Below are 56,482 nucleotides of genomic sequence, written 5' to 3' on the forward strand. Positions count from 1 at the left end.
GGCTTTTATGATCGCCTCACTAAATTTCTTTGAAAACAAAATGGAGACAGTCCATTTCTCAGCTTCCGCATTTCTGAAGATAAAAATTCATTTCTGAAAGAAGAGGGAGTATAATCTTTTTAAAGAAGACTTTAGGGGGAAGACGATGAAATACTTTACGAAAGAATGGTATGACGAAATGCAGGTGTCAGGTTTTCTGGTCTTCCCTGAAACAGAAGAAGAATGGGAAACCCAGCAACAGATGATCCGCGAAGAAGGCATTGATCCGGGCGAAATGCATCGCCGTGATCTGGAGGAAAGGAAAGAAGACCTGCTGAAATTTCTGCCGGCGGATTTTCATCCTTATATCTTTGACGGCACGATCAATTCTGCGTTTCCGACACCGGAACTTCGGGAGATGACGGCGAAGTGGGAGGCGAATCATGAAGCCCGCGTGGATGCGCTGCTCGATGATTACAGCCGCCACTACGAATCGATCAAGGAATTTTTGCCGCCGGGTGCCGTGCAATTGACGGAAAAAAGCCTGCACGACTGCATCGTCAAAAGCGCCGACCGGCCAACTGACGACAGGCTCGTGCTTCTCATCGACTGCCGGAGCGGCTTCCATTATTTCAAGGATATCCAAGTGACATTCACCGGGGTTACAGAAGCCATTATTCCTGAAGATCTGACGAACGCCTGGTGGCTGTACAACGAAATTTACCTGAACGGCGATGGTTTCGAGCTGCATGTGCTGTTCGATACGCCGAAGACGGAAGTGACGATTGTCTGCCGTGATGTGCAAATCGAGGAATTGGAATAAAGGCAGATTTTCTTTTTTTTATGGATCCTGTTATAAAATTCCTCCAATCAATACTTAAGAACCTATAAATTATACAGATTGAAACGGTACAGCTTATATATAAATTTTAGTTTTAACACATATGAGGGCACTGCAAACTGCCGGGATTGTAAATTGTGCGGGTTGCAGTGCCTTTACTTGAAAATTTTTAAGTCGTACACCGGAATTCTAAATCAAATATGCAGTATGCTAAAGTATTTCAAGTGTTACTTCATAACTCAGCAGAAGATGGAATAAACAGTAGAAGAGGATGAGATGGTTGGAAGATAAGAAAATTTTTAATGATATTATTTCTGACTACGAAATAGCCAGACCTGGTTATCCGTTGGATCTGTTTAAAGATATTATGGAATATTCCCTGATCAAAAATGGTTCAGAAATTCTAGAAATAGGTTCTGGTCCAGGACAGGCAACTGATTTTTTTGTAAAGAATCACTATTCAGTGACGGGGCTGGAAATCGGGCCTAAACAAGTTGAGTTTTTATTGGAGAAATATGCTGAGTACCCCAATTTTCGCTCTTTATGTACTTCCTTCGAAGATTTTCAATGTGAGAAAGAGAAATTTGATTTAATTTTTTCGGCGACCGCATTTCATTGGATTAAACCCGAGATTGGTTATCCCAAAGCCTTTCATTTGTTGAAGAAAAATGGAGTAATGGCGGTTTTTTGGCATTTGTCTTCAATAATCGAACCAAAAGATGAGAAGCTGATTCAAATAAGAAATATTCAACGTACACACGCCCCGCAGCTGGATACTTATATTACTGAAGATGAAGCTGAAGCCCTTCATGAGCAAAGGATTTCAGAAATAGGGACCAATAATCTATTTGAAAAACCAGTAGTAAAAACTTATAGATGGAACGATGAATACACCACTGAAAGATATCTGAAGTTAATTAATTCGTACTCAAATTTCCATTCTCTGGATAAAAATAAAAGGCAAGCTATACTGGATGAGGTGGCATCATATATTAACGAAACAGGAGGTACAATAACTGTTCCTCAACAAGTAGGATTATATATGGCGAGAAAGTAATAGTAATTAAATAAGTTAGAACGATTAAATTTAACTTATTTAACTTAGTTTACATATCATCGCCTATCGGAAGGGAAGAAGCCATTAGAGCTTTTTCTCTTTTTTTGTTTGCATCAAATGTACTTTTACGAACGGTGTCTATATCTTTGTTTTATCTTCTTTTCGGCTAATGGGAATTTATTAGTATAATTAATAGAAGAGAAGCAGATGAAAGTAACGAACTTGCAAAATCAATGAATAGTGGTGAATATGATGAATAATAAAATTGTAATAGAAGATTACAATCCAGCCTGGCCTCAAGTATTTAATGAATTGAAGCTGACAATCGAAACGGCAATTCCTGATTTATTTTTATCCATTGAACATGTGGGCAGCACATCCGTCCCTGGACTAAGCGCTAAACCTATTATTGATCTCGACATAGTGATTGAGGATAGTGAGTTATTGCTTCTAGTGTCAAAAAATCTAGAGAAACTGGGATATTATCATGAAGGAAATTTAGGTATAGAAGATAGAGAGGCATTTGCGCGAAGTGATGAATTTGTTCCTTGGATTGAAAATAAAAGAGTTTGGATGGAACATCATTTATATGTTTGTATTAAAGAAAGCGGGGAACTGAAACGGCATCTAGCATTTAGAAATTATCTCCGGGAAAATCCGAAAGCGATTGAAGATTACGGGCTATTAAAAAGAAAGCTGGCAGCGTCTGAAAAAGATAGAATTGCCTATACAGCTGGTAAAGGAGATTTCATTAATTCTATTCTAAGAAGCATTTTAAAAGATTGATGGAAAGTGATTGAGCAGATTACATAGGAAGGAAAGAAGTGATGGATTTAGCTTCTTCCCTTCTTTTTTTGTTTAAGTGTACTTCTGCAAACGGTTTGTGTATCTTTTACAAAAATCAAATTTATTCATTTGTAATTATTCGAAGAAATAGAAAATATGATATATTGGTAAAATGCTGTAAAAATATTTAGCTCGAAGAAGATCCATATTATGCGAAGTATTATCTATAGAAATAGAAGTGTTCCCAGGGAAGGGGGAGGATTTGATGTTAAATGATATTCTCAAACGATTTGGGGTACAAGCCCTGGCAATTAAGGAAGTCGAAGACTCCTTTAGTTCTACAGTATATAAATGTGAATTGTTTAACGGTGAGAATGTCTATGTGAAAATCCCTTATACAAAATTGAAGTTTCAAAGAGAATTGGAAGCTTATGAAATCCTGAGAGGGAAGGTTTCAGTTCCGGAAATGCTGGATTACTGGTCGGGGGATGAGGAATGTCCAGGCGCATTTTTGCTTTCTGAATTAAAAGGAAAACCGTTAACACCGAAAGTGCCACCAGCAGTAGCGTTTCAAGTCGGAGAATTGCATGCTGCAATGCACGATATTCACCCATCTGCTAAGACAGGTCCCACAAGTATACAAAATGAATTTCCCAATTGGTTAAAATTCGTTGAAACCCTATTTAACAGTTTTGCTGAAGATGTAAAAGAGGTTATAGACCCGCATTTATATGATCAAAGCATAGAGAAATTTAACGAAATGAAAAGGCAGCTTCCTTCTCCCGATGGGCCAAGCTTTCTCCATATGGATTTTCGTCCGGCCAACATCATTGTGGATGGAAATAACGTTTCAGGCGTGATCGATTTTGAAAGTGTGCGATACGGTTCAACAGAAGTTGATTTCACTAAACTGTACCGTGATTTTTTATGCTTTGATACGAATTTGTACCAGTCCTATCAAGCTGGCTATAACAGTATCAGGTCTTTGATCGACTTGGAAGCAGTGCTGCCATTTTATCAATTTACAGATGCCTTCAATAGTATCGGGTGGTGCAAGCGGCGCGGTGCTGAAAAAAACGCTTCATTTCTCAACGAGAATTTAACTATCCTGAAAAAAATCTTACGGTAAATCGGCTTTTGAATCATTGGTATCGCTTTCTGCCATTTGACTGCACGCTGATCAAAGCACGTGAATTTTAAAATTGGCAATAATAATAAAAGCCATGCATAAGGATGGGGGTATTCCATGAAAAGGATTGCATTAATCGGTTCGGGAGGTTCGGGGAAGTCGACTCTTGCCCGGAAGTTGGGAACTAAATTGGATGTTGAGGTATATCACCTGGATGCACTTTTATGGAAACCGGACTGGCAGCCCACTTCTAAAGAAGAACAAAGAAAAATTCAGCAGGAAATAGTAAAAAAAGAAGAATGGATTATTGATGGAAACTACAACGGAACCATGGATATACGACTAACTGAAGCAGACACGGTAATATTCCTGGATTTTAATCGTCTGCTTTGCACATATCGGGCTTTAAAAAGGATGATTCAATACCGAAACCGAAAAAGACCGGATATGGCAGAAGGCGTTAAAGAAAGATTTGATTTGAACTTTATGAAATGGATCTGGAACTACCCTAAAGAAATAAGGCCTGTTGTCATGAAGAGACTTGGAAATTTGCCAATAGATAAAACAATCATTATTTTGAAGTCGCCGAAAGAAGCTCAGCGTTTTTTAGAAAGTATTTAAGCATATGTGTTATAGAAGGAAGTGGAAGAGAGTGAGAACTGATTTGAGTAATTGGAATTCACTGACTGTAACAGAAGTGAGCAACATCTTCAGCAGTATCCCGATTTCCTGGGGAATTGCTGGAGGCTGGGCTTTGGATATACACTTGGGCAGAAAAACTCGGAAGCATAGCGATATGGACATTGTGATATTTCGTGAAGATCAGCAAGTCATGTACCGGCACTTGAAAAATGAGTGGACATTATACAAAGCAAAAGATGGGGAATTATCTCCTTGGAAAGAAAAAGAATATCTCGATGCTATCAATGATGTATGGGTTAGCAGAGACATTCATTCTTCATGGGCATTTCAAATTATGTTAATGGATTGCGACCAGGACAATTGGATTTATCGACGTGAAAAGACAATTAAAGTACCGAAAGAAGAATTATTTTATAGCGATGAAAATAATGTGCCTTATTTGAAGCCTGCCATTCAACTTCTATATAAAGGCGGTTCTTCACAAACAAGAGAAAAAGATTTCAGGGACTTCCAGTCTGTTTTGCCTTCATTGTCATTAAAAGAGAAAGAGTGGTTGAAAGAAGCACTGAAAAGGCAGTTTCCTTTAGGACATAACTGGATGAAGAGCTTGAGGGTAGGAGAATGAATTTGCGTATTTTTGAGCTGTCATGGTCTATGCCGTTATTTCTTATTACGATGGTTATTTTTACGATTGGGCTGTATATGTTAGTGAAGAAAGAAACTGTAAGGCGGTTCATACCAGCCATAGTGATTATATACGGCCTTATTTTTTGCTGGCTGCAGATATATGTGCTGGGGAAAGGATATTCAGGAATTCCTTTCGTACTGATTTCGTGGTTATTGCTGATATTGTTATTGGCAGCAACAATATGGATAGTTATTTCAAAGTATCAGAAAACTTAATTGCCATAAGAGATGCTTTGATTCAATAACGTCTTAAAAGTAAAAGGCGTGGAGACAAATATCTCCACGCCTTTATTGTGGCTAAGTAAATCACCGCACCATAAACCAATACACGCAGACAATGCCCAGATCTCCGAGCGCATGTCCAATGATCGTCGCCGTAATCGAACCGGTCCGCTCACGCACATACCCCCAGAACAGTCCGGCAATCAAAACAGGAATAACAGCGACCAGCGTATACGCCACTTCAAACAACTGCATGACCGTCAGCACATGGTACAGCGTGTAAAACGCGGCGGTTACCGTGATGGCTTTGGCTGCGCTGCCTGTCCGGCGGATCTTCTCAAACATATATCCCCGCCAGTATACTTCCTCCAGTACCGGATTCAATAAAAGCAGAACGAGCACAAGCCCAATCTCAGCCGGACCGATAAACCCCCATGCAACGAGCAGCGCATGCAAGGCTTCTACATCCAATAAAAATTCGTGAAGCCAGATCATGCTCCCGAAGATGAAGATGAAAAAGACGACACCGCTGACGATTCCGAGAACGAGACCTTGCTTTGAGAGCTTCATACGCTCTATCGGAAATGCTTTGCCAAGGAGCGGCACACCGAGCAGCCAGCCGTAAAACAGCAGGAACGTCACGGGAACACTTTTGAACAGATAAAGGCCAATATACATCATGATGGTTGGACCGATGAGCAATAGGATCATTTTCAGTTTCATTGTCTTCACTCCATTACTTCGGCATAATAACGGGCGGCAATGGGCTGCAGAAAGCGGTCGACCGCAGCATTGAATTGCCTGAACGAGCGCGGTGGCACCTGGTGGTCACCGCCTTCGATGAAAACGACTCGCGTCTGCGGCGCAGCTTTCAAAAACGGAATGCGGTAATGGTGCATCGGTTTTTCAAGTGTGCCGTAAACGAGGAGGATCGGCATTTTCAGCCGGTAGAGTGAATAAGTGGAGACATAATCCAGGCCGTTTCGGCAGAATTCATATGCTCGCTGCGGATCTGTCTTGCGCGCAAGCTGATAGATTTTCGTTTCGTCTTCCTTATAGTATTTATTCAGCTTCGCCTGCAATTTTGAGGCAACGGGGACCATCCTGAATTTCGACAGATACATGACTGTCTTGACGAAAAACTTCGGCGAGAAATTATTCAGCTCCGAATAGCCGCCGGACATGATGATGGCAATCGTCCGCTCCGGATATTTCAGCGCAAATTCCTGGGCGACCAGGCCGCCGTGTGAGTAACCGCACAGAACGGCTTTTTCGACGCCGATCCGGTCCAGCAATTTTTTGAGATGGTCCGCCAGCAAGTCGATCGTCAGCGGAACTTCGCCATTAGTGCTGTTGCCATGTCCGGCCATATCGAAAAAAATGGTCTGGTAGCGGTCAGCCAGCGCTTCCTGGTGCATAAATACATTATGCGCCATGACGAACGGATGGATGAAGACGATGGGCAGGCCACCACCTTTCTTATGATAATAAAGCGTCAGTGTATCATCGATTTTGGCATAGGGCATTCGGAATTCACTCCTAAAGGGTAGGTGCATATTTAAGTGGAATACCCTGTGGGCGGGAGGGGTGAAACGTGAGAGTTATGGAATGCGTGAGATAAAAATGTAAAAGAGGAAAGAAAACAACTAATTGATATCTGTTCCTCTTCCCGATGCCTGGAATAAGAAAAAAGATGCGCTTGCATAAATGTGTGTATAAAAATACGCGGCAAAAAATCTCTATTATCCTATTATTACGCTGAATAATAGAACTATTGTATGATGGATAGATGTATAAAATATGTATATTATTAGTTTTAGTTAATAATTATGCAAAAATTACTCAATCGGAGGAGAGTGGAATATGAAAAAGTCAGTCAGTGTTTTATTGGCGGCGAGCCTGTTGACATCTGCGCCGTGGTCGTCGGTTGTGGCGGAATCGCCGAAAGTTACATACGTGAACGCGCTTGAAGAGCAGGACGGCAGCAAATTCAATGCCGAGAATTATGATTTCATGAAGTTTTCGGCAATCGGTCCGAAGCTTGAGGAAATTGCAAAATCATCGAACCGTGTGAAAGTGGAAGTGACCGGCACCTCGTCTGACGGCCATCCGCTTTATGTCGTGACTATTGCGGACCCGCAATCGCAGGGCAAATTCGGCAAAATCCAGGCATTGCGCAAGCAGATGTTCAAAAATCCGACGAAAGCACAGGACTGGGTAGCGGAGAATCCGGATTTCAAAGTGCCGATCATGATCAACGGCTCGATCCACGGCACGGAGTTTGTCGGCAGTGACGCCACCATGCAGCTGATCGAGCGATTCGCGACTCAGAACGATGAAACGACAAAAGAGATACTGGCAAATAATGTCCTGATTTTCAACGTCGTGGCGAATCCGGATGGCCGGGTTGACGCAACGCGCTTCAACGGCGAAGGCATCGATTTGAACCGTGACTTCGTGACGCAGTCGCAGCCAGAAACGCAGCAGACCGTAGACCTGATCACCGAATGGAATCCGATGGTGTTCCTGGATACCCACGGCTATGTGAAAAATTATGCGCCGAACAAACAGGGGCTGATCGAGCCGTGTACGCCACCGCATAATCCGAACTATGAATATGATTTATTCAATAAATGGGCTTATGGGCAGGCAGAAGCGATGGAAGCCGAAATCATGGCCAATAAAAACGGATACGAAGGTGCGCTTTATCAGAACATGACAGGCACCTATATGCCGCAGCGCGACGACGCGGCCGGCTGGGACGATTACCCGCCGATCTTCACCCCGATGTATGCGATGTACCACGGAGCATACGGCCACACGCTGGAAGCTCCGACCAACGATGAAGACGGCGTGAAATGGATGTACGATGCGGTCATGGGCGCATTGAAATATGCGACTGAAAATAAACAGGAAATGATTTCGGATCAAATGGAAGTGTTCGAACGCGGCATTAATTTCGACCACCCGACGCACGCCGAAGGGTTCTTCCCGAAGGCTTACGTACTGCCGGTTGATGGACAGGATCCGACAGTCACTGAAAAAGCGGTCAACCATCTGGTCAAAAATGACATCGACGTCGTCCGCGCTTCGAAAGCATTCACCGTTGAAGGCGTGACGTATGCGAAAGGTTCGTATATCGTCCACATGGACCAGGCGAAAGCCGGTCTTGCCAACACGTTCCTTTGGGACGGGGAAGACATCACGGATGACACACCTTCCATGTACGACATTTCCGCCTGGAGCCTGCCGGAACTTTGGGGCTTTGAAGCAGATCCGGTGACTTCATCGATAAATGTTGCAGCTGCGAAAGTGAACGAAGTGAAGAACCAGGGTGCCGTTTCCGGCAAAGGGCCGTTCGTTATCCCGAATTCTTCTGTGCAGGCAGTTGAACTCGTCAACACGCTGCTTGCTTCAGGGATCCAAGTGAAACGCAGTGCGGAAGGTGACTTTTACACGGAAGCTCCTGCCAATAAAATCTCGGCAGCCGTAAAAGCATCCGGCCTGCAGATCAAATCGGCTAAGATTCCGGCTAATGCTGAAGCCATTTCTTCCATTAAAGTCGCATTGCTCGAAGACGGCGGCATGAACAAGCAGCAGACCCACGCCGGCATGAACCTGGCGCTTGAACGCCTCGGATTCGATGTGACGGAAGTGACACCGGTTGAAGTGGCGGAAGCCGGTCTTAACGGATTTGACGCTTTCATCTACAACGGTACGGAAAGCCTGATTGCGACGCGTCTGAGTGCTGCCAACCAGGAATTCGGTTTCCAGAACCCGGCACAATTTGATGCGTTCAAAGCGAATGTAGCAAGTTTCGTCGCTGACGGCGGCAAATACATCGCTGCCGGCGCAGGCGCCTCGCGTGCAACGAAAACACTCGGCTTGACGGACGCGACAGTCAATGCCGGCGGAGCGAACAGCAACGGCATCGTAACGGTCGATTACGGTGACAGCAGCTTGACAGCGGGTTACGGCCAGGACGACATCGGTTTCGTTTACCGTCCGGCCTGGTTCACGAATGTCGGAGGGGCTGAAGTCCACGCATCTTACGATGACGGTGATTTCTTCATCGCCGGCCACTGGAAAAACAATCAGGCGGCAGCCGGCCAGCCAGTGCTGATCCGCGAAAACGATAAGGACGTAACTTTGATTGGACTGGAGCCGGCATTCCGTGACCACACGGATTATCTGTTCCGTCTGGTATCCAATGCATTGTTCACAAAATAAAGACGAAAAACAGGAGCTGCGGACAAATCCGCAGCTCCTGTTTTCAATGACTTTTCAAAATTTCTGCGTCCACGGCCTGCTCCCTTTCCCGCAAACCGCTCTTCACCCGCTTAAGCTGCGCCACGATGATAATGCTGATGATGACAAGCAGCGCCCACGAACTGATCTTGCCGATGTGGACGATTGTCCAGGCGGCCTGCTGGTCGGGGTATTGCCAGGCGCCAAGGAACGTCGTGATGTTTTCGGCGATCCAGATGAAAAAGCCGATCAGTACGAATGCCATTAAGAGCGGCATCCGGAACACACGGTCAAGCAGCCGGAACGACACGAACGTCTTGAAGAACACGACAACAAGCAGCGCTTTCAGCACCCAGCGCACATCATACGAAAAATGATGCGTGAAAAAGTTCAGGTAGATGAGCGTGCTGATGCCGGCGGCGTAGACTGCTTTTGGCCAGTGGATCATCTGCAGGTCGAGCCGCCGCCACGACTGGATGATATAGCTCGCGACACTCGCGTACATGAAACCGCTGTAGAGCGGCACGCCCAACACTTTGCTGAAGGCGTCTTCCGGATACGCCCACGAACCCATATGCACCTTGAAGATTTCGAGTGCCAGGCCGATCAGGTGGAAAACGCAGATGGTCTTCAGTTCATCTTTCGTCTCCAGACCCGACGCCAGCATGAAAATCTGCCCAAGGATGCAGACAAGCAAAAGGAAATCATAGCGCGGCAGGAACGGGATTTCGACGTATTTGGAGATCGCCAGTGCGCCGAAAATGATCAGCGGGAAGATGCAGGCAAGCGCTTGCTGCCACGTGAAATGGATGAGGTATTTCATGGTCCGGCACCTCCGTTTTTATTTCGGATAAAATCTCTTAACTCATCAGGACGAACCGTTTCAGCTGCAGGTTTCACATATAAATTAAAGGGATATCAGAAAATACAGAGAACTTAATAATTAGACGATTTGTTGCTCGAGCCGAATCGAATGGAGGGAAAAGGATGGACAAAAGGCTTCCTGGAATTTTTACATTCATATTTTTGATCATTCTCCTTGCAGGCTGTCAGGACGGACCGGAACAAGAGACGGCGCCGGAAGAAGCCAAAGCAGATGAAGTGTCGGAAGCGGAAACGCGGGCACAGCAATACATCGAGTTATGGAACAACCAGGAATTTTCGAAAATGTACGGTTCATTTCTGAACCAGGGCTCGAAGGATCTGTACGGATCGCTCAATTACGTGACGTGGCAGGAAGAAATATACGATCAGCTTGGTGTCAGTGACATCAACGTAACCTATGCGCCGACTGAAGAAGGGGCGGACTATCCGAAAGACGCGCCTGCGGATTTCGCCATTCATGTCGAGATGGAAACGCTGGCCGGGCCGATTGAATTTGAAGGGACGCTGACGCTGCTGCACGAAACGCATGAGGAAATGGAAGATTGGTTCGTCGAATGGAATCCGGGCTTCATCCTGCCGCGGCTTGAACTCGGCGATGAAGTCGAAGTGCGCATGACTGAGGCGAAACGCGGCGAGCTCGTCGACCGCAACGACAAGCCGATCGCCGTCAACAGTGAAGCGATGATGATCGGCGTCGTGCCGCAGAATTTCAATACGCCGGAGCAGAAACAAAAACTGGCGCGGGCTCTCGAAATCGATGTGGCAGAAATTGACGCGGCCGTGGGTAAAAGCTGGGTGCAGCCACATTATTTCGTGCCGATCAAACAAGTGCCGGCAAGTGATCAATTGACGCTTGACCGGGTGTTCGCGATTCCGGGCACCAAGCAGGAGAAATCGGATTTCCGTGAATATCCATACGGCGAAGCGCTGGCGCATCTGGTCGGCTATATTGGCCCGATAACAGCGGAGCAGCTGACGGAATTGGAGGATAAAGGCTACGGGCCGAATGATCTGATCGGCCGGCAGGGGCTGGAGCGGGCATTCGAAGAACAGCTCCGAGGCAAGCCGGGTGTGCGCGTCATCGCCCATAAACCCGGAGGCGCCGAACCCGTGACCCTTTTTGAAAACGATGCGGGTGAAGGCAACGTCATCAAATTGACGATTGACGCGGAACTGCAGAAATCGATATTCGAATCGATGGGCGGTGAACCCGGTGCGAGTGCAGCGGTGGATCCGGAAACCGGTGAAACGCTGGCGCTCGTCAGCTCGCCTTCCTATAATCCGAACGAATTTGTGAAAGGCATCACGGGTTCCCGTTACGATGAACTGGCGAATGCCGCGGGCAATCCACTGTTCAACCGTTTTGCGGCTTCCTATTCGCCCGGCTCCGCAATAAAACCGGTGACCGCGGCAATCGGACTCCAAAGCGGAGCGATTGATCCGGAAGAAGGCGTGACGATCGAAGGGAAACGCTGGCAGCTGAATGGCTCGTGGGGCGGCTTCCATATCACGCGTCTTCATGATGACGTCGAAAACCCGATAGATCTGCATAAGGCACTCGTTTACTCCGACAATATTTATTTTGCGCAAAAAGGGCTGGAAATCGGGCGTGAAGATCTGATTTCGGGTTATGCGGATTTCGGATTTACAGACGCTATCCCGTTTGTTTTGAATCTGCAGCCTTCGCAGGTGACCAATGAAGGGACGCTCGGTTCCGACGGCCAGACAGCGGATACCGCGTACGGCCAGGGGCAGATGCTCGTCAATATTCTGCATCTCGCCAAGATGTACGAGCCGTTCCTGAACGGCGGCACGATGTACGAGGCCTCGCTTTTAATGGATGAAAACGAGCCGGCCGTCTGGAAAGAAGGCGTTGTGAGCGATGAGCATGCGGAGCTGCTGAGGACGGCGATGCGCGGAGCCGTGACAGACGGCTATGCGAAATCCGCCAACATCGGCGAAGTGGCGGTAGCGGGCAAGACCGGCACCGCGGAACTTAAGATGCGTACAGGTGAAGCCGGCAAAGAGAACGGCTATTTCGTAGGCTACGACTCGGAAGATCCGGGTGTCATCATCGCCATGATGATCGAAGGGATTGAAGATGAGGGGAATGGCAGTGATTATGTGGCCGGGAAAGTTGCGGGTGTGTTGAAGAAGCATAAGGAATAGACTAAGAACCGCCTGCCGTTTTAGCGGAGGCGGTTCTTTATGCTTCAAGCAATATGATTGAAGAAAAACACAGCCTGTTGTGAAAAAGATGTATTTCCTGTACATAATCTAATTTTAAATGAGGAGTAAATTGATGAAAAAAAGTCTTATCCTATATGAAAGTGTTATGTTCATCCTGATCCTGATATCTCTGTTTTTTGCTTTTTCCACCAATGAAAATTTTATAAGAATAGATTGGGCGATCTGGGTGGTATTTGTTCTGGATTACTTGATCCGGGTCAGTCGTTCTGAAAATAAATGGACCTATATTAAGCAGCATCCTTTTGAACTGATTGGAATCATTCCGTTAGATTCGATTTTTAGAGCTGCCCGTATAGTAAGGGTTTTCCGCGTAATCCGGTTAATCGGCATCGGTACGCGCTATTCTGCCCCAGTGTATAAACTGCTCAAAACAAATGGTTTGGATAAAGTACTGATTGTTGCTTTGATTCTTTTATTTCTTGTCCCGATTCCCATCGTTTTTCTTGAACCTTCAATAGATACATTCGCAGATGCATTGTGGTGGGCAATCGTAACGACCACTACCGTCGGCTATGGTGATATTTCTCCGGAAACACCGGTCGGACGTATTCTGGCCATCATCCTTATGCTGATCGGTATCGGAATCATCGGTACGCTGACTTCCGCAATCACGAGTTTTTTCAATGAAAAAGAGCCTGAAAATCATGGGAAACAGCTTTTGAATATACTTCGGACAATTGAGGAAGTTGATGTTTTGAATAAAGAAGACATCGAGTTGATCAATCTATATCTAAAGAGAAAACAAGCAGGAAATGAAAAGAAGTTAAAAGAAAAAGCAGAAGCGCAAGTTCATGATTCACATGTATTGAGGTAAAGGTTCGAATAGCCACCCTCATATATAAGAGAAAGCCCATTACTGGCCGCAAAACGGGAGGGGCTGTGACCTTGCCAACAGCATTCTCCACCCTGCGACCGTTCATCTTTTAAACGGGGGAGAAGTGGATACAAGAGATTTGAATCCGTTATGCAGTAGGAAAATTCAACATTCATTTGGAGTATCCAACATGAAGTTGAGCGTATTCCGCAAAAGCCAGCTGACCTGACTTTAAAATCAGGTCAATATAAAAGGAAATAAATAACAAGCAGAAGCCCCATCATTACGAAGGAACGAATCCACAGGAAAGCCTCACTGACGCCATTTTTCTTCTCGAGGGTATAAATATAGTGGATGACAAATGAAATGCCTAATACGGACATGGCGTACCCCATCGGATCCATTACTATGGTAAGCAGTTTGAAGATGCCGGCTGTCGCAAACAGCAAACCAGCCATACCTAAAATCATGGGAATTGTAATGACGTTCTTCTTTTTCTCCTGCATGGTGACCTCCTGGAATTTGAAATCTGAGTGTGGAAATTCTTCGCAATAAAATGCGCTGATCTGTTTAAAAGGAGGAGCAAAATTATCCTGCTTTCACATAACCTCTTCATTTTACATGATATTCCGAATTTTTATGATGAAATTTAGAAAAATCTCAAATAAGGTGTAAGGGGTAGTTATTGTATGATTGATCAAATCAGCGATCCGAATTTTGCATGGAAACTGATCGTGATACTCGCCATTTTCATTTTCCTGTCAATAGTGTTCAATGCAGTTGCAAGGAAGTTGCTGAACGTGGAGAAGCAGAAATTTTTTTCCTTCAAACACATAAATGACAAGCACAAAAAGTTTGATTGGACCATCCGTACTCTTGGGGTGGTCAGTATAATTATAGGCTATGCCATAAATATAACCCGACCGCCTTCGGAATGGTTCTGGTTCTTGCATCCCTGGGTTATTCTGATTTTGTTCCTGATCATTTCCCAGTTAGGAAAAGCGATTATGGAACGGAAGTATGCAGAAAATCCCAATTTGTATAAAGTGACAGTCGGTGAAACCGTCTTTATCGGTATCTTCTTATTTTCACTCTATTGGACTGACTTCTGGGGATTTGGATAAGAAGGGACCTGTTTTCTTTAGAATAAATCAGCGCGGAATAAAGACTGACTTCAAATCATAAATCAACGGAGGTCCCACATGAAAATGCTGTTTCATTATAATTGGCAAGTCAGAGAAGAATGGTATAGGTGGTGCGAAGGGGTCAGCGAAGAAGAGCTGCTGAAAAAACGGACCGGCGGCGTCGGCAGCATCCTCGAGACGCTGTTTCATATTATAGACACCGAATGGAGCTGGCTGCGCGTACTGGAAGGTAAAGACGATTTTCAGGAAAAATTCGGGAAATACAGCAGCCTCGAAAAAGTGCGCGAACTGGATGCCAAATTCCACGAGGAAGTCGAGGCGTTCGTTAACAACTGGGAAGACAGCATGGAAGACAGGGAACTCGTATCAATTGGCAAAGACGGCACGAAGTATGTCGACGAATGGGGCGAAGTGATGCGGCACGTCATTGCGCATGAAATCCATCACATCGGCCAGTTGTCCATCTGGTCACGGGAACTTGGACGGGAGCCGGTTTCCGCCGATCTGCTCGGCCGCGGCCTCAGTAAAGCAGAATGAATAACACTAAACGCCTGGACAGAAAAGCTGTCCAGGCGTTTTCAATCATTGATTCGGCTGCATCACTGCAAAATAATTCCCTTCATCGTCAGCGAAATTGAAGCTTCGGCCGACGCCCATGTCGACCAGTTCACCGGTCGTCACGCCGCGTTCCTTGAAATCTGCGTACAGGCTTTCAACATCTTCCGTATAAAACATCAGCGACGGCGTACCAAGATCCAGTTCCGGTGACATTTTCGAAACCACTCCCTTGTCGTGCAGCACAATCGTCGTAGCCGAATCTCCCGACGGCGCAATTTCAATCCAGCGGATCCCCATTTCCTCTGAACCTCCGTCAAAAATCACTGAAAAACCGGCTTTCTCCGTCCAAAACTTCACTGCTTTGTCCTGATCATCCACATACACCATCACTTGCCCCAATTTACTTATCAAGCCCATCACTCCCTTGCGGATTTTGTTTTATTATACTGCTGGCACTGAAATAAAGAAAAGGCCGGGACAGAAAATATCCTGTCCCGGCACCGGTATGACTGATGCTAATGGCGAAGCGCCTGCTGCGCCCGGTAAATGTCTTCTTTTGCGACGAAAAAATCATACTGGGTCGTATCCACAATCGATTTGCGGACGAACTGGTCAATGGCGTGAACGGAAGTATCGTAAATGCTGGCAGTCAGTTTTAATTTTGCCTCGTAGCTGATGCCTGCGGCGCTCAAGCGGCTTGCCGCCTGGTAATAACTTTCGGTGCCAAAAGCAGTATACACGCAGTGCTTCTTCTTGAAAAACAGCCACCGGATCAATCCCATTCCGTCCAACTCCTCTCTCATTTCCGCTAATCTCTAACTGATAATACGGAAGGGGATGGAAAATGTTTCAAAACATCATTCTCGATGTTTTCGCCCCCTGATTGTACTATTATTGGAGAGCATACTATTTTTCATTTATTCCAAATCTGGCGTACGGCAAAGTGGAGGGCATGTCATTGAATCCAAGTAAAATATTGAATATCGCACACCGGGGTGCTTCGGGCTATGCACCGGAACATACCCTGGCTGCATACGAGCTGGGAGAAAAGATGAAAGGTGATTATATAGAAGTTGATCTGCAAATGACAAAAGATGGGATATTGATCGCTATGCATGATGAAAAAGTGGACAGGACCACTGATGGCACAGGCTTCGTCAAAGACATGACCCTGGCGGAGATCAAAGGGCTGGATGCCGGTTCCTGGTTCAATGCAGCGTATCCGGAAAAAGCGAAGCCTGAATATGCGGGACTGACAGTGCCGACGCTGGAAGAAGTCATTGAAAGATTCGGCACAGGGTCCTGCTACTATATTGAAACGAAGGCTCCCGAAATATATCCGGGAATGGAGCGGGAGTTACTGTATGTGCTGAAAAAACATAAATTGACCGGACAAAATGCGCCACCCGGCAAAGTGCTGGTGCAATCTTTCAGTGCACCCAGTCTGTTGAAAATGCATGAACTCGATCCAGCCATCCCATTGATCCAATTGATTATCTATTCGGAGCCTGCAACAATTTCCGAAACAGAGATTCAGGCGATCAAAGAATACGCAATGGGCGTCGGCGCCAGGTATACAAGAATTGATCGGAATTATATGGAGAAAGTCCGGAAAAATGATTTAATGATTCACCCGTATACTGTAAATGCCAAAGCTGACATGGAACGATTACTTGACTGGGGCGCAACTGGCATATTTACAAACTTCCCTGATCTTTTAAATGAAGTGCTGGAAAATCGCAAAAGTTAAACCCGGGAAGCATGGGCTCTCCGGGTTCTTCCGTATCTAAATTGTTTACAGTGCCGATTCTTCCTCCGGAGTACCCAGCCGGTCCGTCAGAGTCCTGTAAATATCATCAAAGTGCTGTTCTTCATAAAACATCTCGGTATAGGATGCTGATCGGATGATCGCTTCCTTATCGACTTTCACCACTTCGATCTGAACCGAGTTGCTTTTGCCGGTTTCGTCGATTTCACGCCGCTTTTCCTTCGCAAACGCATCCACATCGCGCGGCTCGTACTGCCGGAACGTCTCCACCACTTCATTAAAAACCGTCATCGTATCTTCCTGGCTGTTGAACAGCCAAAAATAATCCTTTTTCGCGCTCGACAAGTGCAGGTTCAATTGATAATGCATGAATTGTCCTCCTTTGGGAATAAAATCGGTAGCGTCGGTATCTTGTTCTATACCCGATTCTGGAGAAGGAAACCTTTTAGACAGTTTCGTTAAATAAAATGGGTTATCCGTGAGACATCCTCTGCAATCAAATGAGATAGAATTAGAAACTCTCAGAAAAATGGCTATAATGAAACTATGCATACATAAAATATCCACGAAAGGATGCTGACCCATGAAATCCGTATGGAAAATCATTTATTTCACGGTTGCAGTCGCTTTATTCGCAGGATGTGCAGACGAAACTGCCCTGGAAACGGTGCCCGATACGACAGATAACGCGGCGGAAGAAACTGCAACTGATTCTTCATCAACCGATTCAGAAGATGAAAAAGATACGGAGGAATCAGGTTCCGGGGAAGACGCCACATCTGAAGAAGCTTCCGGCTCCGGCCTCGACGCCTACTCCAGCGAAGAAATCGAATACGCACGCGTGTGGCTGCAGCTCGGGCCTAACCAGGATATCGATGGCCTGTACGTGAAGAAAATTCCTTTGGGCACGCCGCTCAATCCGGACGATGAAACGAGCGCCGAATATCCGGAAGACGTCATCCAGCTGGCGGGCTCGCGCCTGGTCGACGGCTCCGTAACTTACAGCGGCAACGGAGATGGCACGGTCAATGTATACAAGGTTCCGCTGCGCTGGGATGGTGAATATCCGGCAGGCGAAGACTTTTACAAGTCGCTCATCGTCGATACGGAATTGGTGACGATTGATGTCGGGGAAGATGAAGAAGTCATCCGGCTGATCGAATTGCTGGAAATTGAGGACTAACAGCCGCACAAAAGGGAAACAATACTATAGTTGAAGCATGAGAGAGAGGAGAAAGAGAGATGAAAGTAGTGGATCTGCATTCCGACCTGTTTACCGATATTGCGTGGCGGAAGAAACGAGGCGAAACCCGTGTATTCGACAGGCTGCATTATCCCCGGCTGAAAGCGGGGGGAATTGATACGATTATTTGCGTATTCTGGGTGGAGCCCCAGTTCAAGGAACAGCCGCTGGAGCGTATCCGGGAAATTTACCGTTACGTCATGGACGATTTTGCGCAGTCGAAACATGTCAACCTGTGCAAGTTCACAGGCCATTTCATAGAAGCCCGACAAGCGGACAAAATCAATATCGTGCTGGGGCTCGAAAGCATCAGTTTTCTGGAAACGGACAAAATGGAATTGGTGGAGCGGTTCGATGAAATGGATGAAAAAGGCATTGACCATATGATCCTGGTGTGGAATGAAACGAATGCTTTTGCCAGCGGCACGGGAGCGGCAACACCGGCGCGGACGCCTGGTTTGACGAAATGGGGAGAAGAGGCGGTGCGTGAAGCCGAGCGCCTGAACTGGCTGGTCGATGTTTCGCATCTGGATGAAAAATCATTTTGGGACCTCTATTACCACAGCGAAGAGCCCATTATCGCCTCACACAGCAATGCCCGCGCAATTTGCGACCATGAGCGGAATTTGACGGATGATCAATTGGAAGCGATTGCTTCAAAAGAAGGCATTGTCGGACTCAACGCGTATTGGCAATTTGTTGATCCACAGAATCCGACCGTCGACCGGTTCATCGACCACGCTGTCCATATCGCTGACCGCATTGGCGTCGACTCAGTGGGCTTCGGTTTTGATTTCCTGGATTATCTTGAGCCTTATGATTTTGGTGCCGGTCCAACCGGCACGACGCGCGGGCTTGAAGATGTCACCAAAATTCCTGCGCTATTGGAGCGCATGTCCAAACGCGGTTTTACCGACGATGAAATTGAAGCCATCAGTTACGGCAATGCCATGCGGATAATCAAGAGAAAATGATTGTTGCATAGACAAGGAGGAAGTTGATATGGAAAATTCGCTGATCAAACCGGATGACCTCGTTACACTTTGGGGCATCATTGTTATCGTCGCTGCCATGAGTATCGTACTGGAACAGAAATACAGCTGGGCAGGAAAGCTGTCCGGCGCCGTCATCGCGCTCATTTCAGCCATCATCTTATCTAATACGGGCATCATCCCGACGGCGTCGCCTGTTTACGACGCCATCTGGGCGTTCATCATTCCGCTGGCGATCCCGCTGCTGTTATTCCATGTGAATTTCAAGAAAATCTGGCAGGAAAGCGGACGCATGCTGCTCATCTTCCTGATCAGTTCCGTCGGGACGATTGCCGGAACGATTGTCAGTTTCTTCTTATTGAAAGACACCATTCCGTTTCTCGACCGGATCGGGGGGATGATGAGTGCCTCTTATGTGGGAGGTGGCGTCAACTTCGCGGCCATGACGGCCAAATTCGATGCGCCGGAAGATCTGGTGTCTGCGGCGGTCGTTGCCGATAACCTGATGATGGCGCTTGTCATTGTCACGCTCATGGCGATTCCGACGTTCCGGTTTTTCAGAAAACGGTATCCGCATCCGCATGTGCTGCAAGTGGAGAAGGATTCGGCAGCAAACGGCGGTAAAACGAATGCCGAAAGTTTTTGGAAACGCCAGGACATCTCTTTGAAGGACATCGCATTATCGCTGGGTACGGCATTTCTGCTGTTCGTCCTGGCAACGAAAATCTCTGGATTTTTCGCAGGCGTCATCCCGTCCGGCGACGATGTGAATTTTGGATGGAACCTGCTCAGCGGTTTGTTCGGAGATCTGTATCTGATCCTGACGACGCTGACGTTCTTGGCGCTGGCCTTTTTCCCGCGCTATTTCGACAGCATCAACGGCAGCCAGGAACTCGGTACGTTCCTGATTTACCTGTTCTTCGTGGTCATCGGGATCCCGGCGTCGATTCCGCTGATCATTCAAAATGCGCCGCTGCTGCTGGTATTCGTCGCCATCATCGTCATCATTAACCTGCTGATTTCACTGACAGCCGGCAAACTCCTGAAATATGATCTCGAAGAAATCCTGCTGGTCGTCAATGCGAATGTCGGCGGACCGACAACAGCTGCCGCCATGGCCATCGCCAAAGGCTGGAAAGAACTTATCGGTCCGGTGCTTGTCGTCGGCACGATCGGCTACGTCATCGGCAACTATATCGGCACGACGCTCGGTTTATGGTTTGCGACGTTCATGTAGGGTTTATTCGAATAAAATCATAAAAGCCTTTCCAACATTTTCGTTGGAAAGGCTTTTGTTTTTCTGCATCCGCCAGAGAACGCTTTTATTTCCGGTCGACCAGCGTCTGCAGCATCGTTTTCAGCTCGGCCACTTCGTTCCGGAGCTCATCGATTTCCGATAATTCATCTTTGATGTCTGCCGTTTCCGCATCGATTTCCTCTGTTATCTTCTGGGCGTTATTGACGATTTCCCCGACGATCAGGTTGATCATGAGGAAAGTCGAAATGACGATGAAGGAAACGAAATACAGCCAGGACCACGGGATTTCTTCAAAAATCGGCCGGAACACGCCGCTTGCCCAGGATTCCAGTGTGAACACCTGGAACAGGGTGATGAACGACAGTCCGAGATTACCGAAATACTCCGGTTCAACCGAAGCGTAGAAGAACGTTCCAATCACCGCATACACATAGAAAATGATCGACATCAGCAGGATGACACTGGTGATGGTCGGGATGGCCATGAACAAAGCGGCCACCACACGCCGCAGTGACGGAATCGTGGTGATGGTCCGCAATACCCGCAGCACACGGAAAATCCGAAGGACGCTTATGTATGGGGAGTTGTAGAGAATCAGGCTGCCGACGACGATGATGAAGTCGAAATTATTCCAGCCGTTCCGGAAAAAACTGGTGCGGTACAGATACAGTTTGATCAGGATTTCCACGGTGAACAACCCGAGAATGACGAAATCGAGCGCCAACAGCCAGGAACTGTACTCGGCAGCGAATTCCGGATACGTCTCAAGGCCGACGAGGATGGCGTTGATAATAATCAGGACCGTGATGAAATTGGTGACTCTTCTGCCTTCCATGATTTGAATCATACGTTCTTTCATAACTTGAGCAACGACTCCTAGCATTTTTATTGCAGGTTATAAACTCCTGTTGCCAGGAAAGAGGGACCTGTCAATTCCTCAAACAACCTGTATTATAGCACGGGCTATAGAGCCGGGTTAACGCATAACCCCTTCCGAAACAATCAAAAGTGACAGAAATAAAACAATCAAAAAAACACCTCCGGCTCAGGCACAACCCGAAAGTGTGCCGACCCGAAGGTGTCAGGTGATTCAAAGATGTTCAGTCAGTCCTGTTACTTTTACGGATTCGTCGACCAAAGACCAGCCGATTTCAACAGCACGCGCGGATGCAATTTCAGCTGGGCGACCATCACTTCAGCCAAATCTTCCGGCTGCATGACTTTGTCCGGGTTGCCGTCCGTCAGGTTCTCAGAAAACGCCAGTTCAGTGGCGACCGTGCTCGGTGTCAACGCGCTGACGCGGATATTGTGCTTTCTGACTTCCAGCATCAACGATTCTGTCAGACCGAGAACGCCGAATTTTGAAGCGCTGTAGGCACTTGTTACCGGCGCACCTTTTTGCCCGGCAGTCGATGAGATGTTGATGATGTCGCCGGATTCGCGCTCAATCATCTGCGGCAATACTGCGCGCGTCACATAATAGACGCCCATCAGGTTCGTGTCGATGATGCCTTTCCATTGTTCAGGCGACAGTTCCAGGAACTTGCCGAATTTGCCGATGCCGGCGTTGTTGATCAGGATATCAATCGGCCCAAGCTCTGCCGTAATATGTTCAACTGCTGAATTGACCGCGTCCATGTCCGCAACGTCAGCTGCAGCGAAGACCGTTTTCACGCCGTACTGCTCAAGTTCGGCAGCCACTTTCTCCAAATTCTCTGCCGTGCGTCCAACCAGCCCGACATTGATCCCTTCCGCTGCAAAAGCGATGGCCGTTGCGCGTCCGATGCCTTTGCCGGCGCCTGTGATGATTGCGTTTTTACCTGATAAGTTCTGCATATGAATCGCTCCTTCTATCTAAACAGTTTCTTTCCATTCATCAGTGTAGCAAAAGAGGGAGGGGAAAATCCAAGTGGAGGGCTTGGGGGAAATAAAAAAAGAATAGTTTGATTAAACTATTCTTTGCCAGCCCTTATGTGAAATTCAAAGAATCCCCAATTCTTTCTGGTGCTTGTGCTTGATGTTGATATATTCCTGTCCATACTTAGGATTGAGGTTTTCGAACTTGCTCATACGGAAACCCCATTCCTTGAGTGAGAAAGTGAAGATGCCGTTTTTAACAGCGGGATCATTCTCAGCGAAAGCGAGGGCATCTTCTTCAGTTTCTGAATCCAGTACAACCGCGCCGCCTGAAAAATCCATGAACGGACCGGCGAGTATGATGTCTCCCTTATCAAACGCCTGCTGCACATATACAGCATGTTCAGGCATAAATGGCTGGTTATGCAGAGCGACATCCGTTTTCCAGTTCGGACCCTGTGCCAATAAAATCAAGAACCTCAAGTCATTTCCTCCTAAAAATGGTATGAAGAGCGAAAGGATGCCCAGCGTTAAAGAAAAGATCGAATTGCTGTCAGTAAAAAATGTTCAGCTGAATTCCGATCATCCTGAAAATGCCACCCAAACTCACCATGGAAAACAGCATAAGAAGACCCAGCACACTGCAGATCAACCCGGCATATGCCCGTCGGGTACCGGCTTCACCGGATACCGCAATCTCTTTTTTCGCTCGCCAGAAAAACAGTATTCCAGTAAATCCGAATATCAAAGTGAAAAAGGGGAAGAAGATGGAGAAAATACCAAACAGCAAAGATGCTGAAGCGTAATGGTTTGTCCCGGCTTTCCCGCTTGTCTGCATTTGTTCAACCATAGTCATCCCTCCAGAATTTCGATTTGTCAGTGCAAGTAAAACCTATTCCATCCATTATACCAATGATATCCATTTTTTGTTGCATAAATTTTAATTATTTCGTCAATTCTTTTGAGACGTCTACTTGAACGCTCACCCAACCGTCATTATAAAAGCAGTCCCGCAGCAAACCACAATCGCAACCGAAAGCCCCAAATAATTTTTACTCGCATTTGGCCGTTTTTTCATTTCCTTAAAGAAGGTGATAAGTCCGTATAGAACCCCAACCAGATAAAGGATGGGCAATAGCAATGATTCCAATGATTTCTCCCCCTGTTTACAAAATCGCTTCCGCAATCAATTTATCCAGTTTGCGGATATCCACTTTCCGCGCCAGATTCAATTTAAAACGGCCAAGTGTCGTCCACAGCTCGAGCTCCGTATTCAAATCGAACGTGCCGGCGTTTTCCGACGAGTACATGATGATCGACTTAAACGGAATCGTGTAGACTTCGACTTTCTTGCCGGTCAAGCCCTGCTTATCGGAGATGATGATTCGTTTGTTCGTCACCACGGCCGTATCGCGTACCGTTTTATAAGCAATCTGCGCCACTTCTCCCGGAACCAGCAGCTCATTCACCGAACTCGGCACATCGATTTCCTGCGTGAATGTCCACGCGAGCATCGCATTTAATCCAGACATAAAAAATCCCCCTTTTTTCGTATATGCCTTCAGTATGGCATAACTTGGAAGGAGGGGGAAGAGGAATTGCCATCGACTTAAACTTGCATTTTTTTCTCAAAAAACAAAAGATTAGGAATCAAAAATTAATGATAATTTTATTACAATAAATAGTAATATTGGTAATAATATAATGTGTCTAGTATAATTTCACATTGAAAGCTTAGCATCTGCAGAATCAATGATGGATAAAAAGTGATTTTTTCACAGTTTATTCATAGGAGATCACAACATGAGGAGGACGAAAGAATGATTAAGAAATGGTTTGCAGCAGGAACGGTCGGTTTAGCATTAACGTTGGGGGCTTGCGGTTCGGATACGGCCGAGGTCAACGAAGAAAAGAAACCGGCAACAGCTTCTGAAAGCACGGAGGAAACTGCGGAAGAAGGCAGCGCAATGGCAGAGGAGCCTGCAGAGGAAGAGGCAGCTGAAAAGTCGGAAGCAGGAAAACGTTCAAATCCGGTAGCGGTTGGTGAAACGAAGTCTGTGGAAGTTTCTATTTATGACAACGAATCCAACGAATTCAAAGGTCAAGCGGAAATCACTGTCAATTCTGTCACACGCGGCGATGAAGCATGGGAGGAAATCTTAAGCACCAACGAATTCAACGAAGAACCGGGAGAAGGCCAGGAATATTTGATGGCGGATGTATCGGTAACTTTACTTGAAGCGGAAACAGAGGATTATGCCTGGTTTATGGATGGCATGTACTTTGACTTCATCGGCAGCGACGGCTCGCCGTACGAATGGACCTCTGCCGTGGTGGAACCGGAATTGAGCGGTGATATTTTTGCTGGTGGTTCCCTGCAAGGAAAAGTTACGAATATGGTAAATGAAGGCGATACTGTTCTTATGGTATTCGAAGACAGTAACTTTGATAATATCTTTTTTGCTACTGAATAATTAAGGCGCATCCAGAATTTATAACGGCAAAGACCCATTAAAAGACAGAAGGAGATTACTATGAGAAAATTTGCAATGATATTGGCGGCAAGTGGATTGGCACTGGCAGCCTGCTCGAGCGATAACGCATCTGAAACAGAACCGAAGGAAGAAACAGTTAATACAGAAGAGGCAGCAAAAGAATCTGAAACTGCTGAAGCAACAAAGTCCGCTGAAGAAGGAGAAGGCGTCAATGTCGATAAAGGCCTTTTCAATGTCGAAGTGACGATTCCGGCATCATTCTTTGAAGGTGAAGATCCGGAGCAGGCAGCGGCAGACGCGGAGGCAGAAGGTGTTGGGGAAGCGACCGTCAATGAGGACGGCTCTGTGACATACAAAATGTCAAAAGCACGTCATAAAGAATTAATGGAAGAGCTTGCAACAAGTATGGAAGAAGCGAAAAACGAAATCACCGAATCCGGTGACTTCCCGTCAATCCAGTCAATCGAATCGTCCAAGAACTACGATAACTTCACTGTAAACGTCGACCGTGAAGCCTACGAAAACAGCTTTGACGGTTTTGCGACCATGACACTTGGCATGATCGGCTCTTACTATCAAATCTATGACGGTGCAGATGCAGACAGCTTCGAAGTCGTTATTGAAATGGCAGACGCCGCAACAGGCGAAGTATTCGATACAATCACTTATCCCGAAGCTCTCGAAGAAATGGGAGAAGAGTAAAATATAAGAGGACAAAAAGCCCGCAGCGATGGTAGTGCCTCCACAAAGTTAGATTTCGAAACTAACTTTTGGGGTTCATCACCGCTGTGGGCTTTTTCTAATTTGAAGAAATGACAGGAAGAATTTAGGATTAGATATTATTAGTACAAAAAGAGGATGCACTGGTGTTTTCCTTTCGATTCAAAAGCTTGTACAATTGGAAGAATAGTAAATTATGCTTCTTTCATAATTACTGTATACCAATATTAAGAAGACGCGTTCTTAGATGGAGGATTATATGATGCAAAATAAATATGCAAGAAGAGCCAATGCGCTGGAGCCATCCCAAATGCGCTTAATCTTATCTTCTTCGGAACGGCCTGAATTGATTTCGTTTGCTGGCGGGCTTCCTGCCTCTGAATTGTTTCCTATTGAAGAATTAAAAGCGGCGAGCCAGGCGGTACTGACGGATCACGGAGCTTCGTCTCTTCAATACAGCTCAACGGTGGGATCCATTCCACTTCGAAAAGCGGTAATGGAAAGAATGGAAGCCATTGGAATCCAAACAGAATTAGAGCAAGTGATGATTACATCCGGTTCCCAGCAGGCAATTGACCTGACAGGAAGAGTATTTCTTGACGAAGGAGATACCGTCATCTGCGAAAGCCCGACTTATCTTGCGGCAATCAATGCCTTTAACGTCTACCATGCAAACATCGTAGACGTGGAAATGGATGAAGACGGCATGAAGATGGATGCATTGGAAAAATGCCTTCAGCAAAATCCGCAGGCTAAATTTATTTATACGATTCCCGATTTTCAGAATCCGACTGGCAGAACACTCAAACTTGAAAGAAGAAAACGGATGATTAAACTCGCCAATCAATTCGATGTGTTGATCCTGGAAGACAATCCGTACGGAGCAATCCGTTTTTCAGGAACACCAATTCCTCCCATCAAACAATTTGATACAGAAGGGCGAGTCATTTACCTTAGCAGTTTTTCAAAAATATTTGCACCTGGACTGCGATTGGGCTGGATTTGTGCAGATAAAGTAATACTCGAAAAGTACGCAGGTTTTAAGGAATCGGCTGATATGCATTCCGACGGCCTTGCACAGCGTATTACAGCGAAGTATATGGAACTGTACGATCTGGATGGCCATATTGAAACCATTCAATCCGTTTATCGGGAAAGATGTGCAGCCATGTTGGACTGCATCGACAAATATTTCCCAGGAAATATCTCCTGCAGCAAGCCCGATGGCGGATTGTTCATTTGGGTAGAGCTTCCTGATTCAATAAATGCCGGCGACGTCGCGTTGAAGTGTCTGGAAAATAACGTGGCTTTTGTACCCGGGGCACCTTTTTACGTGAGAGGAGCACAAAAAAATACGATGCGGCTGAACTTCTCCAATTCAAATCCGGAACAGATCGAAGAAGGCATGAAGCGCATTGGTGAAGTGCTGCACCGTGAATTCCAGTTGGTGAATGAATCGATTGAAGAATTAGTGAAATAATACGTTCCAACATTAGCGTGGAAACAGGCAAACCCCCGCAGCTTTTTCCGAAAAGCTGCGGGGGTTCTTTTATTTGGATTGGATCAGTTCTCGAGAATAGCGAACTTAGTGCTGAACAACGGCACGGTCATTTGCTCAAGCGGTTGCAGCAGGACTTATGCGGGGACATGTTTTGGTTAGTAGTGACTATGGCTTAAATGACTACTGGACAAATCCAGTTGAATACGACCCATCTCCATGTCGATTAATGATCAAACTGGTCGTCTTTGAGTTTGGAATCATTTTCAAGTTCACTTAAAAAGTTTAGGATTGCTGTTTTCATTTGGCCTACACCTGGCTGTTCTATCGGAAGATGGCCAGCTCCTTCTAAAATCACGCACCTTTTCCTGCCTTGCAGCCGTTTATAAAAAGGTTTGCTTAAATACAATGGGGTCATGGGATCTATTTCAGGATGGATAAGCAATACTGGACAAACATCAAAATCTTCAGGTTTGATGATTGGACTCATGTTTAAAAAGGTTCTCAGAAATCGAATGGGAATTTTAGTCCCTGCCGCTCGAGGATCGTTTATGATCAGGCTTGTCAGCTCAACGTTATTTGTAATTAACTTCATCCTGGATACTTGAGAAACGGAAAGCCGAACCGAATCCAATACAAAAGGGAAACTATCCATCATGGCTTTGCCCAAGCGGCTAATCAGTTTATTTGGAGCAATTTGATCACGAACTTTGGGATCACTTGTGTCCACAAAGGTCGTTACAATTAAACCTTCCACTTGTTTACTCATACTGGCTGTATGATAGGCCAGCATACCGCCAATGCTGGCTCCCAATAAAACAATCGGTTTACCATCTCGCTCGAATTCCTGTTTGATAAACTCCGTCATTATGTTAATCCAATCAGAGTAATCCATGGATTTTAAGGACCTCGAGTAACTAAGGCCGTAAGGAGGGAGGTCTGGCGACACGACATCGTATCCCTGTATTTGAAGCATCCTTCCATAGGGTGCCAGTAATCTGCCATTTCCACCTCCACCATGAATTAATACAATTTTAATTGTCGAATCTGGAGCAGTCATGCGATCCAAATGGATGCGAAAATCATTCCAAACCCACCATTCTTCAAGGGGCAGGTTTGTTTCATTTAATTGCATTTCTTCAGGAAAGAATTTCTGATATTTCTTCCAATACATTTCAGTTTCATTGTATGTTATATCTTCAGAGTAAGAATTCATTCATTTTCCTCCAAACCATATTGTATTGGTATTGTTTCTTATAATACATGGTGCTGGAAACGTTTATCTGTGTTACTGTTCAGTTTACCTATCAATAGAAGGAAAGCAATAAAAGCCTTTTAAGGTCTCAAGATTCCTTCCAATTTGCACTTCTTTATGTGGGGGGAGTTGGAAACAGAGTTTGCAACTCAGGATTTATCGACAGCCTGTAAAACCTCTTTCCATAGTGAAAGAGGTTTTTCGTTATTAATTACAAAATCGCTTCCGCAATCACTCGATCCAGCTTCCGGATATCCACTTTCTTCGCCGAGTTCAATTTGAACCTGCCGCTTAGTCTGCGCATCATCACTCGGCAAATATTTAGTTCGACAGGATTTGTCTGAATCCTCTTTCTGAAAACAAGCTGCTTTCGTGCGTGAAAAAGAGAGGGAGACTCCATTTGAAAATGAAAAAAAGCTCCCTCAAAAGATAGGAGCTTACAAATCTTCAGCTAAACAAGCATGTCCTTATGGGATTTTGACCCGACCGCGTCCTTCACCAGCTTTTGCAGCAAATCGGCAACAACCGCAATGGTAATGGAGGCTAAAACACCGAGGGCCCCGAGCATAATGATGAGTGTGATTTCACCGTCCATAAACATAAACGCAGCCACTTCGCCCAGGACTATAAAAGCGATGATCGTGTTAGCGCAGTAGTAAATGACCTTCAGCGCCTTGGCCGAAAAAGTTGACCTCACTTCGTTCCTCTCAATATAGTTCAATAATTTGAAAGCCTGAAACAAAGCGATAAAAAATGGAATGAAGAAGATATAAGCCGCTATCAAAAACGGATATTGCAGTGGAGCCGTCCCTGGATTCAGCGCCGTATTGTCAGCGGCAATCCCCGGTAAAAAAAATGCACAAAACACAAGAATCCCAGCTGCAATAAGCAATAGAACCACTTTCATCAAGAGGGTAGGAGTTCTTTTGGCTTTCATGGAACACACTCCGTTCATTCTAGTTAACCTTAATTTATCGGAATATTCCATAAACATCAACATTTGAACGGCAGAAACCGAAAGAAATATTTTAATTACTCACCAAAAACTGCAGATTTATTTGAGGAAGCAACAGGTTTAAAGAATGGAGGAGTTTCTTCAGAATTTATAGCTAAACATTCATTTCCTGAAGTTATTCCAAGTGCTGCTCAAATCCCAATTCATAAGTATATTACTTCTTTAACGGGAATTGAAAATGACAATTTACACTCTCCACCCGAAGAAATTGAATCATTTATTCACTCAAATCATAATAAGCTTAAAGAATTCAGCAATGGATCAACAAACTTTCGTCAGTTGATAATGATATATGATAAGAAAAAATATAAAAGCACCTCATAGGGCCGAATTCTAAAATGGACTCTTCCTATGAAGTGCTAATCTATTTCATTATTTTGGTAAAGACAAGTAGAGAACAGTGCCTTATCATACTTTTATTTGCAGTGCCTGGCACTACTTGCCTCAATCCCGATGAGGGCCGTAGTTAAACAATCAAATCATTCTCCGACTTGAGTCGCATCGCATCCCGCACCAGCTTCTGCAGCAGACTCGCAAACAGTGCAACGGCCGCGGAGCCGATGGTGATGAGCACGCCCAGCGTGATGATATGCGTGATGTCTTCACCCCGGATCAGCGCAACCGTCGCGAGCTCTCCTAGCACGATGAACACAATAATCGCGAGCGCGCAATTCCGGATCGTCTTCAGCGCCTTCAACGAAACATCGGAGAACGCTTTGCCCTGGTCAATAAGCGTCAGCAGCCTGAACGTCTGATACAGCGCGATGAAAAAAGGCGTGAAGAAGATGTAGGCCGCAATCAGAAACGGATACTGGAGGTAAGCCGTCTCCGGATGCAGCTTGGCATCCATCGCAGCCATCCCCGGCAGGCCGAATATGCACAAGGTAAGCGCCACACCGGTCACAAACAACAGCACGGCTTTCAAAAAGAGTGTCGAAGCACGTTTAAGTGTCATGGGAGTCACTCCGTTCAGGGTTTTATTACGTTGAATATAGCATGATATTTATTGATTATCAATAAATAAATGTTGAAAAAGAGTTGTTTTGTTTTACTAAGTTCTTCTATTGATATACTTAAAATAGAAGAAATGAGGAGGAAGAGAATTTGACACTGAGATCTACATTAACTATTAATCAATCAGAAATGGACTCTAGAGAAAAAAAGATGGACAGGCAATCAATTAAAGAGCTATTGATAGAACCAATTACAAAGGATGGGAAGCCATACAAAAAATATCCAACAGGATGGAAATTGGATAAAGATAAGGCAAGTAAAAGACACTCTAACATCCTAAGTGGGGGTATATATTTCTTCTGGTGGCAGCCGGAAGACAAGGATAATGACCCACTAATGAATAAATTAGGTGAAAGAGGGTTCAATTTTAAAGGAAGAAAGATAAAGGGCCCACTTCTAGATGAAAAATCGGCTCATGAAAAAATTGAAGTAAAACTTACGGAAAAATGGATTGAATCTTATAATGGTCTGATTCCACTATATGTTGGGAAAAGCTCAGAAAGTATGTTTACCCGTATTTCACAACATTTGCAAATTACTCATCCTGAATTCAAAGTTAAAAATACATCCAACCAATTGCGTCGAGGAATTAAAGAATTGTTCGATGGAGAAAAAAATATAGTTGAATTAATGGTCAACAATATCCACTTCAGTTATATCCCATTGCATGGACCTGAGAATTCGGTAGATCGCTTCTACATGGAAAATTATTTCATAGGAAAGTTACGCCCAGTTTTAAATTTGGATGTAGAACGATAAAATACTCATAAATTACAATGGCTCAGCCTTCATTTCTATCGAAGACTGAGCCATTGTAATTTAACTAAAACACCGACTCACTTAGACAACGTTTCAGTCGCAAAATCAAACTCATACGTTTCAACTTCATAAGTCTGCACCTCATTATCTATTACCGTATCATCCCGAGGTATGACGTTAATGGTGACATTCTCGTCGTCCGTCCATACCACATCGAAATAATCGATACTGGGCATACGAATTTCCTCTAAAACCACAAAATCCTCCAGCAGACTTCCATATTCACCGTAGTATATCCGCAGGGAATGAAACATGGGTCTCCCGCTGGCGTGCAATCCGACATTGTCTTCTTTAGACATTTCCTGGATCTCGATAATATTCTTCTGGTTCGGGGAAACGCTGGTTTTGATGGAAAAGCTGCTCTTGATTTCAGCTTCATCAGACTGACAGCCGAATAAAAGCAGTACAGTAAAAAGCAAAAGGAATGCAATAAGCCTTCTGGTCATTTAAAGCTCTCTCCCTGCATCTTGCAAAAATTTATTAAGTAAAAGGTAATTCTACTAATGAAACGCTGCGGCAAGAGGGAAGTTCCCATTCCCGTGACAGATACATGCTAAACGCAAATGAATTAAAAAACCCGCGCAACACGCGCGGGTCTCGCTCACTCAATTGACTCCAAAGAAGACGTAACCGTAAATTCTTCTCCATCTTCCTCACTGATAAATTCACGTTTCACTTCACCGTAGCCTTCAATGAAATGCCATCTGTTGGTGGAGTTTTCCGCTCTGCTCTCAAGCACGATGGCGTCTTCGAACGTTTCATAAGGCGTTTTGACCGTCGCGCCCGTTTGGACTACGGTCCGGTCATCCAGCGTATTGCCTTCTTCGAGCGGAAACTCCAGATAAGTGGAGATCGTCTCCAATGCTTCCAGCTCTTCGAGAGTTGGGTTGTACTCATCGAAAAACTCAGGTTCTTCTTTGACCAGATCCACCCGGTCATCCGACAGGCGATAGACCTTCAGCATGACCGTGCCGCCGTTATCTTCGTAAAGCGCCACATAATCCTCCATTAAATGTTCCGTCCGTATCGCAAGGGTGGCAAACTCATTGCCATCACCTTCGTATTGCGCCGTCGTGCCGTCATCCATGAAAAATGCCAGAGGATCGATTTCGTCACCGCCCGGTTCTTCCACCTGTTCCGCCTGCTCCACATCTTCCGGATCTTCATCCGTCACATTGGTATCGGAACCCGGAGGAATCTGCACTGCCGGTTCTTCCGGCTCGTCTCCGCCACAGCCCGCCAGCAGCAGCACCAACGCCAGACTTCCTGCGCCAAGTAAATGTTTCATATCTACACCCCTTCCTATATTCCTGTTACTTCTATTTACCATTTATTTATGGATAAAATCAGAAATTTATCCATAACAATAAAACAATTGGTAAGGGGGAGAGATCTGTTTTAACAGGCACTATTACATGTTGGAAGGGATATTGGGAAAATAAGAAATGAAGCACAATTGGTTTTTAACTGGAAAAAAGGTATAATTTAAATAGCAAAATGTTCTGAAGTTTTAAGAGGGAGTGTCTATATGTCTCGATGCACGAACTGCAAGTACAAATGGAAAGCGAAAGATGTTTGGAAACTGGGATTTTCGAAAAACGGGAAAGAATGTCCGAATTGCAAAGCCAGACAATATGTATCCTTTAAAGATGGAGGATTTTTGATGGGACTCGGCTATTTGAGCGGAGTTGTGGGTTTATTGCTTATCATCTTATTCCCTTTTTATATCAACTTGAGTGATAAAGACGAAATGTCCCTATGATAGAAAATCATTACATCAGAAAGGAGAAAACTATGCCTAACTGCCAGAACTGCAATTATCAATGGAGCTGGTTCGATACATTTAAGATTGGCTTCATGAACAATAAAAAATGCCCGAACTGCCAAGAGCGGCAATATATCAAACCACAGGCAAACAAAAGAATTTATGTTTTTTATATTGTGCCCTTGATCATCCTTCTATTTTCCCGCCCTCTTTTCGACTGGAGTACGCCGGTTTTTCTTTCCATCGGTTTTTTCTTTATTTTCGCTTTAACACTGATTATTCCTTATACGATCAAGCTTTCCAATGAACAGGAGCCGCTCTTTTGATGAAGAGATAGACATGCAATGACACCGTCTGGAGGCGGTGTTCTTTCATTTAAATAAAATTAGAGGAGAGACTACTATGCAGTTACAGCAGCAAATTGAACAATACATAAGCGGAATCGATGCGGAATTCGGCATCTCAATAAAACACTTGAAAACGCAGGAGGAAGTCAACATACAAGGGGACCGCCTGTTTCAAATGGCCAGCGTCGTGAAGGTACCGATACTCGCGACATTATATGACCTGGCGGAGAAGGGCGAAATCGATTTGAACCAGCGGATTGAAATGCTGGACGAAGATCACGTGCCGGGATCCGGCGTATTCAAGGCGATGGACAGCGGCATCCAGCCGACCATCAAAGACCTGGCGACCATGATGATCATCGTCAGCGACAATCAGGCGACGGATAAATTATTGGAATTGGTAGGCGGGGCAGAGGCAGTCGAGGAAAAAATGAAGAGCATCGGATTGAATAATATACATATCAAGCATTCCATCTGGGATTTGCTGAGCTGGAGCGCCGGCAAAACCGAACTGCCGCACACAGAAGAAATGGCGGACGAAATCATCCGTGATCTGGAAGAAGGCAAATACGACTGGGAGAGCATCGTGTTCCAGGAGAGCCCGGAAAGCAATACCAGCACGGCGAAGGACATGACGCTGCTAATGGAAAAGATCGCAATGGGCGAGTTTGTTTCTAAAGAATGTTCCGCAGCCATTTATGAAATCCTGTTGAAACAGCACTACCAGCAGCGCATTGGCGGCTCATTGCCGAGAAACACAAAAGTCGCGAATAAGACGGGAAGCCTTGGAACAATGTTCAATGATACGGGGATTGTTCAATTGCCAGGTGATAAAGGCGCATTTGTCATTACGGTCTATTCGATAGGCAGTTCTTTGGATTATAAGGGGGATGAGCCGATTGCGGAGATTTCACGGATGGCTTATGAGTGGTGTGTTGGGAATGAAACCAACTCTTCTATATAAAGAACTTCCTTAACGACCCTTACTTTCTTCGACGTGTACGCTATAATGTACACAAAAGGAGATGGTGAAAATGTCAGCAATTACTGCAACAACACCAACCAATCTTAGAAAGAACTTATTTAATATTCTCGAAGAGGTTACAGAAGCGAATACTGAAGTTATTATTACGATGAAATCAGGCAAAAACGCTGTATTAATTTCTGAAGTTGAATTGAATTCGTATCGAGAAATGGCTTATTTGATGGGCAGCAAAGCCAACAGAGATAGGCTTGATGAAGCTATATTGCAGTTAAATAAGGTCCAAAAATAATTTGGATAAGTTTAAGCGTACATCTAACATAAGATGTGCGCTTTCTTTTCATTCTAATTGTCAGAAAAATAAATAGAAAAAATTGTATTAACGGGTAAACTTATGGTAACTCCGAAACAGTCAGGAGTTTATCTATGATTATCTACAACGAGACCTCATCAAAGTTCATCGATCATGTTCTGGAACAGCAAATTGAAAGCTTTTTACTAAAGAAGGTTCAGGAGAAAATGAACCATTCTGCATCTCCGAGTGAAATACGTTCCTAGACAAATTCCTTACCGCAGCAAATGGCAAAGATTTTGCGTGATGTGGATTTGAAAGAAGGTACACACGTGCTGCTCGAATATAAGCTGCCATCCACAGAAAAGCGCATTGATTTCCTGATTAAAGGTGAAGACAGCGAAGGCAAGCAGAATGCCGTGATTGTAGAGTTGAAATAGTGGGGCCAGGCGCAGATTGCAGAAGGCGATGGCATTGTCTCCTCCTATCTGGGCGGCAGAAATTATGAAATACAGAATGGACCAATTCACTCCCGCAGATAGCGAAAATCTTAGTCAATGTGTTTTTCAACTAATGAAGACCTAATCTTAAAACATATATATTAAGAGTTTTTTAATATTCGGTTAAAAACTCTAGTTATTAATAGATGCTGGATATTAAATGCTCCTATAAAAAGTACTCATTTTACCACCCATACCTGGAAAACCATACATTGACTTATAATAATTTATCGTATCAAATTTCATAAGATAATTTTTTATTTCAAAAGTAGAGAAGTAGAGAACTCCATCTCTTAATTTTGATTCTCCGAAATAATCATAATCTAATACAACAATTTCATTAGCGCCATTTAATCGTAAGTCGCTTATCCACATAGCTGTGTCAATATTAAAGCCTAAAATAACATCTACTACCAATTTAGATTCCTCCCTAGATAATTCTTTTATATTTATACTACATATTTTTTTCTTTATGATAAGAAATTTCAAATATTATTAAGTTTTGAGTAGATAAAACTAACAAGATATCGATTTCATTGAGAAATTGATGGCTAGTAACTAGTATCCATTATTAAATGATATTTTCCTTATAATTAAGAACTCGAGCAGACAATTTGTCTTTTATCCTTATATTTTGGGAGGTTTAAAAAATATATGTATTAGTACTGATATACCTTCTATTATTTTAACGTCATAAATAAAAATGTCAAAAATATATTTAATATATATTATATATAAAAATAAAAAATATAAATTAACGCCTTATTTACTATCATTTCCTTTTAATTTCCTGATATAAGTAATAATATGTATATAAGGTAAATTTGAAACTGTTTATAACCAGAAGGGTGATTATATGGAAATAGCTAACTTAAAACTATCTCAAGAACAAATGCAGCCATTATTAAGAAAAACAAAAAATGCATCCATATTAGCGGCTGCGGGTTCTGGTAAAACAAGAACACTTGTAAGCATGCTGATGGCTGATCTAATTTCAGGTATTCCTGCAAAAGATATTATAGCAATTACTTTTACTGAAAAAGCTGCTGACGAACTCATTTTAAGAATTCATCAAGAAGTTAAAAAACATCCATCAAATATAGATCTATCGGGAATATATATAGGTACTATACATGGTTGGTGCTTACAGTACTTGTCGAATGTAAGTAGTTTTTATAATTTTTCAACTCTTGATCAAATTCATTTAGAATCCTTAATTAGTAGGTTTTATGATCAGCTACAACTACCTCAAATTTATGGAAAGATATATCCATTTGGTATAGCAGATTTTGTATCCGATTTAGAAATTTATTACAATGAAAATCTGTCTTTGGAGAAAGTGCCAGATAATTTAAGAGATAGTATAAGAACCATTCAAGATGTTCTATTAAGCAATAAAATGATGACATTTGGAGACATGATTCGGTATTCCATAAATGATCTTAAAGAAAAAGGTCCTATTGAAAATATTAAGCGATTATATGTTGATGAGTACCAAGATGTGAATTCAGCTCAAGTAGAATTACTTCATCTAATAGCAAACCATGACACCTCCACAATTATAGTTGGTGATGATCTCCAATCTATTTACAATTGGAGGGGGAGCGATGTCAAAAGAATTTTGAATTTTCCGAATGAGTATTCTGATGTATCTGTATACCGTCTGTCTGAAAATTACCGCTCCCGCCCACAAATTGTTGATCTCGCGAATAATATTGCTAATGACATCCCTACTAGAGACAGTAAAAAAGTTATGAAGGCTGCTAGAATTGACACCGGTATAGATTCCGTAAATTGGTTAAGTCTAACGTCTCCAAACGAACAAATAGATTCAGTTATAGACATACTGTTCAAACATCATGAAAAGGGAGTTCCTTGGAATAAAATGGCTATTCTGTTGAGGTCAGTTACAGGATCAGGGAAGCCCTTTGTTGAAGCCCTTGAAATGCATGGTATTCCAGTAAATTGTCCACCCTTAAGCAGAAGTACTGATTTTATTAACGAATTTATAATGCCAGTTATCGATTGGTTGAGAAAAGATCACATTGAACCAAGAAATGAAGTTGAAGAAAAACAAATTGAAGATGAAGCTTTATTTCTGTGGGAAAGCGTTTCTAAATGGATTTTAATTGAGAATGCTGAAGATACTTTTTGGGATAGCTTAAATGATTGGATAGATAAGCTAGATGAAAATCAAAACGATACATATGATGTCAGAGGTCGATTTTACGAACTTTTAGACTCCTGTGGTATAGGTTTGAAAAAAGATGATAACGAACTATTAGCCGCACTTGGGATAGCGACACAAATAATTAGAAGTGTCGAAGAAATTCATAGAAGGCGTATAAGTGGTAATCATAGAAGATCCCCTAGAGGAGTACTTTCAGAAGTTTATTTTGCATTAAAAAGAAATCTAGAAAAATTCGGAGAAAGCTTGCCAATAAATAGTAGTATTGACGGCGTTTTAATAAGTACTGTTCATCAAACTAAGGGATTAGAATGGCCAGTAGTTATAATCCCATTACTATCTTCTAGAAAATTCCCTTTACCTAACAAAGGGCATGGTACTAGTTTTTCCGATGAAGTTGCTGGGAAGTATGGAACTAATCTTGAAGATGAAAGAAGACTATTTTATGTTGCAGCTACACGGGCCAGAGAGAGATTGTATTTCCTAGATGCTAACAAAAAAGAGAATACAAAACGTTCAATTTTTTTGAAAGACTTGGCTAAAACAGGAACCATAAATATAAAACATTCAACTAGTGAAATTCTAGATGCAAATTGGTACATATCCCAAGACGATCTAGAAAAAGATAACCTACCACCAATTAGGATTGGATTATCTGATCTCCTTATACATCAAGATTGTCCTTTCCAATTTGGGATAAGACGAGTAGTAGGGATTCAACCATCCGTCGGAGATGAGCTAGGTTTTGGTAAAGGGTTGCATGAGTTAATTCAAAGAAGACTTGAAGCCGAAGAGGACTGGTCTTTATCAGAAGTCAAAAGACAAGTAGATATCCATGTTCACTTACCATATATGACTTTAGAAAGAGAGAACATGTCAAAACAAGCTATTGTAGATCGGGTTTACTTTTTACAAACCTTAGGAGCACTTAATAAAAATATTGAATCTGAAGTGAAAATAGAACTGCCAGTAAATAAAGGAATAATTTATGGAATTATAGATAGTTTGGAGTTGACAGAAAATAATTCTTTATTTATACGTGACTGGAAATCAAATATTCACGAAGACTTTATTTCTAGATATGAAAAGCAATTACAGTTTTATAATTTTGTTATGAAGAAGGAAGGAAAAGTAATTGAAGGTACAGATATTGTAGATGTCGGAGAGACACTCAAACAAAAAAAACTAGTTGCTAGAGAAGTAGATGTATCCGATGTAGTAGTAGATGGTTTAATTGCTAATTTAAATGAAGCAATGGATCAAGTTTCGAGTAAGAACTTTCAACCAACCCCCAAAAAAACATCATGCGGGGCATGTGATTTTAATAAGATTTGCTTGGAAAGGTGGAATAATTAATGAATTTGATACAAAGAGCATCGGATATTTTAGTTATTAAAGCGACAACGGCCGATCTCCAAAAGGGAGCGGATTATGCATCAATTACTTTGCCATGGACATTTAATAGAATGATGTTAAATACCGGAAGCAAAGGACAGCAATCTAGAGCTTTAAATATTGCCAAAGGCATCGTAGGGCAAGAAATGTTAAATAGATTATTTCAAAGACATGGAATGGAAGTTGACTTAGAAAGAAAAAGTCATCGTGCCGATGATTTGTTTGATTTTAGTGTAAATATTAATGGAGATAAAAAGAAAATAGATTTGAAGACAGTAAATTATTTTACGGATTATCTGCCTCTGGGTAGAGAGCCATTATCATCAGAATTAATAATAAAAAACTCTAAGTATGCAGGGCCAGATTGGAGAAGATTCTTTCCGATGTTAGTCCCTCATACACAAATTGATCAGGGAAAAGAAGGATATTGTTTTGCAATTGCTAGTAGCGTCGATTTTAGAAACAATATAAATACAAGTAGTGATAATTATGCGTTAACTGCCTTTCCGTATGGAGTGAATTTACCATTTCTTAGTTCAAAAAAACTTTGTCTAGAAAGAGAAGATGCTGGAAAAGGGATTTATATAAACTGTTCGTATCAAGCTGATTCGCTTTTTTCTAATGATATTCAACTCACAGTTATAGGAGAATGGATGGACGAAGTAAAAAAAGTAGAAGTATCGTTAACTGATGAATGTATAAAAGAGATTGGTCCATTCTCTTGCATCTCGTCCTTTCAAATTGACAAAGAATCATACGATAATTGGTCAGACGGTGAAGTGAGAATATCAGTCAGTAGAAATGAATTCAAGAAAAGAATTCTAAACACCACTAGAAGAAATATAAATTCTCAACCAAAAGAAGCAATAGTTTTGACTAGAAATGACTTTTGTAATTTAATGCTTCCAACTGACTACACATTATATGTCGTGGGATGGACGAGTAAAGAAAATTTCCTTAAAAACGTGAGAAATTACACTGGCTGGGTATGGCCTCTGGATAAAATAAACAAAAATGAGAATCAATATTGGTCTCAAATTACTGAAAAAGACGAACAACATCTTTTGAGAGCAAATTTTGCTGACTGTATTGAACGAAAACCATCGCTTTTAAATGCTGGTTGGATGAAAACTACAGGTCGCGGAGGAGGTGCGTGCTGTTATTATTACCCAAACATCGGAATGAATGGAGGAGTCAAAGAATATAATTTGTATGTATTACCTAAGGATTTGGAAAAGATGAGCACACTTTTAAATTAGGGGGTATAAAAATGGTCCGCATAACAGATTTTGTTTCATTGCAAGTCAATAACCAAGTACAAAACGATGCGATTGAATATGCTGGCAGATCGCTGAATTATACATATAATCGAATGGGATATAATGATGATGAAAATAGATTAAAAAGAATTATGGTAGGAATAGTTATCGAGAAAGTTTATGAAAATTATCTGATTACGAGCGGAGCTACTTTTTCCACGAAAGGAAGAACACATTGGAGAAATAAGGATGTTGCAGAATTCTATATGAATAATCGAATTATCGATATAAAAGGGTATCATGTATATCCTCACTTTACTAGGGATTTTCCGAACTGGTTCCTTGACGTAGAGGGTTTAGTACCATATGGACAATTAAAAAAAGGTGCTAGCTCTAGTGCTTATTTGCAAGCGTTTTTAGTTTCTCAAAAGCAGAATACTTCTGCTGTAAAAAAATTTGTTGCTGTTTTACCAAAAGGTTGGTCAGATAATTGGAATTTTGCAGCAAACGTTTCCTTAAACTTTAATCATAATTATGGACCAATAGCACCTTTGACTCTATTTGGTGAAGGTGGTACGATTTCAATTAGCGATACTAATGAATCGATTATTTTTAGTAATGGAAGCTATACTACGAACAATTTATTTTCTTCAATTCAATTTTTAAGTTCAGATGTTAAACCAACTACTGACATTACGATTTCAGTGAACAACTTCAATATCAAAATAGAAAAAGAACAATGGTTTGATGTGTGGCTTGAAAATCCAGAGGTCACGTTCGCCGCCTGGGGTAACTACAGTGACTATAAATTTAAAGGAGAATATCTTAAAATAGGTTCTAAAACACAAGTTTACACTGGCGGGACGAAGACAGGAAACATGAGCGTTATGATTCGAAATTTGAGAGCCTTAAATACACTTTAGCTAACAATTAATAAGGAGGAAGTCATGACTAAGACCTTGATAGACAACAACAATGAAACTAAACCCAAAAAAGGTGGCCCTCCAAATAGAATAAATGATTTGAATTATAGTACATGGATGAAATTTCAAAAAAGTTTTTTTAGATTTAATACTGTACATGCTCTCATTGAAGAATATGTATACTTCTTTACAAAAGCTACTTGGCCGACTGGAGTACATTCAAATTCATTAATAATTGGTTTTAAAGATTTTGATGCTATTGCTATCCCATCACCAAGAAACATAAATCATTTTAGCGACGTTGAAAGTTTAAAAGATTTAACAGCTATACTTGAAAATGAAAATAAGAAAGAGAAGACTTATGATTTAATTTTAATTGATCTGCTTTCATTAATTAAGGATAAAGACGGGCTAACAGACTTTTTAAATAATTTTTCAAATCAAATATTTGGAAATATGAAAAATATATTAAAAGAAGAGAGTTATTGTTCCGTGTTTGTTAGTACGGGAAATAGCGGAGGAGCAGGGTTTCCACTTCCTTGGGCTGTTGCTAAAGCGAGCCGTCAACACTTAAGATTGCGAGATGAAAAAGTTGCTTTAAAAGAAGATGATAATACGGTATTTTATTGTCTTATTATGCAAAATAAGATTGATGAAGACCAAGGTTTTGAACTGGATCCTCGTCTTATTAATATGGCGAATGAAAATGTTGATATACCAGCTTGGACTCTTCCAGCAGCTCCCCCTCGAAAGAAAAATGAAGTACTACATCCCGCCAAATATCCAGAAACATTAGTTGCGGAGTTTATAAAGATTTTCACGAACCCTGGAGATAATGTTCTTGATCCGATGGTTGGCACCGGAAGTACAGTAATTGCAGCAATAGAAACAGATCGAAATGGTTATGGTATTGAATTAAACGAAAAATATGCTGACATTGCTTCTCAAAGAGTAGCTGAAAAATTCGAACCAACTTTATTTGAAGATTTTTTGCCACAGGTAAGAGGGGTAATATTAAATGCGGACGCTACTCAAATATCTCGAATAGAGGATTTAAAAAATGTAAAGTTTCAATATAGCATCACAAGTCCACCTTATTGGTCTATGCTTTCAAATAAAGGAAGCGAAAATCAGAGGAAGAGAAGAGAGAAAAAATTAGACATAGTTTACTCGGAAAATGAGAATGATTTAGGTAATATCGAAAGTTATTTAGTGTTTATTAAAAAACTCGTAGAAATATACAATGACATAAGTGTTTATTTGAGTGAAGGTTCGTATATTACAATCATTGTGAAAAACATAAAAAGAGATCATATTGTTTACCCATTTGCTTGGGATTTGGTATCAGAATTATGTGGTCCTAATGGGAAATATAGTTATGTAGGAAATACATTGTGGTGTCAAGACAATATAGGACTAAAGCCTTTTGCGGTCGGTACACATTGGGTGAGCAATACCCTTCACAATTACTGTATCCATTTGAAAAAGAGAACTTAAAATCTTCATTTATTGTAATGATTATGTTGAAGGGAATATTATTAAAATATAGATTGCAATCCAATATTTGTTTGGTTATTGCTGTTCAGAAAAAGGAGATCATATGAGAATATGACCTTCTTTAGATTTATTTTAATTTCAATAATCGCTTACAATGGAAAGAAAAATTCTTTGCGATTTTGACAACACCCTACAATTTATACTGTATGCAAAGGCACGCTGAATATATCAATATTTCGGTTGTGGTTTTTTCATTTTATTCATCCATATAAATTATACGGTTCCTATGGGAGCGAAGTTTAATATCCGTCAAAATTAAATACTCATGAAGCTATGGGGCAAGAATTTAATTATGTAGTTTTGATGTTAGGGGATTATGATGCTAATGGAGAACTTTATGCAACATATAGACATATTACGATGTTGTACGAATGTTTTATCAGTTGGCAACGTGAACTAAAGAAAAACTCACACTCTTTATCATTATCAATAAGATTTAGCACAACGAGCAGTAAATATGTTGAATCAATAAAAATCCCCACCCTGTGTCAAACTCAATTCAGTTCTAACTATGATTGTATCAATAAAAAGCCGTATCCAATAACCGCGGGGTTAACGGATATGGCTATATTATTTTTCTCTAAGAAGTACTTATTAATGAAATTGTCATTATCTTGTTTTCGGTTATAAATCAATCCATATATACCTTGTTTCTCCAGGTTAAAACTCTAAAATATTTCAAAGCACAGTCTCTAATTTAATCTCCAGTATATCTATTTACAGTTATTGAGTAATGGTATATTTCAATATCTGCAGCGATAAAGCCTCTTCTTTGAGCACCTTTTAAAGTGTGAAACATATTTTCTCGTCCAACTCCATTATCTGTATGGATGTAAACCCTGTTGACATAGTATCCTCTTTCGCAAAAAATCTTCACTAAATCATATCCGGTGGGAAGAAGGTTTCCTTGTGCGTCTTCTCCTAAGTCATGATCAAGAGATAGTATGTTTACATCGTAGTTCTCTATGAAATTTATAGCTTCTTCTACATTCCTAGCTACCACGAAACCTTCGGGACAATCCCTTAAATCATCCACATATAAATTAATTTCTCTATTCAATGAGTAGCCTCCTATTAACAAATATTTAAATTTAAAACAGTTTCAGCTTCTAGCGAATATTGTTTGACAGAGTAAGACATTTGATGTCTTTATCGCAATTGATTCTCACTTTTGTAAAGGATTTGACTTAAGAAAAGTTTTTATTACAGAAAGAATAAAAATACGCTAAAAGAGAAATGTCATATAAACCAAGTAAATTATTTAGTTGGCAAAGTGTATACATTAAAAAAGTCGAACTTAGATTTATCTAGGATTTCTTCGACTTCTACATTGATTTGACGGATTTTATTATTGATGTTTTTTAAAATTTCAGGAACATCTTCAATAAAACGCATTTTTTCCTCTCTGGAAACAACTTCAGTAAAAGGCTCATCAAAAGAACCTTCTGTTAATAATTTTTTTAATCCAGGAAATTGGGAAGTGGAAATATAAATTTCATTTTTAGTAACATCGATATGATAAGCGAAACCATTTACTGCAATCTCTATCTCTTTCAAGTAAGTTTCTTTCAATAGATTGACAATTGTTTCTTTCAGTTGGTAAGTACGCTCAATAATTTCTGAATTATTTCGCTTTAAAAGTTCCCCATTCTTGTAAATACCTTCAACCGCTTCGCCGATTTCATTATATCTCACAATTAACACTCCTTTTTATTAGGTATACATCTAATTAGAACATAACCTATTGTGAATTTTAAATCAACGAATTTAAAAATAATAATTTATTTATTGAATTCTAATTCAAAAAAGAATAGTATATAGTTAGAAAGGATTTGATAAGATGGATATAAGTAAAGAAGAATTAGATATATTGAGTCAAAGACCATCTATTGTTTATGATCATTTTTTAAAGTCAAATTTATCAAGAAACAACCTTTCTCTAACTGAAGTAGCTAATTTATCAGAAGAGTTCGGTCAAAAAGTTACAGTTTCTTATTTGAGCAAGTTAAAGAATGGGAAGTTGCCTCCACCTTCTTATAAGATAACTCTTATATTGGCTAAGATTTTTCAAAGAGATCCTGAAATATTTTTGGCTGCTAGTTTAGCGGATAGCGATGAATATAACAGAGTCGAATTGGTGAATGCATTAAGATGGGCTTTTCCAGAAGATAGTGAAATCCAAATAAAAAAAAGAGTAGAAGATACATTTCTTTTAAGATTCTTAAACATAGGAAAAAGCGAAACTTCATTATTACTAGAAAAATCAATTTCGAAAAAATACGAAATTACGGGTACAAATGATAAGTCAGAAATTCGTGAAGTACCTTTACTATCAAAAATTTTCTCTAAAACAAATATCTATTCGAACGATTTCATTAAAGAATGGACTTATATAAAGACATCTAGAAAAAAATTATTCTACTTTATTATGAATGATGATTCTATGAAAACTAATCGTATATTTAAAAACGATAGACTATTAATTGATAGCGAAGAGGAAATTCAAGACGGAGATATTGCTTTAATAAATATTGATGAAAATGAGGGAATCATTAGGAAAATCAAAAAGTTGACGAACGAATCATATATCGTATATACAGATAACCCGGAGGTGGAACCAGTGGTTATAACTAAAAAAGAAATAAAAATAAGGGGGAAAGTAATAGAAATTCTCGTTTCTCTCTAAAAATTTTGAAGTCGATCTTTATTGAATATCTGTTTCAAGCTTTAATTAAAAGTACATTGGTGAAAAGGCGGTGTTCAAAGTGAAAATATTCAAGGAAATATTGAGAGAACAGAACCACGAAAACTTGAAAGCTTATCTGAGGAATCATTCCATTTATAATGTCATGGAAGGTAGCCTCGATTATATAATGGAGCAGCTGAAGTCAATTGAATCAGTTTCAACTGGCGCGAAGCTCAAACTGGAGTGGGATGATTTTAACGATGTTTGGGATATAGTGATGGAGCAGGAAGGGGAAATATATTCAATCTCATGGGTTCCTTGGGAAGAAGCACTTGGTCACCTTGTCGATGAAGAGGAAGTTCTGAAAAAAGTTTCAATTGAAGAATTCGTTTTGATGACATTGTATGATTTAACGTTTTACGGTGTCGACTATAAGAAAAGGGAAGCTAATATTGCAGAAATAATCGGCCGTATAGAAGATTAATAAAATGCCTTTTTATCTAAAATCAAATTTAATTTATAAAATACAATTTCATGAATAAGATGTCGTATTCAGTGGCCTCCAAGGTTGACGGATACGGCATTATTTTTTTATTTGGGAAGGTAAGCATTCATAACTATGCGCGACACAAGGAGATATGCGTACTGTAGGAAATGAGATTTTGAACCTATTCCTTGTATCGAACTAATTTTTATTTATTACAAATAGAATCCTGGATCTAAACTCTCCTGCCAAATACTCCCTGTTAATGATAAACTGAAAAGATAGATAACATTCTAAAAAAGCTTGATAAGGAGCACAGGATGACATACTCACTAGAAACATTCTCACATCTGGAGCATTCAAAAGAATTCGCTCGGCTGCATCAAAAATTTCACCAATTCAATCCTTTAAAGGTGCTGCGTGTCGATAAGTTTGAGATTCGCCATTCGAATATATTGGCCTGACTGCTGAATCCCGATTAGACGTATCAATTGAGTGGTTTATTCCTAAAGAAGTTACTACCGTGACTTGTCATGCGCGCAGAGAACGAAGGAAAAGGGGAGGGAATCGACTTTTTGTGTTACTCCATACCTCATTCCATGAGGCCGAAGTGGCATGGGAAGTGAAGGCTCATACCAACCGGTTGATCGATTTACTCGTTCATGGGACGTCCCAAAAACTGGTACTAGGACTATAAAGGTGCCTATAAGCTATTTCAAAAAGTTGCTTTATCTGTCGAGGGGATGACAAAGAAAAAGAGAGTATAAAATGATGAATTTGTTCTAGAAAGAATTAAACAAGAAGAAAAGTTTTCTTAGAAAAAGATTCCGAGTATATCAAAGGGCTGCCTTTCAAAAATTCTGCAACGAGGGTGGTATCAGTGATGAGAACCGGAATATTTATTCACCTTATCCATTGTTCATCGTGCCAGCATTCGCAGAAAGAAAGGATTGCAATGTTTTAGATAGTACTGCCCCAAAGAAGCTAAATCATAAGGAGGATAAAAGATTTGAGTAATTATAAGTTTATTGCTTCTATACATAATTTAAAAATTAAAGAGACTTTATCTAAAGGCATACTTTTTAAAGAAAACTTAAGAATTTCTAACAGCAAATCTAAATTAGAAGATTATATAGATGAATACTTTATATCAATTATCGGAAAACTTGAATATACTTCATTGATGGACTTGCCATACTTCTACAGTACAGCTTCGATTGAAGATCCAGAAATTATAATCAAAGATGAAAAAGGAATGGATTTATTAAATTATTTCATCTTAAGCACTCAATCCTTTTCGAGTCTACTTTGGTTGGTTAAAGATAATAGTGTGAATGTAATTAATGGTTTCATCGATTTAGAAGATGAAGTTAAAAGAAATTTTCATACAAACTACAGAACAACTTCTTTTTATAATAAGGAAGGAAAAACTGCAATTGTAGAATTTACAAGAGAAGAGATAAACAAAGTTATATCACTTCATAAAAATTTATTTGTACCTTTTAATTTGGAAACGTCTATAAAGAATGAGCATACTTCAAAAGAAGCTTTTAATGGAAATCGGTTTGAACGAGTTTTTCATTCTATACAAGCGGCTAGATCAGAAGCTTATTTACCAAGTAGAATAGCTTTATTTATAACAGTACTTGAAACGCTTTTATCAACTACAAGTTCAGAAGTAAGTCACAAGTTAAAAGAAAGGCTAGCTTGGTTACTTGGATCTAATTACTTTGAGAGAAAAGAAATATTCGATAATTTAGGGTTAATATACAGTATTAGATCGGCATATGTTCATGGAAATACAATGCCTAAGAAAGGAAATAGTATTGAGAAGCTTGAGGGCCTATCAAGTATTATTGAAGATTACACGAGAAAAATAGTATTGAAATTTTTAGAAGATGAAAGGATAAGAAACTTATATGTTGGTGTAGGAGAAGCAACTGATAGAAGAATTGAAACCTGGTTGAATGAAATAGTCTTAGGAGGAGACGGGAAAATATAAAAAAAATCTTAAATAGAAAAGATAGAAATCGCTTTTCAGGCAAAAAAAGATTCTCAGTATCCCTACAAATTTATTTGTTCAAAAAATAACGAATAATTCTCTCTAATAATAACTGTTAGATTCTTATTTAAAAAACGCGTCCTAGGAAAATAAACAATTCTAAACGATTTCGATAATACACTACAATTTATTATTTATAGATTCCAACACCGGATGTTTCAGTATTTAATGTATAGTTTTCTTTTATTATTTCTCGTTATAAATTGTTTATGAATTGTGTCGTTGCCTGGGTAAAAAATCCATTACGAAGGCAGGTGAGTTAATGAGAAAATTAGATCCTACCTAATAAATTGTTTTGAATTAAGCCATTCCAAGTGAAGTTAGAATAAAGAAAAATACACACGAGGAATTTAGTTATTCTTATATAGAAGGAATCGAAAACATGTGTGAGGATATGCACAGAAGAAGATCACATGATAGGAAATTAACTGGCTATACTGTTTTAATTGTGTTGTTCATTGGTAATTTAAGTTTTAAGGAGGCTCATAATGAATAATATTTCATCAATTACAGACTATCAAATACTTACAAAATGTATTACTTTTAGTGAATCAATGCTCAGCCGTTTTGGAGAAGAAAGTAATTCAAAAATAGAATATGCCGTAATCCTTCCATTATATCGCCAAATAATAGAGCAATCAGAAGGAATTCGAATGCTAGGGAAAAATCAATTAGAAAGTTCGACTAAAATATTAGCAAGAGGGGCATTTGAAACTTATTTAGCGATCCAGTACATTTTAAAAGATAAACGTAGAGTTAAAGATCGAGCAACCATGTATTATATAGGTTATTTAAAAAACCAAATAAATCATATTCAATCAGAATACGATTTAACAGATGATGTGAATGTCAAAGAAAATAAGTTGAAAGATATCGAGATATTCAAAGAAAAAGTCATGAATATCAAATATAGAAAAATTCGTGAAGAATGGGAAAGAACAAAAAAAGAACTAAATAAAAATAACCATAAAGGTGAAATTGATAAAGAACCAAAATGGCATTCCTTATATAAGGGACCAAAATCTATTACCCAACTTATTGGAAAAGTAAATAATTATCAAACTAAACACTTGTATTCATATCTTTCTATTGAAGCGCATGGGTATGAAGCTTTAAATAGTTATGAGCAAAATAGAAAGTCAGTTGATGGAAATAAAGAAATGGAAGGGATACATGGAGAATATCCCGAACTAATGGTCACTCTGGCAGCGGTGATGTTGAGTAAAGTGACTAATACAATTATCAATGAATTGTATCCGCAATATGCACAGGAGGAATTGCGCTTCGCAAAAGAAAGTGGAGTTATGTATAAAAACTCTCATTAAAATCGTGTCCCAAGGAAAGAAAAAATTCTAAACGGTTTTGACAATACACTACAATTTATACTATATACATAGTTACAACGGATATATCAACATTACGGTTGTAGTTTTTCTATTCAAATATCTGTATAAATTGTTTGGAAATTGTGTTAATCCCTGGGGTGTTACTCCCTGAGAAGCGAAGCTAAGAGAACGAACAAAGGCTGGGCTAAAAGCCGCACGAACTAAAGGCCGAAGGGTGGAAGGCCAAAAGTCAATCAGCAGAAGTTGAATCAAGCGATTGCCCTCTACCATTCAAAAAGAATGAGTGTTAAAGAAATTTAAGAAGCTACAGGAATCTCGGCAGCAACTCTATATCGGGCATTGAAAAAAAGAAGCGTCTAATTGGGGGTGAATTTAAAAAATACTAAAATATATACACATAGACAAGGAGATTTTAAATGCATACAGATTATGAAAACAAAAAACTTTATGCTCTTTTATCAGAATATAGTTTTTTAGACCTAGTCGCAGCTGTTTATTGTCTAAATTCATGGAGGAGAAATAGAGAAACTCTTAACATTGCATTGGAGTTAAATGCAGCTTTAGTAAAAATGGAGAAAAACAGCCATAGTGGGTTAAAACGAATTTCTACATATAAAGACTTTATTTCGTTATTTGAAGAAGTTTTAAAAGTTACGCAGAATTCTCCTTTTAATGATCCAGTAGTAAGTGACTTTGGAGAAGTGAATTTTTTTTATAAAAAAAAATTCTATCCAATAATAATAGGTACTGGTTATGAAAATTCCTACGCTTCTCTCTTTATTAGTTCACAACTAGTTAAAGAAACTGGAGAAGACTTTGAATTGAAGAGTCTATTTGAATACATGGAACTTACTATTGAAACTTTATATCAACATAACTTGAAAGATGATGCAGAAGACAGTGGGTTGAATCTTCCAAAAGAAGAATACTTTAAAGCAGTTCATCAGTTAATGAGTTATATTTTTAGAATAGATTTAAATAAACGATTAATACACTTATTACATTTTGATAATATTCAAGACATAGAAAGAACTCACTTTTTTGGAGGTTCTCACAGTTATCCTTTATTTAATGCAAGTATTTATGAGGATTTTCTGTACCAAATAACTCTACGGGCTAAAAATGTAGACTTTCAGAGAATGTCTGAGATGACACTATTGGAAATATTAAACAATAACTACTCTGGAAGTTTGAATAGCAACAACATATTGTATCCAGTTAGTTTTGCAGCTGCTGATTCCACAAATTCTACTCAAATTTATTTTTCTTTCTTACTCCGTTGCGATAAAGGATATATAGCTTTTTATAACAAGGATATTTTTCCTTCTGACTTTATTTATAAAGATTTAGAAAACATAAATAAACTACACCTACAAGATGAATTAATTGCTTATGAAGCTGTAGGTAAAACTGAGAGAAAGGCATATCGCATTCCTAGAAACATACCGGTTATTATTAAGAGTTATACATCTTATTCAATCGAAGAGGAATTTAGATTTGCATCCTATAACTCAGGAGAAAGTATTCCTTTTTCGTTAAACGATATGATAAATATATTGAATTTTGCAGACTCATTCGATGAAATCTACGCCTTCCTTCGTTATTTGGAAAACGCTTCTCGAAAAAAACTGATTACCTTTAGTGGCTTTTCAGCAGACTACTTACTATGGAAAACGAATACCGGAGATCTTAATGAAGGTGGAATCGTACCAGATTTGATTATAGAGCAGACAGGTAGTATTGAAAGTGTAATATATGATTATTTTTCACAAACCTTAAAGGATTATCCGTTCAGAAGCTCACTTCAAATGTTCGAATTAGTTCATTCGTGGAATGTTCGAAAAGATGATGATTCTTCTTTTACTATTTTTACGCATAAGGATTACTTTTCAGAAGTGCATGGAAAAATAGTTAATGAAAAAATTGCTGTTTATTTAGAAGAGACGAAATTTGTTGTGGAAGATATAGAACGCGAAGAACTTCCTATTCTTCGATCGGTTAGTGATGTTCTTAAGAGACAATTTCTTGAATTTCAAAACGAAGTCATCTGTTTGTCTAATTATGAAAATGTTAATTATAAATACACCCTGGTTTCTAAAACAATTCTATTGAAGAATATGAACGCTTACGAACGAAGAAATTTTAACGAAGAAGGATATCTAAACTTTAAAATTATTGAGAATTCAACTGAAAATAAACATTGTCTCTACACTGTGGATTGGAAAAAAGCCTCAGAAAAATTGATGTCTTCTATAGATAGAACCTTTGAAAACGAGCTTTTTGTAGAATTATTAAGTCCATTTTTTGATAGTGAAACTCAAAGCTTTGACGACTTCCAAAAAGAAATCTTTAAAACTAATTCGGATAAAAAAAGTGTTGGACTGAACCAAGTGGAAATAAATTATTTTATAGCACCATCTACTCTCTCAGAACCGACAGATTTCAACTTTAAGCGAATAAAGAAGTGGTTAGCTAGAATATATGCCGGTACCGCAGTTAAATCTGGTATATACAAAGGGAAAGAAGTTAGAGACATTGTTCGAACAGCACAAAAGATAGCTGTAGCACAGTTTGAAGAAAGGATAAGCAAGTTTGACCAAAAGGATCTGCATTATAAACTTCTCAATGATTATTCTTTGTTTCTTTTTGAAAAAGACATTCACAATAAAAGGTTGACTACATTATTAGAAGACAATAATTTACTGCTATCAGAAAAAGAAAGATTTAAGCAGAAAACAATAGAGCTAAGAGAAGAAAACAAAAAGAATTTGAGGCAAATTCAATATTTAATAGAAGAAAATTTGATAATAGAGAGAGAAACTCCTAGACATTTACTATCAACTAGTGATTACTTAGATCTCCTGGCTATTTCACACTGGTTAATTGTTCTTCAGGATGCTGCTGACTTAGCACATAACGACATACGCTGGATTGCCGTTGAAATTAAAGATGATTATCAAGTCAATACAATTGTAGAGGAGGAAATTGAAAAGCGAATGCAGGCAAGCGTAAGAAAGAATTATGACTTTAATTCTTACGAAATTAAAAAAGACAAAACAAACATGGAATTTTATGAGTTATTTGAAGAAGCTTTTTATAAGGATACCGATATTCGCTTAAAAACACTATTTGACGTTTTAACTATAATGAGCGAAGTAGCAATTTCAGAAAATCCTATAATCCATAATGTCCTAGACCATCCAAACGTGTTTAAGGTGCAAAAAGATGAAATAATTTATTCGATATCTCAAGAATTAAGCTTATCAGAAAGAGAGGTAGCTACTTATTTTAATTTTATTGCCTTAGAACGTAAAATGGTTAAATATATTGGTGACGAAGAGATACCAGTTATCCCTATTTGGGAAAGAAAAAAGAGAAATAATAGATTTGATGTTAAGCCACTAATTACTTTTGATCGTAAGGAGTATATTTTTAGTCCAGCTTCTATGCACTTCTTAAGGCAGAATTGGATATTTGGTATATTTGATTTTTATCTTCCGTACGAATATGAATTAAATAAGTCTATGAAAATTATTACCATGTGGAAAAAGCGCTATGAGAAAGAGATTGTGATTGAAGTTGAAAACAGTTTTAAAGAAGTTGGCTATAAGGAAGTATATTCAGAAATTGAAATATATAAATTCGATACAAAAGGGGATCATAATAAAAATTTAGGCGATTATGATTTAATAGTTGTAGATGAAAAGAATGCAATAGTTTGGCTAATTGAATGTAAGTTTATAAGAAAGTCGGGTTCCATTTTTGAATTCTATACTCAGCAGCAAGAGTATTTCTTGAAGAATAAAAATAAAGCAGACAAGTTTGAAAAAAGAGTTTCGTATTTTAATGAAAATATTCAAGATATAATGAAGAATAAAAATTATAAAGATCAAGTTTATCAAGTCCGGCCTTGTTTAGTAACCAATAAAAATTTCGATTCTTATCTACGCGACGTAACTTTCGAAGTGATTTCTACAAATGAATTGAAAAGCATTTTGAAGTTAGAAATTGAATCAGAATGAGTGTAGTCCCCCTGTGTCAAAACCAAATCAGTTTATCAACTACAATTGCATGATGAAATTGCCGAATTCATTAACCTCAAGGGTTAGCGAATTCGGCTTTCGTATTTTTATTTGAGAAGTTAAGTATTCATAATTGCTCGCGACACAGGGGCAATCTGGGAGCTGCTGGAAAAGGAATACCCAATTCTCTTGGGGACAGCAACACGCCCCCTTGCCACCCCCACCAAACCCCGCTACGATGGAAGAAAAGCTGATGAATCGAGGAGATGACATGGTCGGACGAAATGACCCGTGTCCGTGCGGGAGCAGGAAGAAGTATAAGAAATGCTGCGGGCGGGAAGAAGCGGTGGATCTGCAGCAGGTGATTGATGCAGAACTGGATGCTATTATGGTGGGATTTGCGGAACAGGGGCTGCAGCCGAAGGAGTTTCATCAATTGACGCAGCGTTTCAACAACTGGCAATCGGTTTTATCGGACGTTTTTAACACAGATATGATTGAAGCTATGGCTTTCGAATCGTATGTGTTCCATGACCGTGTGGATATATGGAAAGACTATCTCGGCCGCCAAAAGAAAGCGCAGAAACGGCAGCGGGTGCTTGACGTGCTGGAATTGTGGGAGGAGCCGTTCTACATGCTTGTCGAGGTTCAGGCAATCGAGAACGGGGTTCTTCAGTTGCGCGATAAAGTGACGGGAGAAGTCCATCAAATGGTAAACACTGGAGGGGCGAAAAGGAGCGAGTGGCTTTTCGGTGTCTTTTTAAGGAGTCTGCGTGATGGCAAGCCGGCTATGCAACCGGCAGAAGGATTGATCACGATTCCGGCTTTTCAGCAGACAGTCATTGAAGAACTGGCTGCCCGTCTGAAAAAAGGGGTCAGTGATCCGCTGGACTTGTACCGCTCTTTTGTGGAATCGATTCCAAAGTTGGACCTGACTCCGTTTCAGGAAGAAGTCATGGGGCTGGTCAGCGGGTTTATTGATGACTACGGCTTGAAAAATGAATCGATCGAAGGCATTGCGTTTGCGTTCCTGAAGGAAGTGCCTGTGAAGGCGCGGAAACCGGAAGGCGTGGCGGCGGGAATACTGCAGGCGGCAAGTGATTTCGGGCTGTTTGAAGAAATTTACTTGACTCAGCAAATCATCGCGGAAGAGCTCGGAACAACCGTTGGCACCTTGTCGAAATACAGAGACATGGTCGGCGAGTTTGTAATTGAACGGGTGGACAAGGATGAAAATGCTCAACCTCTAGATCAACAACAATACCGGCAGTCGTATATCATGCCGGAAGTTGTCACAGAGATGGGGACCGACCCGCGGCTGACAGAGCGGGGGCTGTGGGAAACGATGATGCGCATGACGTATGCGGACTCGGAAGCTGAAATGAACAAGATTCTGCAGCAGCCGAATCAGAAGATCATGCCGAAAACGGATGCGGAACGGGCGCAGCTGCTTTGCTATGAAGCGTTTGAAAAGGACGGCAAAGAACGCGAACGGCTGGCGCGGGAAGCGCTCGAGCTGAATCCGAAAAATGGCGACGCGAATTTGCTGATGGCGGAATTTGTGGAACACGATGTTGAAAAGGAGCTGCATTATTTAACTGCTTTGAATACCGGCTACCGAACCTTCGATGACAGTTTCGACGTGCTCTGGGGGTATGTGCCGAACCGGCCGTTCCTGCGGGCTTTATTTTCATATGGTGCCTGGCTGATGGAGCAGGGCAGATACGACAAGGCGATTGAACAGTTGACGGAAATCATGGATAAGAATCCGCTCGATCACCAGGGCGCGAAATGGCTGCTCCTGAGCGCTTATATCCATGCGGGTAAATGGGAACAGGCGGGTGAACTTACGGATAGCTTTGCTTTGGAGGACAATACAGGAATCGGCATGTATTTTCACTATCTCTCCAATCTGCATACCGGCATTCTGAAACCTCACGAAAGGAGCCAAATGAAACAATTCATCAAGAAGCGCAATCCGCATCTTTTCAAACTGCTGAAACAAGGCAGGAAGCCGGGTGCTTTTCCGAGGCGGCTCAGTCTGCAGGAGGGGAATAAGGATGAGGCGCAGCTGATTTATTGGTTGATTTATGGGATTCCGAAAGTTGATGGATTTATGGGGTGAAACGAAAAACCTGTATACAAAAACAGGCACATCCGGAATAACACAAATTACTTACTGCGGCAGCTGATTAAAATCCCCTCCCTGTGTCAGAACCAATTCAATTTATTAACTACAATTGTATGAAGAAATTGCCGTATCCGCTAACCGCTAGAGTTAACGAATACGGCTTTCGTATTTTTATCTGAGAACTTAAATATACATAATTGTGCGGGACACGGGGACAATCTGGATACTGCTGGAAGTTCAATCCTGCTTTAATGATAATACGGTTGCCTGAGGGGTGTAGTTGAAATCGAATGACTCATTTACGGAAGTCGAGATTATCGGGTACAGCGAAGGTTCGCTGATCGGCGTGGTAGCGGCAGAGCGAGCTTCAGCCGATTCGTTTATCTCCATTGCGGGAGCTGGGCGCCACATTGATGAGGTGCTGATGGAGCAGCTAGCTGCACAGCTTCCGGAAAATCTCATGAATGAAGCACGGCAAATCATCTTCCAATTGAAGGAAGGCGAGCCTTTGGCAACGGTCAGCCCCGAATTGCAAAGTGTTTTCTGTCCCTGGGTCCAGCCGTATATGATTTCCTGGCTGGCGTTTAATCCGCAGGAAGAAGTGGCGACACAGCAGATTCGCAGGTGCCGACATCCGATGGGGAAAGCTTGCATGCGGCGCATTCAGAATTGGAACTGCTGCTTTTTTGTAGAATTTTTCAATACTTATTCAAAGAAAGAGACATTTCTAAACGAATTAGACAACAGGCTATAATTTATATTCCATACACTTTCAACCAACTCTTGCCATTATATGTTTAGTCACTTTACCACCTATCATGAAAATCAATATTCTTTCTAGCATAAAAAAAAGCCCTAATAAGGGCAAGTCTTAATATTCTCTTTCTATTCCTAATTGCATTTCCATTGAAGTTAACGATAGAATAGCGTTCAACATATCTTTATCTGCCTTATTTACTTCTGCAGTAATTTTGTCCATAGTTGAAGGACTGTAGTCTCCAGTATCAAACATTTTTTGAGCCTTTTTAGCAGCTGAAGCTCTATATCTAGCTGCACTAGCCATTTCTCTGGTATATTCAGTAATTAGCTCTTTATTTTCTTCAGACATTTTGTCATCTGATATATTGTAAAATTTTGTCTCGAGTTGATCGTATAAATTCCTAATATCTTTCATATTAGAATATGCACTGTAAGCATCTACTTGGCCAGTACTTACCCCATTAAACGTAGGTACCCAGTATGCATCCCATATTGAATCATATATTGACATAGCTTCATCAATTTGAGGCATAACGGTTTCTAAGTAATATTGCTTTTCAATAGCAAGTCGTTCTATTTCTTTTTCTTCTTTTTCAGCAGCTTCTTT

Annotated in this window: 59 protein-coding genes; 37 read left to right on the top strand and 22 right to left on the bottom strand. The window is 41.0% G+C overall.

Annotated elements, in window-relative coordinates; all coding sequences use genetic code 11:
- Positions 1 to 145 precede the first annotated feature (145 nt).
- The 6 genes from KW93_RS09930 to KW93_RS09955 all read left to right on the top strand — a co-directional run bounded on the left by KW93_RS09930 (position 146) and on the right by KW93_RS09955 (position 5,059).
- Positions 146 to 802, top strand: coding sequence for a DUF4085 family protein (locus KW93_RS09930; RefSeq protein ID WP_033542854.1), 657 nt, complete (start codon positions 146 to 148; stop codon positions 800 to 802).
- 298 nt (positions 803 to 1,100) lie between these two features.
- Positions 1,101 to 1,877, top strand: a complete 777-nt coding sequence (locus tag KW93_RS16955) for a class I SAM-dependent methyltransferase (RefSeq protein ID WP_052131551.1) — start codon at positions 1,101 to 1,103, stop codon at positions 1,875 to 1,877.
- A 252-nt stretch (positions 1,878 to 2,129) separates the two neighbouring features.
- The gene (locus KW93_RS09940; RefSeq protein WP_033542855.1) at positions 2,130 to 2,663 is read left to right on the top strand and encodes a GrpB family protein; all 534 of its coding nucleotides are present in this window, start codon (positions 2,130 to 2,132) and stop codon (positions 2,661 to 2,663) included.
- A gap of 265 nt (positions 2,664 to 2,928) precedes the next feature.
- Positions 2,929 to 3,792 carry an aminoglycoside phosphotransferase family protein gene (locus KW93_RS09945; RefSeq protein ID WP_033542856.1) on the top strand — a complete coding sequence of 288 codons (864 nt, stop codon included), beginning with the start codon at positions 2,929 to 2,931 and terminating at the stop codon, positions 3,790 to 3,792.
- A gap of 117 nt (positions 3,793 to 3,909) precedes the next feature.
- A complete protein-coding gene (locus KW93_RS09950; RefSeq protein ID WP_033542857.1) occupies positions 3,910 to 4,413 on the top strand; it encodes a DNA topology modulation protein in 504 nt (167 codons plus the stop codon).
- 31 nt (positions 4,414 to 4,444) lie between these two features.
- A complete protein-coding gene (locus KW93_RS09955; RefSeq protein ID WP_033542858.1) occupies positions 4,445 to 5,059 on the top strand; it encodes a nucleotidyltransferase domain-containing protein in 615 nt (204 codons plus the stop codon).
- 368 nt (positions 5,060 to 5,427) lie between these two features.
- Here KW93_RS09955 and KW93_RS09965 read toward each other — a convergent pair whose 3' ends face one another.
- Positions 5,428 to 6,066 (bottom strand): CPBP family intramembrane glutamic endopeptidase, encoded by a 639-nt coding sequence (locus KW93_RS09965; RefSeq protein WP_052131552.1) that lies wholly within the window; start codon positions 6,064 to 6,066, stop codon positions 5,428 to 5,430.
- A 5-nt stretch (positions 6,067 to 6,071) separates the two neighbouring features.
- Entirely contained in the window at positions 6,072 to 6,869 is a 798-nt protein-coding gene (locus KW93_RS09970) for an alpha/beta fold hydrolase (RefSeq protein WP_033542860.1), read from the bottom strand.
- Positions 6,870 to 7,206: 337 nt separating this feature from the next.
- Between KW93_RS09970 and KW93_RS09975 the strand changes: the two genes are divergently transcribed.
- Positions 7,207 to 9,573, top strand: coding sequence for a M14 family zinc carboxypeptidase (locus tag KW93_RS09975; protein ID WP_033542861.1), 2,367 nt, complete (start codon positions 7,207 to 7,209; stop codon positions 9,571 to 9,573).
- 43 nt (positions 9,574 to 9,616) lie between these two features.
- Here KW93_RS09975 and KW93_RS09980 read toward each other — a convergent pair whose 3' ends face one another.
- Complete coding sequence (locus KW93_RS09980; protein WP_033542862.1) at positions 9,617 to 10,414, bottom strand: DUF817 domain-containing protein; 798 nt, start codon at positions 10,412 to 10,414, stop codon at positions 9,617 to 9,619.
- A gap of 164 nt (positions 10,415 to 10,578) precedes the next feature.
- Here KW93_RS09980 and KW93_RS09985 point away from each other — a divergent pair, with 164 nt between their 5' ends.
- Positions 10,579 to 12,645 (top strand): penicillin-binding transpeptidase domain-containing protein, encoded by a 2,067-nt coding sequence (locus tag KW93_RS09985; protein ID WP_033542863.1) that lies wholly within the window; start codon positions 10,579 to 10,581, stop codon positions 12,643 to 12,645.
- A 133-nt stretch (positions 12,646 to 12,778) separates the two neighbouring features.
- Positions 12,779 to 13,540 (top strand): potassium channel family protein, encoded by a 762-nt coding sequence (locus KW93_RS09990; RefSeq protein WP_033542864.1) that lies wholly within the window; start codon positions 12,779 to 12,781, stop codon positions 13,538 to 13,540.
- 242 nt (positions 13,541 to 13,782) lie between these two features.
- On the opposite strand, the gene KW93_RS09995 is transcribed toward KW93_RS09990, so the two are convergent.
- Entirely contained in the window at positions 13,783 to 14,046 is a 264-nt protein-coding gene (locus tag KW93_RS09995; RefSeq protein ID WP_033542865.1) for a hypothetical protein, read from the bottom strand.
- Between the two features lie 183 nt (positions 14,047 to 14,229).
- Between KW93_RS09995 and KW93_RS10000 the strand changes: the two genes are divergently transcribed.
- Together KW93_RS10000 and KW93_RS10005 are read left to right on the top strand one after the other, a co-directional pair.
- The gene (locus KW93_RS10000) at positions 14,230 to 14,664 is read left to right on the top strand and encodes a DUF4181 domain-containing protein (protein ID WP_033542866.1); all 435 of its coding nucleotides are present in this window, start codon (positions 14,230 to 14,232) and stop codon (positions 14,662 to 14,664) included.
- A gap of 78 nt (positions 14,665 to 14,742) precedes the next feature.
- Positions 14,743 to 15,222 (top strand): DinB family protein, encoded by a 480-nt coding sequence (locus KW93_RS10005; protein ID WP_033542867.1) that lies wholly within the window; start codon positions 14,743 to 14,745, stop codon positions 15,220 to 15,222.
- Between the two features lie 45 nt (positions 15,223 to 15,267).
- Here the strand turns inward: KW93_RS10005 and KW93_RS10010 are convergent, their stop codons facing one another.
- On the bottom strand, positions 15,268 to 15,654 hold the full coding sequence (locus KW93_RS10010) for a VOC family protein (RefSeq protein ID WP_033542868.1): 387 nt from the start codon (positions 15,652 to 15,654) through the stop codon (positions 15,268 to 15,270).
- 104 nt (positions 15,655 to 15,758) lie between these two features.
- Complete coding sequence (locus tag KW93_RS10015; protein ID WP_033542869.1) at positions 15,759 to 16,025, bottom strand: hypothetical protein; 267 nt, start codon at positions 16,023 to 16,025, stop codon at positions 15,759 to 15,761.
- A gap of 137 nt (positions 16,026 to 16,162) precedes the next feature.
- Between KW93_RS10015 and KW93_RS10020 the strand changes: the two genes are divergently transcribed.
- Positions 16,163 to 16,993 carry a glycerophosphodiester phosphodiesterase gene (locus KW93_RS10020; protein ID WP_235318398.1) on the top strand — a complete coding sequence of 277 codons (831 nt, stop codon included), beginning with the start codon at positions 16,163 to 16,165 and terminating at the stop codon, positions 16,991 to 16,993.
- 45 nt (positions 16,994 to 17,038) lie between these two features.
- Here the strand turns inward: KW93_RS10020 and KW93_RS10025 are convergent, their stop codons facing one another.
- A complete protein-coding gene (locus KW93_RS10025; RefSeq protein WP_033542871.1) occupies positions 17,039 to 17,380 on the bottom strand; it encodes a hypothetical protein in 342 nt (113 codons plus the stop codon).
- Positions 17,381 to 17,594: 214 nt separating this feature from the next.
- Between KW93_RS10025 and KW93_RS10030 the strand changes: the two genes are divergently transcribed.
- Genes KW93_RS10030 through KW93_RS10040 form a run of 3 tightly spaced genes read left to right on the top strand, consistent with a single transcriptional unit; the run spans position 17,595 to position 20,483 of the window.
- Positions 17,595 to 18,194: a hypothetical protein gene (locus tag KW93_RS10030; protein WP_033542872.1), complete on the top strand. Its 600-nt coding sequence runs from the start codon at positions 17,595 to 17,597 to the stop codon at positions 18,192 to 18,194.
- A gap of 59 nt (positions 18,195 to 18,253) precedes the next feature.
- Complete coding sequence (locus KW93_RS10035; RefSeq protein WP_033542873.1) at positions 18,254 to 19,228, top strand: dipeptidase; 975 nt, start codon at positions 18,254 to 18,256, stop codon at positions 19,226 to 19,228.
- Between the two features lie 28 nt (positions 19,229 to 19,256).
- Complete coding sequence (locus KW93_RS10040) at positions 19,257 to 20,483, top strand: DUF819 family protein (protein WP_033542874.1); 1,227 nt, start codon at positions 19,257 to 19,259, stop codon at positions 20,481 to 20,483.
- Positions 20,484 to 20,568: 85 nt separating this feature from the next.
- Here KW93_RS10040 and KW93_RS10045 read toward each other — a convergent pair whose 3' ends face one another.
- The 6 genes from KW93_RS10045 to KW93_RS10065 all read right to left on the bottom strand — a co-directional run bounded on the left by KW93_RS10045 (position 20,569) and on the right by KW93_RS10065 (position 23,893).
- A complete protein-coding gene (locus KW93_RS10045; protein ID WP_052131553.1) occupies positions 20,569 to 21,363 on the bottom strand; it encodes an ion transporter in 795 nt (264 codons plus the stop codon).
- A 260-nt stretch (positions 21,364 to 21,623) separates the two neighbouring features.
- Complete coding sequence (locus KW93_RS10050; RefSeq protein WP_033542876.1) at positions 21,624 to 22,340, bottom strand: 3-ketoacyl-ACP reductase; 717 nt, start codon at positions 22,338 to 22,340, stop codon at positions 21,624 to 21,626.
- Between the two features lie 144 nt (positions 22,341 to 22,484).
- Positions 22,485 to 22,844 carry a YciI family protein gene (locus KW93_RS10055; protein ID WP_033542877.1) on the bottom strand — a complete coding sequence of 120 codons (360 nt, stop codon included), beginning with the start codon at positions 22,842 to 22,844 and terminating at the stop codon, positions 22,485 to 22,487.
- Positions 22,845 to 22,914: 70 nt separating this feature from the next.
- Entirely contained in the window at positions 22,915 to 23,211 is a 297-nt protein-coding gene (locus KW93_RS10060) for a DUF4190 domain-containing protein (RefSeq protein ID WP_033542878.1), read from the bottom strand.
- A gap of 132 nt (positions 23,212 to 23,343) precedes the next feature.
- Positions 23,344 to 23,511, bottom strand: coding sequence for a hypothetical protein (locus KW93_RS17465; RefSeq protein WP_161787037.1), 168 nt, complete (start codon positions 23,509 to 23,511; stop codon positions 23,344 to 23,346).
- Positions 23,512 to 23,527: 16 nt separating this feature from the next.
- On the bottom strand, positions 23,528 to 23,893 hold the full coding sequence (locus KW93_RS10065) for a PH domain-containing protein (protein WP_033542879.1): 366 nt from the start codon (positions 23,891 to 23,893) through the stop codon (positions 23,528 to 23,530).
- Positions 23,894 to 24,181: 288 nt separating this feature from the next.
- Between KW93_RS10065 and KW93_RS10070 the strand changes: the two genes are divergently transcribed.
- From KW93_RS10070 to KW93_RS10080, 3 genes are all read left to right on the top strand, one after another.
- Complete coding sequence (locus tag KW93_RS10070) at positions 24,182 to 24,835, top strand: hypothetical protein (RefSeq protein ID WP_033542880.1); 654 nt, start codon at positions 24,182 to 24,184, stop codon at positions 24,833 to 24,835.
- 60 nt (positions 24,836 to 24,895) lie between these two features.
- The gene (locus KW93_RS10075; protein WP_033542881.1) at positions 24,896 to 25,558 is read left to right on the top strand and encodes a hypothetical protein; all 663 of its coding nucleotides are present in this window, start codon (positions 24,896 to 24,898) and stop codon (positions 25,556 to 25,558) included.
- A gap of 280 nt (positions 25,559 to 25,838) precedes the next feature.
- Complete coding sequence (locus tag KW93_RS10080) at positions 25,839 to 27,056, top strand: aminotransferase-like domain-containing protein (protein ID WP_033542882.1); 1,218 nt, start codon at positions 25,839 to 25,841, stop codon at positions 27,054 to 27,056.
- Positions 27,057 to 27,300: 244 nt separating this feature from the next.
- On the opposite strand, the gene KW93_RS10085 is transcribed toward KW93_RS10080, so the two are convergent.
- The gene (locus tag KW93_RS10085) at positions 27,301 to 28,290 is read right to left on the bottom strand and encodes an alpha/beta hydrolase (RefSeq protein ID WP_052131554.1); all 990 of its coding nucleotides are present in this window, start codon (positions 28,288 to 28,290) and stop codon (positions 27,301 to 27,303) included.
- Positions 28,291 to 28,780: 490 nt separating this feature from the next.
- Entirely contained in the window at positions 28,781 to 29,266 is a 486-nt protein-coding gene (locus tag KW93_RS10090) for a DUF2975 domain-containing protein (RefSeq protein WP_033542883.1), read from the bottom strand.
- A gap of 63 nt (positions 29,267 to 29,329) precedes the next feature.
- On the opposite strand from KW93_RS10090, the gene KW93_RS17320 reads away from it, so the two are divergent.
- A complete protein-coding gene (locus KW93_RS17320) occupies positions 29,330 to 29,668 on the top strand; it encodes a hypothetical protein (protein WP_152602443.1) in 339 nt (112 codons plus the stop codon).
- 142 nt (positions 29,669 to 29,810) lie between these two features.
- Here KW93_RS17320 and KW93_RS10095 read toward each other — a convergent pair whose 3' ends face one another.
- The gene (locus KW93_RS10095) at positions 29,811 to 30,299 is read right to left on the bottom strand and encodes a DUF2975 domain-containing protein (RefSeq protein ID WP_033542884.1); all 489 of its coding nucleotides are present in this window, start codon (positions 30,297 to 30,299) and stop codon (positions 29,811 to 29,813) included.
- A 149-nt stretch (positions 30,300 to 30,448) separates the two neighbouring features.
- On the opposite strand from KW93_RS10095, the gene KW93_RS16960 reads away from it, so the two are divergent.
- Entirely contained in the window at positions 30,449 to 31,117 is a 669-nt protein-coding gene (locus tag KW93_RS16960; RefSeq protein ID WP_052131555.1) for a hypothetical protein, read from the top strand.
- Between the two features lie 77 nt (positions 31,118 to 31,194).
- On the opposite strand, the gene KW93_RS10105 is transcribed toward KW93_RS16960, so the two are convergent.
- Both KW93_RS10105 and KW93_RS10110 read right to left on the bottom strand, forming a co-directional pair.
- Positions 31,195 to 31,623 (bottom strand): hypothetical protein, encoded by a 429-nt coding sequence (locus KW93_RS10105; protein WP_033542885.1) that lies wholly within the window; start codon positions 31,621 to 31,623, stop codon positions 31,195 to 31,197.
- Between the two features lie 155 nt (positions 31,624 to 31,778).
- Positions 31,779 to 32,465 carry a hypothetical protein gene (locus KW93_RS10110; protein ID WP_033542886.1) on the bottom strand — a complete coding sequence of 229 codons (687 nt, stop codon included), beginning with the start codon at positions 32,463 to 32,465 and terminating at the stop codon, positions 31,779 to 31,781.
- A 240-nt stretch (positions 32,466 to 32,705) separates the two neighbouring features.
- Between KW93_RS10110 and KW93_RS10115 the strand changes: the two genes are divergently transcribed.
- The 5 genes from KW93_RS10115 to KW93_RS17660 all read left to right on the top strand — a co-directional run bounded on the left by KW93_RS10115 (position 32,706) and on the right by KW93_RS17660 (position 35,003).
- Positions 32,706 to 32,939, top strand: a complete 234-nt coding sequence (locus tag KW93_RS10115; protein WP_033542887.1) for a hypothetical protein — start codon at positions 32,706 to 32,708, stop codon at positions 32,937 to 32,939.
- Positions 32,940 to 32,971: 32 nt separating this feature from the next.
- Complete coding sequence (locus KW93_RS17985) at positions 32,972 to 33,268, top strand: TIGR04104 family putative zinc finger protein (RefSeq protein ID WP_033542888.1); 297 nt, start codon at positions 32,972 to 32,974, stop codon at positions 33,266 to 33,268.
- A 76-nt stretch (positions 33,269 to 33,344) separates the two neighbouring features.
- Positions 33,345 to 34,253: a serine hydrolase gene (locus tag KW93_RS10125; RefSeq protein ID WP_033542889.1), complete on the top strand. Its 909-nt coding sequence runs from the start codon at positions 33,345 to 33,347 to the stop codon at positions 34,251 to 34,253.
- 70 nt (positions 34,254 to 34,323) lie between these two features.
- A complete protein-coding gene (locus KW93_RS10130; protein WP_052131556.1) occupies positions 34,324 to 34,563 on the top strand; it encodes a type II toxin-antitoxin system Phd/YefM family antitoxin in 240 nt (79 codons plus the stop codon).
- Between the two features lie 287 nt (positions 34,564 to 34,850).
- A complete protein-coding gene (locus KW93_RS17660; RefSeq protein ID WP_200883337.1) occupies positions 34,851 to 35,003 on the top strand; it encodes a hypothetical protein in 153 nt (50 codons plus the stop codon).
- Between the two features lie 216 nt (positions 35,004 to 35,219).
- Here the strand turns inward: KW93_RS17660 and KW93_RS10135 are convergent, their stop codons facing one another.
- The gene (locus KW93_RS10135; RefSeq protein WP_033542890.1) at positions 35,220 to 35,480 is read right to left on the bottom strand and encodes a hypothetical protein; all 261 of its coding nucleotides are present in this window, start codon (positions 35,478 to 35,480) and stop codon (positions 35,220 to 35,222) included.
- A gap of 439 nt (positions 35,481 to 35,919) precedes the next feature.
- Here KW93_RS10135 and KW93_RS10140 point away from each other — a divergent pair, with 439 nt between their 5' ends.
- The 4 genes from KW93_RS10140 to KW93_RS10155 are packed head-to-tail and all read left to right on the top strand — an operon-like array spanning position 35,920 to position 42,325.
- Positions 35,920 to 38,607 (top strand): ATP-dependent DNA helicase, encoded by a 2,688-nt coding sequence (locus tag KW93_RS10140; protein ID WP_033542891.1) that lies wholly within the window; start codon positions 35,920 to 35,922, stop codon positions 38,605 to 38,607.
- Positions 38,607 to 39,905 (top strand): hypothetical protein, encoded by a 1,299-nt coding sequence (locus KW93_RS10145; RefSeq protein WP_033542892.1) that lies wholly within the window; start codon positions 38,607 to 38,609, stop codon positions 39,903 to 39,905. Before KW93_RS10140 ends, KW93_RS10145 begins: the two co-directional genes overlap by 1 nt.
- A gap of 11 nt (positions 39,906 to 39,916) precedes the next feature.
- Positions 39,917 to 40,828: a hypothetical protein gene (locus KW93_RS10150; protein ID WP_033542893.1), complete on the top strand. Its 912-nt coding sequence runs from the start codon at positions 39,917 to 39,919 to the stop codon at positions 40,826 to 40,828.
- Positions 40,829 to 40,852: 24 nt separating this feature from the next.
- Positions 40,853 to 42,325 (top strand): DNA methyltransferase, encoded by a 1,473-nt coding sequence (locus KW93_RS10155; RefSeq protein WP_033542894.1) that lies wholly within the window; start codon positions 40,853 to 40,855, stop codon positions 42,323 to 42,325.
- 757 nt (positions 42,326 to 43,082) lie between these two features.
- On the opposite strand, the gene KW93_RS10160 is transcribed toward KW93_RS10155, so the two are convergent.
- Both KW93_RS10160 and KW93_RS10165 read right to left on the bottom strand, forming a co-directional pair.
- Positions 43,083 to 43,445 carry a cyclic-phosphate processing receiver domain-containing protein gene (locus KW93_RS10160; protein ID WP_033542895.1) on the bottom strand — a complete coding sequence of 121 codons (363 nt, stop codon included), beginning with the start codon at positions 43,443 to 43,445 and terminating at the stop codon, positions 43,083 to 43,085.
- A 197-nt stretch (positions 43,446 to 43,642) separates the two neighbouring features.
- Entirely contained in the window at positions 43,643 to 44,080 is a 438-nt protein-coding gene (locus KW93_RS10165; RefSeq protein ID WP_033542896.1) for a hypothetical protein, read from the bottom strand.
- A gap of 145 nt (positions 44,081 to 44,225) precedes the next feature.
- Here KW93_RS10165 and KW93_RS10170 point away from each other — a divergent pair, with 145 nt between their 5' ends.
- The 8 genes from KW93_RS10170 (at position 44,226) to KW93_RS10200 (ending at position 55,870) form a co-directional block, all read left to right on the top strand.
- Positions 44,226 to 45,071 (top strand): LexA family protein, encoded by an 846-nt coding sequence (locus KW93_RS10170; RefSeq protein ID WP_033542897.1) that lies wholly within the window; start codon positions 44,226 to 44,228, stop codon positions 45,069 to 45,071.
- A 79-nt stretch (positions 45,072 to 45,150) separates the two neighbouring features.
- Positions 45,151 to 45,555 carry a DUF6557 family protein gene (locus tag KW93_RS10175; protein WP_033542898.1) on the top strand — a complete coding sequence of 135 codons (405 nt, stop codon included), beginning with the start codon at positions 45,151 to 45,153 and terminating at the stop codon, positions 45,553 to 45,555.
- A 320-nt stretch (positions 45,556 to 45,875) separates the two neighbouring features.
- Positions 45,876 to 46,019 carry a PD-(D/E)XK nuclease family protein gene (locus tag KW93_RS17470; RefSeq protein WP_161787038.1) on the top strand — a complete coding sequence of 48 codons (144 nt, stop codon included), beginning with the start codon at positions 45,876 to 45,878 and terminating at the stop codon, positions 46,017 to 46,019.
- Between the two features lie 545 nt (positions 46,020 to 46,564).
- On the top strand, positions 46,565 to 47,557 hold the full coding sequence (locus KW93_RS10180) for a HEPN domain-containing protein (protein ID WP_033542899.1): 993 nt from the start codon (positions 46,565 to 46,567) through the stop codon (positions 47,555 to 47,557).
- A 548-nt stretch (positions 47,558 to 48,105) separates the two neighbouring features.
- Entirely contained in the window at positions 48,106 to 48,942 is an 837-nt protein-coding gene (locus tag KW93_RS10185; protein ID WP_033542900.1) for a DUF5677 domain-containing protein, read from the top strand.
- 437 nt (positions 48,943 to 49,379) lie between these two features.
- On the top strand, positions 49,380 to 52,985 hold the full coding sequence (locus KW93_RS10190; RefSeq protein ID WP_033542901.1) for a hypothetical protein: 3,606 nt from the start codon (positions 49,380 to 49,382) through the stop codon (positions 52,983 to 52,985).
- Positions 52,986 to 53,238: 253 nt separating this feature from the next.
- A complete protein-coding gene (locus KW93_RS10195; RefSeq protein WP_161787039.1) occupies positions 53,239 to 55,110 on the top strand; it encodes a tetratricopeptide repeat protein in 1,872 nt (623 codons plus the stop codon).
- Between the two features lie 286 nt (positions 55,111 to 55,396).
- Positions 55,397 to 55,870 (top strand): hypothetical protein, encoded by a 474-nt coding sequence (locus KW93_RS10200; protein ID WP_052131557.1) that lies wholly within the window; start codon positions 55,397 to 55,399, stop codon positions 55,868 to 55,870.
- Positions 55,871 to 55,987: 117 nt separating this feature from the next.
- On the opposite strand, the gene KW93_RS17475 is transcribed toward KW93_RS10200, so the two are convergent.
- A partial coding sequence (locus KW93_RS17475; RefSeq protein ID WP_033542903.1) for a hypothetical protein occupies positions 55,988 to 56,482 on the bottom strand: 495 nt, incomplete at its 5' end.

It is taken from the genome of Planococcus sp. CAU13 (assembly GCF_000775575.1).
Classification (GTDB): domain Bacteria; phylum Bacillota; class Bacilli; order Bacillales_A; family Planococcaceae; genus Planococcus.

What these genes read in the sequence shown, in the direction of transcription:
- KW93_RS09930 (WP_033542854.1), top strand. Translation starts at nt 146, where the DNA reads ATGAAATACTTTACGAAAGAATGGTATGACGAAATGCAGGTGTCAGGT.
- KW93_RS09940 (WP_033542855.1), top strand. Translation starts at nt 2,130, where the DNA reads ATGAATAATAAAATTGTAATAGAAGATTACAATCCAGCCTGGCCTCAA.
- KW93_RS09945 (WP_033542856.1), top strand. Translation starts at nt 2,929, where the DNA reads ATGTTAAATGATATTCTCAAACGATTTGGGGTACAAGCCCTGGCAATT.
- KW93_RS09950 (WP_033542857.1), top strand. Translation starts at nt 3,910, where the DNA reads ATGAAAAGGATTGCATTAATCGGTTCGGGAGGTTCGGGGAAGTCGACT.
- KW93_RS09965 (WP_052131552.1), bottom strand. Translation starts at nt 6,066, where the DNA reads ATGAAACTGAAAATGATCCTATTGCTCATCGGTCCAACCATCATGATG.
- KW93_RS09970 (WP_033542860.1), bottom strand. Translation starts at nt 6,869, where the DNA reads ATGCCCTATGCCAAAATCGATGATACACTGACGCTTTATTATCATAAG.
- KW93_RS09975 (WP_033542861.1), top strand. Translation starts at nt 7,207, where the DNA reads ATGAAAAAGTCAGTCAGTGTTTTATTGGCGGCGAGCCTGTTGACATCT.
- KW93_RS09980 (WP_033542862.1), bottom strand. Translation starts at nt 10,414, where the DNA reads ATGAAATACCTCATCCATTTCACGTGGCAGCAAGCGCTTGCCTGCATC.
- KW93_RS09985 (WP_033542863.1), top strand. Translation starts at nt 10,579, where the DNA reads ATGGACAAAAGGCTTCCTGGAATTTTTACATTCATATTTTTGATCATT.
- KW93_RS09990 (WP_033542864.1), top strand. Translation starts at nt 12,779, where the DNA reads ATGAAAAAAAGTCTTATCCTATATGAAAGTGTTATGTTCATCCTGATC.
- KW93_RS09995 (WP_033542865.1), bottom strand. Translation starts at nt 14,046, where the DNA reads ATGCAGGAGAAAAAGAAGAACGTCATTACAATTCCCATGATTTTAGGT.
- KW93_RS10000 (WP_033542866.1), top strand. Translation starts at nt 14,230, where the DNA reads ATGATTGATCAAATCAGCGATCCGAATTTTGCATGGAAACTGATCGTG.
- KW93_RS10005 (WP_033542867.1), top strand. Translation starts at nt 14,743, where the DNA reads ATGAAAATGCTGTTTCATTATAATTGGCAAGTCAGAGAAGAATGGTAT.
- KW93_RS10015 (WP_033542869.1), bottom strand. Translation starts at nt 16,025, where the DNA reads ATGGGATTGATCCGGTGGCTGTTTTTCAAGAAGAAGCACTGCGTGTAT.
- KW93_RS10025 (WP_033542871.1), bottom strand. Translation starts at nt 17,380, where the DNA reads ATGCATTATCAATTGAACCTGCACTTGTCGAGCGCGAAAAAGGATTAT.
- KW93_RS10030 (WP_033542872.1), top strand. Translation starts at nt 17,595, where the DNA reads ATGAAATCCGTATGGAAAATCATTTATTTCACGGTTGCAGTCGCTTTA.
- KW93_RS10035 (WP_033542873.1), top strand. Translation starts at nt 18,254, where the DNA reads ATGAAAGTAGTGGATCTGCATTCCGACCTGTTTACCGATATTGCGTGG.
- KW93_RS10040 (WP_033542874.1), top strand. Translation starts at nt 19,257, where the DNA reads ATGGAAAATTCGCTGATCAAACCGGATGACCTCGTTACACTTTGGGGC.
- KW93_RS10045 (WP_052131553.1), bottom strand. Translation starts at nt 21,363, where the DNA reads ATGAAAGAACGTATGATTCAAATCATGGAAGGCAGAAGAGTCACCAAT.
- KW93_RS10050 (WP_033542876.1), bottom strand. Translation starts at nt 22,340, where the DNA reads ATGCAGAACTTATCAGGTAAAAACGCAATCATCACAGGCGCCGGCAAA.
- KW93_RS10060 (WP_033542878.1), bottom strand. Translation starts at nt 23,211, where the DNA reads ATGGTTGAACAAATGCAGACAAGCGGGAAAGCCGGGACAAACCATTAC.
- KW93_RS10065 (WP_033542879.1), bottom strand. Translation starts at nt 23,893, where the DNA reads ATGTCTGGATTAAATGCGATGCTCGCGTGGACATTCACGCAGGAAATC.
- KW93_RS10070 (WP_033542880.1), top strand. Translation starts at nt 24,182, where the DNA reads ATGATTAAGAAATGGTTTGCAGCAGGAACGGTCGGTTTAGCATTAACG.
- KW93_RS10075 (WP_033542881.1), top strand. Translation starts at nt 24,896, where the DNA reads ATGAGAAAATTTGCAATGATATTGGCGGCAAGTGGATTGGCACTGGCA.
- KW93_RS10080 (WP_033542882.1), top strand. Translation starts at nt 25,839, where the DNA reads ATGCAAAATAAATATGCAAGAAGAGCCAATGCGCTGGAGCCATCCCAA.
- KW93_RS10085 (WP_052131554.1), bottom strand. Translation starts at nt 28,290, where the DNA reads ATGAATTCTTACTCTGAAGATATAACATACAATGAAACTGAAATGTAT.
- KW93_RS10090 (WP_033542883.1), bottom strand. Translation starts at nt 29,266, where the DNA reads ATGAAAGCCAAAAGAACTCCTACCCTCTTGATGAAAGTGGTTCTATTG.
- KW93_RS10095 (WP_033542884.1), bottom strand. Translation starts at nt 30,299, where the DNA reads ATGACACTTAAACGTGCTTCGACACTCTTTTTGAAAGCCGTGCTGTTG.
- KW93_RS10105 (WP_033542885.1), bottom strand. Translation starts at nt 31,623, where the DNA reads ATGACCAGAAGGCTTATTGCATTCCTTTTGCTTTTTACTGTACTGCTT.
- KW93_RS10110 (WP_033542886.1), bottom strand. Translation starts at nt 32,465, where the DNA reads ATGAAACATTTACTTGGCGCAGGAAGTCTGGCGTTGGTGCTGCTGCTG.
- KW93_RS10115 (WP_033542887.1), top strand. Translation starts at nt 32,706, where the DNA reads ATGTCTCGATGCACGAACTGCAAGTACAAATGGAAAGCGAAAGATGTT.
- KW93_RS17985 (WP_033542888.1), top strand. Translation starts at nt 32,972, where the DNA reads ATGCCTAACTGCCAGAACTGCAATTATCAATGGAGCTGGTTCGATACA.
- KW93_RS10125 (WP_033542889.1), top strand. Translation starts at nt 33,345, where the DNA reads ATGCAGTTACAGCAGCAAATTGAACAATACATAAGCGGAATCGATGCG.
- KW93_RS10130 (WP_052131556.1), top strand. Translation starts at nt 34,324, where the DNA reads ATGTCAGCAATTACTGCAACAACACCAACCAATCTTAGAAAGAACTTA.
- KW93_RS17660 (WP_200883337.1), top strand. Translation starts at nt 34,851, where the DNA reads ATGGCAAAGATTTTGCGTGATGTGGATTTGAAAGAAGGTACACACGTG.
- KW93_RS10140 (WP_033542891.1), top strand. Translation starts at nt 35,920, where the DNA reads ATGGAAATAGCTAACTTAAAACTATCTCAAGAACAAATGCAGCCATTA.
- KW93_RS10145 (WP_033542892.1), top strand. Translation starts at nt 38,607, where the DNA reads ATGAATTTGATACAAAGAGCATCGGATATTTTAGTTATTAAAGCGACA.
- KW93_RS10150 (WP_033542893.1), top strand. Translation starts at nt 39,917, where the DNA reads ATGGTCCGCATAACAGATTTTGTTTCATTGCAAGTCAATAACCAAGTA.
- KW93_RS10155 (WP_033542894.1), top strand. Translation starts at nt 40,853, where the DNA reads ATGACTAAGACCTTGATAGACAACAACAATGAAACTAAACCCAAAAAA.
- KW93_RS10170 (WP_033542897.1), top strand. Translation starts at nt 44,226, where the DNA reads ATGGATATAAGTAAAGAAGAATTAGATATATTGAGTCAAAGACCATCT.
- KW93_RS17470 (WP_161787038.1), top strand. Translation starts at nt 45,876, where the DNA reads ATGACATACTCACTAGAAACATTCTCACATCTGGAGCATTCAAAAGAA.
- KW93_RS10185 (WP_033542900.1), top strand. Translation starts at nt 48,106, where the DNA reads ATGAATAATATTTCATCAATTACAGACTATCAAATACTTACAAAATGT.
- KW93_RS10190 (WP_033542901.1), top strand. Translation starts at nt 49,380, where the DNA reads ATGCATACAGATTATGAAAACAAAAAACTTTATGCTCTTTTATCAGAA.
- KW93_RS10195 (WP_161787039.1), top strand. Translation starts at nt 53,239, where the DNA reads ATGAATCGAGGAGATGACATGGTCGGACGAAATGACCCGTGTCCGTGC.